Annotated in this window: 41 protein-coding genes; 18 read left to right on the forward strand and 23 right to left on the reverse strand. The window is 67.9% G+C overall.

Annotated features, from left to right (window positions below; genetic code table 11):
- The first annotated feature begins 139 nt into the window (after positions 1-139).
- Together ACFV15_RS30550 and ACFV15_RS30555 are read left to right on the forward strand one after the other, a co-directional pair.
- Entirely contained in the window at positions 140-706 is a 567-nt protein-coding gene (locus tag ACFV15_RS30550; protein WP_378354550.1) for a hypothetical protein, read from the forward strand.
- A gap of 46 nt (positions 707-752) precedes the next feature.
- Positions 753-1,490, forward strand: a complete 738-nt coding sequence (locus ACFV15_RS30555; RefSeq protein ID WP_378354552.1) for a hypothetical protein — start codon at positions 753-755, stop codon at positions 1,488-1,490.
- On the opposite strand, the gene ACFV15_RS30560 is transcribed toward ACFV15_RS30555, so the two are convergent.
- From ACFV15_RS30560 to ACFV15_RS30580, 5 genes are all read right to left on the reverse strand, one after another.
- Complete coding sequence (locus ACFV15_RS30560; RefSeq protein ID WP_378354553.1) at positions 1,487-2,203, reverse strand: ESX secretion-associated protein EspG; 717 nt, start codon at positions 2,201-2,203, stop codon at positions 1,487-1,489. The two genes, ACFV15_RS30555 and ACFV15_RS30560, sit on opposite strands and share 4 nt — an antisense overlap.
- Positions 2,200-3,519, reverse strand: coding sequence for a hypothetical protein (locus ACFV15_RS30565; RefSeq protein WP_378354555.1), 1,320 nt, complete (start codon positions 3,517-3,519; stop codon positions 2,200-2,202). The genes ACFV15_RS30560 and ACFV15_RS30565 overlap by 4 nt, the downstream gene beginning before the upstream one ends.
- The gene (locus ACFV15_RS30570; protein ID WP_378354557.1) at positions 3,519-4,151 is read right to left on the reverse strand and encodes a DUF3558 family protein; all 633 of its coding nucleotides are present in this window, start codon (positions 4,149-4,151) and stop codon (positions 3,519-3,521) included. Before ACFV15_RS30570 ends, ACFV15_RS30565 begins: the two co-directional genes overlap by 1 nt.
- Positions 4,148-4,555 carry a hypothetical protein gene (locus ACFV15_RS30575; RefSeq protein ID WP_378354558.1) on the reverse strand — a complete coding sequence of 136 codons (408 nt, stop codon included), beginning with the start codon at positions 4,553-4,555 and terminating at the stop codon, positions 4,148-4,150. The genes ACFV15_RS30570 and ACFV15_RS30575 overlap by 4 nt, the downstream gene beginning before the upstream one ends.
- A 153-nt stretch (positions 4,556-4,708) precedes the next feature.
- Positions 4,709-8,404 (reverse strand): multifunctional oxoglutarate decarboxylase/oxoglutarate dehydrogenase thiamine pyrophosphate-binding subunit/dihydrolipoyllysine-residue succinyltransferase subunit, encoded by a 3,696-nt coding sequence (locus ACFV15_RS30580; protein WP_378354560.1) that lies wholly within the window; start codon positions 8,402-8,404, stop codon positions 4,709-4,711.
- A 237-nt stretch (positions 8,405-8,641) separates the two neighbouring features.
- On the opposite strand from ACFV15_RS30580, the gene ACFV15_RS30585 reads away from it, so the two are divergent.
- The 7 genes from ACFV15_RS30585 (at position 8,642) to ACFV15_RS30615 (ending at position 15,907) form a co-directional block, all read left to right on the forward strand.
- Positions 8,642-9,184, forward strand: a complete 543-nt coding sequence (locus ACFV15_RS30585; RefSeq protein WP_378354561.1) for a YbaB/EbfC family nucleoid-associated protein — start codon at positions 8,642-8,644, stop codon at positions 9,182-9,184.
- A 5-nt stretch (positions 9,185-9,189) separates the two neighbouring features.
- Positions 9,190-9,507 carry a type VII secretion target gene (locus ACFV15_RS30590; protein ID WP_378354563.1) on the forward strand — a complete coding sequence of 106 codons (318 nt, stop codon included), beginning with the start codon at positions 9,190-9,192 and terminating at the stop codon, positions 9,505-9,507.
- 11 nt (positions 9,508-9,518) lie between these two features.
- Entirely contained in the window at positions 9,519-13,976 is a 4,458-nt protein-coding gene (locus tag ACFV15_RS30595) for an RHS repeat-associated core domain-containing protein (RefSeq protein WP_378354564.1), read from the forward strand.
- Between the two features lies 1 nt (position 13,977).
- Positions 13,978-14,442 carry a hypothetical protein gene (locus tag ACFV15_RS30600; RefSeq protein WP_378354566.1) on the forward strand — a complete coding sequence of 155 codons (465 nt, stop codon included), beginning with the start codon at positions 13,978-13,980 and terminating at the stop codon, positions 14,440-14,442.
- Between the two features lie 107 nt (positions 14,443-14,549).
- Complete coding sequence (locus ACFV15_RS30605; RefSeq protein WP_378354567.1) at positions 14,550-14,897, forward strand: hypothetical protein; 348 nt, start codon at positions 14,550-14,552, stop codon at positions 14,895-14,897.
- A 3-nt stretch (positions 14,898-14,900) separates the two neighbouring features.
- Entirely contained in the window at positions 14,901-15,434 is a 534-nt protein-coding gene (locus tag ACFV15_RS30610; protein ID WP_378354569.1) for a hypothetical protein, read from the forward strand.
- A complete protein-coding gene (locus tag ACFV15_RS30615; protein ID WP_378354571.1) occupies positions 15,431-15,907 on the forward strand; it encodes a hypothetical protein in 477 nt (158 codons plus the stop codon). The genes ACFV15_RS30610 and ACFV15_RS30615 overlap by 4 nt, the downstream gene beginning before the upstream one ends.
- Before the next feature lie 115 nt (positions 15,908-16,022).
- Here ACFV15_RS30615 and ACFV15_RS30620 read toward each other — a convergent pair whose 3' ends face one another.
- From ACFV15_RS30620 to ald, 5 genes are all read right to left on the reverse strand, one after another.
- Positions 16,023-16,874, reverse strand: a complete 852-nt coding sequence (locus tag ACFV15_RS30620; protein ID WP_378354573.1) for a hypothetical protein — start codon at positions 16,872-16,874, stop codon at positions 16,023-16,025.
- Positions 16,875-17,138: 264 nt separating this feature from the next.
- The gene (locus tag ACFV15_RS30625; RefSeq protein ID WP_378354574.1) at positions 17,139-20,909 is read right to left on the reverse strand and encodes an ABC transporter ATP-binding protein; all 3,771 of its coding nucleotides are present in this window, start codon (positions 20,907-20,909) and stop codon (positions 17,139-17,141) included.
- 36 nt (positions 20,910-20,945) lie between these two features.
- The gene (locus tag ACFV15_RS30630) at positions 20,946-21,827 is read right to left on the reverse strand and encodes an ABC transporter permease (RefSeq protein ID WP_378354576.1); all 882 of its coding nucleotides are present in this window, start codon (positions 21,825-21,827) and stop codon (positions 20,946-20,948) included.
- Positions 21,827-22,870 (reverse strand): ABC transporter ATP-binding protein, encoded by a 1,044-nt coding sequence (locus ACFV15_RS30635; RefSeq protein WP_378354578.1) that lies wholly within the window; start codon positions 22,868-22,870, stop codon positions 21,827-21,829. Before ACFV15_RS30635 ends, ACFV15_RS30630 begins: the two co-directional genes overlap by 1 nt.
- Before the next feature lie 403 nt (positions 22,871-23,273).
- The gene (ald, locus tag ACFV15_RS30640) at positions 23,274-24,389 is read right to left on the reverse strand and encodes an alanine dehydrogenase (protein ID WP_378354580.1); all 1,116 of its coding nucleotides are present in this window, start codon (positions 24,387-24,389) and stop codon (positions 23,274-23,276) included.
- Positions 24,390-24,555: 166 nt separating this feature from the next.
- Between ald and ACFV15_RS30645 the strand changes: the two genes are divergently transcribed.
- Complete coding sequence (locus tag ACFV15_RS30645) at positions 24,556-25,491, forward strand: zinc-binding dehydrogenase (RefSeq protein ID WP_378354582.1); 936 nt, start codon at positions 24,556-24,558, stop codon at positions 25,489-25,491.
- Positions 25,492-25,763: 272 nt separating this feature from the next.
- Here the strand turns inward: ACFV15_RS30645 and ACFV15_RS30650 are convergent, their stop codons facing one another.
- The 4 genes from ACFV15_RS30650 to ACFV15_RS30665 form a co-directional block, all read right to left on the reverse strand.
- Positions 25,764-26,672, reverse strand: a complete 909-nt coding sequence (locus ACFV15_RS30650; protein WP_378354583.1) for a zinc metalloprotease — start codon at positions 26,670-26,672, stop codon at positions 25,764-25,766.
- 157 nt (positions 26,673-26,829) lie between these two features.
- The gene (locus ACFV15_RS30655) at positions 26,830-28,350 is read right to left on the reverse strand and encodes a PucR family transcriptional regulator (protein ID WP_378354585.1); all 1,521 of its coding nucleotides are present in this window, start codon (positions 28,348-28,350) and stop codon (positions 26,830-26,832) included.
- 3 nt (positions 28,351-28,353) lie between these two features.
- Positions 28,354-28,698, reverse strand: a complete 345-nt coding sequence (locus ACFV15_RS30660; RefSeq protein WP_378354586.1) for a VOC family protein — start codon at positions 28,696-28,698, stop codon at positions 28,354-28,356.
- The gene (locus tag ACFV15_RS30665; RefSeq protein ID WP_378354588.1) at positions 28,695-29,042 is read right to left on the reverse strand and encodes a PadR family transcriptional regulator; all 348 of its coding nucleotides are present in this window, start codon (positions 29,040-29,042) and stop codon (positions 28,695-28,697) included. The genes ACFV15_RS30660 and ACFV15_RS30665 overlap by 4 nt, the downstream gene beginning before the upstream one ends.
- A 58-nt stretch (positions 29,043-29,100) precedes the next feature.
- On the opposite strand from ACFV15_RS30665, the gene ACFV15_RS30670 reads away from it, so the two are divergent.
- Positions 29,101-29,481, forward strand: a complete 381-nt coding sequence (locus ACFV15_RS30670; protein WP_378354589.1) for a VOC family protein — start codon at positions 29,101-29,103, stop codon at positions 29,479-29,481.
- 94 nt (positions 29,482-29,575) lie between these two features.
- Here the strand turns inward: ACFV15_RS30670 and rdmE are convergent, their stop codons facing one another.
- Both rdmE and ACFV15_RS30680 read right to left on the reverse strand, forming a co-directional pair.
- Complete coding sequence (gene rdmE, locus ACFV15_RS30675) at positions 29,576-31,099, reverse strand: aklavinone 12-hydroxylase RdmE (RefSeq protein WP_378354590.1); 1,524 nt, start codon at positions 31,097-31,099, stop codon at positions 29,576-29,578.
- A 41-nt stretch (positions 31,100-31,140) separates the two neighbouring features.
- On the reverse strand, positions 31,141-31,620 hold the full coding sequence (locus tag ACFV15_RS30680; protein ID WP_378354592.1) for a hypothetical protein: 480 nt from the start codon (positions 31,618-31,620) through the stop codon (positions 31,141-31,143).
- A 166-nt stretch (positions 31,621-31,786) separates the two neighbouring features.
- On the opposite strand from ACFV15_RS30680, the gene ACFV15_RS30685 reads away from it, so the two are divergent.
- Complete coding sequence (locus tag ACFV15_RS30685) at positions 31,787-33,082, forward strand: bifunctional o-acetylhomoserine/o-acetylserine sulfhydrylase (protein ID WP_378354594.1); 1,296 nt, start codon at positions 31,787-31,789, stop codon at positions 33,080-33,082.
- Positions 33,076-34,167, forward strand: a complete 1,092-nt coding sequence (locus tag ACFV15_RS30690; protein WP_378354611.1) for a homoserine O-acetyltransferase — start codon at positions 33,076-33,078, stop codon at positions 34,165-34,167. The genes ACFV15_RS30685 and ACFV15_RS30690 overlap by 7 nt, the downstream gene beginning before the upstream one ends.
- Here the strand turns inward: ACFV15_RS30690 and ACFV15_RS30695 are convergent.
- A complete protein-coding gene (locus tag ACFV15_RS30695; protein WP_378354595.1) occupies positions 34,164-34,670 on the reverse strand; it encodes a hypothetical protein in 507 nt (168 codons plus the stop codon). The genes ACFV15_RS30690 and ACFV15_RS30695 overlap by 4 nt on opposite strands.
- A gap of 50 nt (positions 34,671-34,720) precedes the next feature.
- Positions 34,721-35,311 (reverse strand): TetR/AcrR family transcriptional regulator, encoded by a 591-nt coding sequence (locus tag ACFV15_RS30700; RefSeq protein WP_176968651.1) that lies wholly within the window; start codon positions 35,309-35,311, stop codon positions 34,721-34,723.
- Positions 35,312-35,562: 251 nt separating this feature from the next.
- Here ACFV15_RS30700 and ACFV15_RS30705 point away from each other — a divergent pair, with 251 nt between their 5' ends.
- Entirely contained in the window at positions 35,563-36,657 is a 1,095-nt protein-coding gene (locus ACFV15_RS30705; protein ID WP_378354597.1) for a hypothetical protein, read from the forward strand.
- 16 nt (positions 36,658-36,673) lie between these two features.
- On the opposite strand, the gene ACFV15_RS30710 is transcribed toward ACFV15_RS30705, so the two are convergent.
- From ACFV15_RS30710 to ACFV15_RS30725, 4 genes are all read right to left on the reverse strand, one after another.
- A complete protein-coding gene (locus ACFV15_RS30710) occupies positions 36,674-37,507 on the reverse strand; it encodes a hypothetical protein (RefSeq protein ID WP_378354599.1) in 834 nt (277 codons plus the stop codon).
- 146 nt (positions 37,508-37,653) lie between these two features.
- Positions 37,654-40,347, reverse strand: coding sequence for a LuxR C-terminal-related transcriptional regulator (locus tag ACFV15_RS30715; RefSeq protein ID WP_378354600.1), 2,694 nt, complete (start codon positions 40,345-40,347; stop codon positions 37,654-37,656).
- 14 nt (positions 40,348-40,361) lie between these two features.
- On the reverse strand, positions 40,362-40,793 hold the full coding sequence (locus ACFV15_RS30720; protein ID WP_378354601.1) for a hypothetical protein: 432 nt from the start codon (positions 40,791-40,793) through the stop codon (positions 40,362-40,364).
- A 57-nt stretch (positions 40,794-40,850) separates the two neighbouring features.
- On the reverse strand, positions 40,851-42,683 hold the full coding sequence (locus ACFV15_RS30725; RefSeq protein ID WP_378354602.1) for a glycoside hydrolase family 15 protein: 1,833 nt from the start codon (positions 42,681-42,683) through the stop codon (positions 40,851-40,853).
- A 182-nt stretch (positions 42,684-42,865) separates the two neighbouring features.
- Between ACFV15_RS30725 and ACFV15_RS30730 the strand changes: the two genes are divergently transcribed.
- On the forward strand, positions 42,866-43,342 hold the full coding sequence (locus ACFV15_RS30730; RefSeq protein WP_378354604.1) for a hypothetical protein: 477 nt from the start codon (positions 42,866-42,868) through the stop codon (positions 43,340-43,342).
- Positions 43,339-44,427 carry an AI-2E family transporter gene (locus ACFV15_RS30735; protein ID WP_378354605.1) on the forward strand — a complete coding sequence of 363 codons (1,089 nt, stop codon included), beginning with the start codon at positions 43,339-43,341 and terminating at the stop codon, positions 44,425-44,427. Before ACFV15_RS30730 ends, ACFV15_RS30735 begins: the two co-directional genes overlap by 4 nt.
- On the opposite strand, the gene ACFV15_RS30740 is transcribed toward ACFV15_RS30735, so the two are convergent.
- Positions 44,414-45,031: a GAP family protein gene (locus tag ACFV15_RS30740; RefSeq protein ID WP_378354607.1), complete on the reverse strand. Its 618-nt coding sequence runs from the start codon at positions 45,029-45,031 to the stop codon at positions 44,414-44,416. The genes ACFV15_RS30735 and ACFV15_RS30740 overlap by 14 nt on opposite strands.
- A gap of 150 nt (positions 45,032-45,181) precedes the next feature.
- On the opposite strand from ACFV15_RS30740, the gene ACFV15_RS30745 reads away from it, so the two are divergent.
- Together ACFV15_RS30745 and ACFV15_RS30750 are read left to right on the forward strand one after the other, a co-directional pair.
- On the forward strand, positions 45,182-45,673 hold the full coding sequence (locus tag ACFV15_RS30745) for a DUF1269 domain-containing protein (RefSeq protein ID WP_378354608.1): 492 nt from the start codon (positions 45,182-45,184) through the stop codon (positions 45,671-45,673).
- 181 nt (positions 45,674-45,854) lie between these two features.
- Positions 45,855-46,628: an SGNH/GDSL hydrolase family protein gene (locus ACFV15_RS30750; RefSeq protein ID WP_378354609.1), complete on the forward strand. Its 774-nt coding sequence runs from the start codon at positions 45,855-45,857 to the stop codon at positions 46,626-46,628.
- Positions 46,629-46,729: the final 101 nt, after the last annotated feature.

The raw sequence follows: 46,729 nt of genomic DNA on the forward strand, positions 1-46,729 counted from the left end.
TTTCTCGTGGTTGTTGGGTTTTTTTTTTCTTTCTCTTTCTTGTGCCTCCCGTGCTTCGTCGTGGTGGGCGGGGGCCCCGCGCTTCCCCCCGTCGGCAACACTCACGACCATGCAGCCAAGGCCGAACTCGAAGGGCACGGTGATCACGTTGGTCATCGTGCTGGTGCCCGTGCTGGCCTTGATGGCCTACGGCGCCTTCGTCGTGTTCGTGCAGGGGATGGGCAGGTCCACGATTCCCGACTCGCCACCGCCTACCGGCCCGCCCGACCGGTACGCGGTGTTGCCCGTGTGCACGTCGATCTCGGCCAGGATCTCCGGTCTGCCCCCGCTGGTCACGCGCGAGGAGGGTTTCTCGCCGGACGGCGGCCCGAGCTTCGTCACCTCATGCTCCTGGTACGAGTACGGCAAGCCCTCGCGCAGCGTCTCCCTTTATCTGTCGGCTTCGGACGTTCAGGGAAGCGGGTCCGGTGAGGACACGGCGAGGGGCCGTTTCGGTGGTGTGCCGGGGGAGAACTTCGAGCAGATTCCCGGCCTGGCCGTGGCCGCTGCCTTCTACGACGAGCCGGGCCGGCCCGAACAGTGCTGGATCAAGCTCTACCAGGGAAACGTCTTCGCGCAGCTCAGCGTGAACGGCGACCCGAACAAGGCGACCTGCCGGGCCAGCGTCAAAAAACTGGCCGAAGGGGTCACCGAGGCGCTGAACTAGGCCCTTCGGCGCACACGGAGTCCTCAAAGGACTTAAAGTGCTGTGCATGCAGCCAGGACCGCCGTATCAGCAGAACCCTTATGGGGGCCAGCCAGGCTACCCGCAGCAGGGTTATCCCCAGCAGGGCTATCCGCAGCCCGGTTACCCGGGCTACCCGCCGCCGAAGAAGGGGATGAGCGGCGTGACGATCGCGCTGATCATCGTCGGCGCGCTGGTGGTCGTGTCCGGGCTCGGCGTCGGCGCGTTCTTCCTGATCGACGGCAACTCGTCGAGCAGCTCGGCCGGCCCGACGTCGACCGTCAAGACCGGGCCGCCTGACAAGTACACGACGCTGCCGGTCTGCACGGCGATCGGGGCCAAGATGTCCGGCATGCCGAAGCTCGAAGTGAACAAGCAGGAGCCGGCGAGCACTTCGGACACCGACATCACGCAGACCGTGCTCGACTGCGAGTGGCGTGAGCCGGGCAAGTCGTCGGGATCGGTGATCCTGTACATGTCGACGTCGAAGCGCAACGGCTCCGGCGACGGCGAGGAGTCGGCGAAGTCCGAGTTCGAGGTCTACTCGCGGGACAACTCCGAGCCGATTCCCACGCTCGGCGCGACCGCCAAAGCCGCCTACCAGAGCTACCCCGACAACCCGTCGCTGTGCTCGATCCGGTTCTACCAGGGCAATGTGTCCGGCAACGTCATGGTCGGCGGACCGGACGGCAATCCCGTCGACGTGAGCAAATGCCGCGCCAATGCCAAGAAACTCACCGAAGCGACCTCGTCGGCGCTGGGCTAGGCCATCGCGTCGCTGGTCGCGTAGAGCGTCTCGACCAGGTTCTCGCGCGTGCCGGGCAAGAAGTTGATCATCGACTCGCCCGACACGTAGGTGAGCACGCGGCCTTCGCGGGCCACGTCGACCACAGTGATCGGGGAACTGCGCCGTTCTCCTGAGCTGGCGTAGAGCTGATGCATCCCGGAACGCGGCGCGGCCATCAGCGTGCGCACGCGTTCGGCCGCGTCGTAGCCGGTCGGCATCTCGAAGTCGTAGCCTCGCTCGGCGGCGTACTCGGACTTCGGAATGGCGACCGGGTCGAGGCCTGCTGGTCGTGCGCTCGGCAGCGCGTCGACCAGCGACTCGGCCGCGTACTCGGCGGGCAGGCTGTCGATGCGCACGACCTTGTCCTCACGCAGGAGCCTGACCGCGGAGTGCCCGTCGATCGCCACGAGCACCCCGCCGGTCTCGCCGGTCGTGACGTCGCCCGCCCACGCGGTGAACTTCCGCCGCCCGCTCGCCAGCACGGCGAGCGTGTCACGGAAGTCATGCGTGAGCGTGCCGCCCGCGGCGACCCCGACCTCGGCGAGGACGTCGAGCACCTTGTCCTCGAAGCGATGCTTGGTGTCGCCCGACATCCAGCTCTCGACCATCCCGATGACCGCGGGCGGCGTGCCGAGGTTCTCCCACTCCCACGCCTGCAGGAAGGCGAGTTTGGGCAGCAGCAACGGTTTCATGCGCCGATGACCGGAGGCGCGGTCTTCGCGTCGGTGCCGAAGACACTCTCGGGATCCGCCTCGACGAGGTAGGACGGACGCTGGTGCTCGGTGTCCTCTTCGCCCTGTCCCTTGGCGCCGCCGGGCATACCACCCATCCCGGGAGCGCCAGGCCTGCCGCCACGACCGGCGTTGCCACCGGCCGGTCCGCCACGGGCCGCGCCCTCGCCGGGCATTCCGGCGCCCGATCCCTTGCCCGCGCCCATGTTCTGTCCCGCGCCGCTGCTCGAGCCGCCGCCCGACCCTGTTCCGAAGCCGCGGGTTCCACCCGTTCCCGCGCCCGATCCCGTGCCTGTGCCCGGCCCGAAGTTCGAGTTCAGGTACTGGTTCGGATTCCGGGTGCTGTCGTACTGGCCGACCGGGACCTGGGTCTCGTGCGGCAGCGGCGGCGTGGCCGTGGTGGGCGGTTTGTAGCTGGAGGTCTTGGTGTCGTCGGGCGGCATGAGCCCGTTGGGCCGGTCCTCGGAATACAAGAGCGGGTAACCGGGATCGCCGGGTCGGACGGTCTGTTTTCCGGTCTCTTCGCTGCTCTTGCCTGTGGTTTCGTGCTTGCCAGGGTTTTCCGGCGGTGTCTTCTTGCGCGGGGGAGTCGGCGGCTCTTCCTTCTCGAGCTTGAAATCGCCGCCCTGGTCGTCGGTGAGCTGCCCGTAGTCGGTGGTCATCGCGGGCTTGTTGGCATCGGTCTGCGCGGCATAGGTGTTGTAGCGCTGGAGGTTCTCCTGCACCTTGCGATTGCGCTCTTCGATCGCGTCCTCGGTGTCGGTGTCCCAGGGCGTCGCCTTGTCCCAGAACCCGCGCTCAGGCGCCTCGTTGGTGACATCCTTGTGCAAAGTGTTCTTCAGCGAGTCGAACTGGTGAATCTGGTCCTGCACGATGTTCGAGTTGTTCCGCAGCGACTCACTCGCCGAGGCGGCCGTGGTGGCCAGCGGCTCGACGTAAACCCGGGCGGCATCGGACGACTTGCCTGTCCAAGCGGACTCGAGAGCCGACATCATCTGCCTGCTGTCGGTCTCGATCTGGTCCTGCTGACCCGATTGCGCCTGCCCGATGTCCCGCGCACGCTGCAGCGTGGCGGTGCCCTTGCCTTCCTGGATCTGCTTGACCAGATCACCGGGGCCACCGCCGACGTTCCGGTTCCCGCCGAGCACCGCGTTCCAGGCGCCTGCGAAGTCACCCTGGGAGATCTCGTTGAGCGCGTCGACGCCGCGACCGACGGCTTCGACGACACCGTCGCCGACGGCCTCGGCCACATCGGCGATATCGTCGAAAATGCTCATCAAGCCCTCCCCTTGATGTTGGTCATCACCCGATCAGCCACGTCACGTCCACCTTCGCAGGCGTCGATACCCTTGTTGCGGGCGCTGTCGCCGAGTTGCAGGTCGACGGAGTAGGTCAGCGTGTCCGAGATGCCGACATCGAGGTGACAATTGTCCCTGACACCCGGATTGTCGCCAGGCGCGAGATAGCCGACAATCGGATAGCCCTGAACCGGCTGCAGGTTATCGACCCAGCGTGCGGCTTTGGGCTTGATATTCTTGTAGGTGAGTGCGAGCCCGCCGTTGTCCTTGGTGTGGAAGAAAACAGTGATCCCGGCCCCGCTTCCAGCGGCATTGTCCCAATCGCATTTGGGGCCTAGAACGTTCTCGCCCGGTTTGGCTGGATCCGGAGTTCCGATGAAGCTCTTCACATCGTTGGGCGTAAGCGCCACATCGCAGGGGTTTCCTTCAAGCACCTTTGCCGGCAAGGGGTTTTGGACTTTTGGTACCTCACTCGCCGCGCCATCCGGCTCAGCGGACGTCGAGGCGGGTGCAGGTGTTGCCGTACCTGGAGTGCCACTGCCATTGCAGCCCGCGAGTCCTGCGCCTACGAGGAGTAGGCCGACAATGATTGATGGGTGCAAGCGGGTCACTCGAACTGTCCCTTCGGGGCGGCTTTGGCCGCGTCAGCGGCATCTTCGTCGGCTTCGATGGTTCGACCGAGCGCAGTGCTGAGCTTCTCGATCAGCCGACGGTAGCGAACTTGCTGGATCCGCAGGTGGCCGAGATAGTAATTGCCCGCGTCGACGGCGGTGCCGGTGAAACTCACGCTCTGTGGGTCGTCGCCGGGCGGATCGATCCTCGCGATGTCCGCTGCGTCCACAAGCTGTTGGCGGATCAATTTGCTAGTGGCCTTGGCCTTTACGAGCAGCGATTCCATCTCGGACTTGCTCATCGAGAAGCCGCCGCTCGGGGCACCACCGCCCGGCGCCGCCGTCATCCCGTCCGAAACCCAGAAATGCATTCCGGACAGGAAGCCGCTCCCGTCATCCAACATGTCGCTCTCCCCTGCGCTGTTGTGATCGCACCGAGGATAGCCGCTCGATCACCGCGAGTGGGCATGAATGACCAAAGATCGGCTCACACACTTCCGCACAACGAAAACGCCCCGGCCGGAGTACCCGGCCGGGGCGTTTCACGACTTGCCTGGTTACTCGAAGGCCTTCGCGAGGATCGCCTTCTGCTCGACCTCGTGCACCTTCGACGAGCCCGCCGACGGCGCCGCCATCGGACGGCGCGAGATGACCTGCAGGCCCGAGAGGACCTCCGGGAACTTACGGGGCAGGTTGAGACCGAAGAACGGCCATGCGCCCTGGTTCTCCGGCTCCTCCTGGACCCAGGCGATCTCGGTCGCGTTGGTGTAGCGCTCGAGCGCCGCCAGCAGCTTCTTCTTGGGCAGCGGGTAGTACTGCTCGATGCGCACGATCGCGACGTCGTTCGCCTCGCGCTTGGCGCGCTCGGCGACGAGCTCCCAGTAGAGCTTGCCGGAGGTCAGGAGCACCTTGCGGGCCTTCTCCGGAGCGACCTCGACGTCGTCGATGACCGACATGAACTTCGTCGCGCCGGTGAAGTCGCCGACCGCCGAGGTGGCGGCCTTGTTGCGCAGCATCGACTTGGGCGTGAAGACCACCAGCGGGCGGTTCACGCCGTCCAGCGCGTGGCGGCGCAGGAGGTGGAAGTAGTTCGCCGGGGTCGACGGCACCGCCACCGTCATCGAGCCCTCCGCGCACAGCTGGAGGAACCGCTCGATGCGGCCGGAGGTGTGGTCGGGGCCCTGGCCCTCGTGGCCGTGCGGCAGCAGCAGCACGACGTCGGAGCGCTGGCCCCACTTGGCCTCGCCGGACGAGATGTACTCGTCGATCACGGTCTGCGCGCCGTTGACGAAGTCACCGAACTGCGCTTCCCACATGACCAGCGCCTCGGAGTTGGCCACCGAGTAGCCGTACTCGAAGCCGACCGCCGCGTACTCGGACAGCGCCGAGTCGTAGATCATCACGCGGCCCTGGCCGTCGGCCAGGTTCTGCAGCGGCGAGTACTCCTGGCCGGTCTTGCGGTCGATGAGCACCGAGTGCCGCTGGGTGAACGTGCCGCGGCGCGAGTCCTGGCCGGACAGCCGCACCAGGCGGTTCTCCATCGCCAGCGAGCCGAACGCCAGCAGCTCGCCGAACGCCCAGTCGATGCCGCCTTCGCGGGACATCTTGTGGCGGCGCTCCATGACCGGCTTGACGCGCGGGTGCGGCGTGAAGCCTTCCGGCACGTTGACGAACGCGTCGCCGATGCGCTCGACGGTCTCGTTGGAGATCGCCGTCGGCACCTTCGCGGGGACCTGCTGCTCTTCCTCGACCGACGGGCTCGCCTTGGCCGGGTGCTTCTCCAGCTCGCGGACCTCGTTGAACACGTGCTCCAGCTGGCTGGAGAAGTCGCGCAGCGCGGCCTCCGCCTCGTCGACGGAGATGTCGCCTCGGCCGATCAGCGACTCGGTGTAGGTCTTACGCACCGAGCGCTTCGTGTCGATGATGTCGTACATCGCGGGCTGCGTCATCGACGGGTCGTCGCCCTCGTTGTGGCCGCGGCGGCGGTAGCAGATCATGTCGATCACGACGTCCTTGTGGAACTCCTGGCGGTAGTCCACGGCCAGCTTGGCCACCCAGTGCGCGGCTTCGGGGTCGTCGCCGTTCACGTGGAAGATCGGCGAGCCGATCATCTTCGCCACGTCGGTCGCGTACTGCGACGAGCGCGAGTGCTCGGGCGCGGTGGTGAAGCCGACCTGGTTGTTGACGATCACGTGCACGGTGCCGCCGGTGCGGTACCCGCGCAGCAGCGCGAGGTTCAGCGTCTCGGCGACGACGCCCTGGCCCGCGAAGGCCGCGTCGCCGTGCATCAGGACCGGCAGCACGGTGAAGCCGGAGCCACCCTTGTCGAGAAGGTCCTGCTTGGCGCGGACGATGCCCTCGAGCACCGGGTCGACGGTCTCCAGGTGCGACGGGTTCGCGGTCAGCGACACCTTGGTCTCGCCGTCGCCGAACATCCGGAAGTACTTGCCCTCGGCGCCGAGGTGGTACTTCACGTCACCGGAGCCGTGCGCCTGGCCCGGGTCGAGGTTGCCCTCGAACTCCTGGAAGATCTGCGCGATCGGCTTGCCGACGATGTTGGCCAGCACGTTCAGGCGGCCGCGGTGCGGCATGCCGATGACGACCTCGTCGAGCTCGTGCTCGGCCGCCTTGTCGAGCAGCGTGTCGAGCAGCGGGATCGCCGTCTCGCCGCCTTCGAGCGAGAACCGCTTCTGGCCGACGTACTTGGTCTGCAGGAAGGTCTCGAACGCCTCGGCGGCGTTGAGCTTCGACAGCACGTACTTCTGGACGGCGGGGTCCGGCTTCTCGTGCGGCACCTCGACGCGGTTCTGGATCCAGCGCCGCTCCTCGGGGTCGAGGATGTGCGTGTACTCGATGCCGACCGTGCGGCAGTACGAGTTGCGCAGCACGCCGAGGATGTCGCGCAGCTTCATGCGCTCCTGGCCGGCGAAGCCGCCGACCGGGAACTCGCGGTCGAGGTCCCACAGGGTGAGGCCGTGGCTGAGCACGTCGAGGTCGGCGTGGCTGCGCTGGCGGTAGTTCAGCGGGTCGGTGTCGGCCATCAGGTGACCGCGCATCCGGAACGCGTCGATCAGCTCGATCACGCGGGCGGTCTTGTCGACCGGGCCGTCCGGCAGGTCGGCGACCCAGCGGATCGGCTCGTACGGCAGGCGCAGCGAGGTGAAGACGTCGTCGTAGAAGCCGTCCTCGCCGAGCAGGAGCTGGTGGATCCGCTTGAGGAACTCGCCGGACTCCGCACCCTGGATGATGCGGTGGTCGTAGGTCGAGGTGAGCGTCATGATCTTGCTCACGGCGAGGTCGACCAGCGTCTTCTCGCTGGTGCCCTCGAACGCGGCCGGGTACTGCATGGCGCCGACGCCGATGATCGCGCCCTGGCCCGCCTGCAGGCGCGGCACCGAGTGGTTGGTGCCGATGCCGCCGGGGTTGGTCAGCGAGATCGTGGTGCCCGCGAAGTCGTCCGCGGTCAGCTTGTTGTTGCGGGCGCGCTTGACGATGTCCTCGTACGCCTGCCAGAACTGCATGAAGGTCATGTTCTCGGTGGCCTTGATCGAGGCCACGACGAGCGTGCGGGCGCCTTCCTTGCCCTTCATGTCGATCGCGAGACCGAAGTTCACATGCTCCGGCGTGATCGCGAACGGCTTGCCGTCGATCACCTGGTAGTGCCGGTTCATGTTCGGGAAGTCACGCAGCGCGCGCACCATCGCGTACCCGATGAGGTGCGTGAAGGAGATCTTCCCGCCACGGGTCCGCTTGAGGTGGTTGTTGATGACGATGCGGTTGTCGGCCATCAGCTTGGCCGGGACCGCGCGCACGCTGGTCGCGGTGGGCACGGACAGCGAGGCGTCCATGTTCTTCGCGATCGCGGCGGCGGCGCCGCGGAGCTGCTTCGACTCCGGCTCTTCCTTGGCCGCGGGTGCGGGCTTCGCCGCCGCTGGCTTCGGCTCCGCCTTGGGCGCGGGAGCCGGTGCCTTGGCAGGCGCCGGGGCGGCGGCCTTGGCAGGCGCGGGCGCAGGTGCCGCGGCCTTGGCGGGTGCCGGGGTGGCGGGCTTCGCCGCCGGCTTTTCCGGTGCTGGTGCGGCGGGCGCGGCGGCCTGGCCGTTCCCCGAGCCCGCTGCCTGCGTCGGCGTGAAATCCGCGAAGAAGTCATGCCACGCGGCATCTACTGAGGAGGGGTCGGCCAGGAACTGGTCGTACATTTCCTCGACCAGCCACTCATTGGGGCCGAACTGTGACGCAGGGCTGCTGCTGGACACGGCTTGGGCTCGCCTCTATCCGTCTCGATCTTGAAGTCCGTTGATGCGCCTACCAGGCTAACCCCCTCCGCTACGCGCGTGTTACGGAACTGGCATGTGTGAGGCGTGGCGCACTGTGATGGGGATGACTGGGTCGATCCAGATGGGGGATGGACGTCACATCGCGTGATGATGCAGCCTGCAAGGGAACCGGCGGATCGCCAGGTACGTCACAGGTTCCGGCCGAGAGGGGGAGTGGTGTCCGACTTGTCTGACGTCGAGCGGATGGTCGACGACTGGGAGCGCGACGCGGTCGCCAAGTCGCAGCGGTACGAGGCGATGCAGTCGCAGGTCCAGCAGATCTCGATCACCGAATCAGTGGCCAACGGCGCGGTCGCCGTGACGGTGGGTCACAACGGGTTGCCGACCGCGATCAAGATGACCGAAGGCGTCCGCGCCATGACGCCCGACGAGATCGCCGCCAACGTCATGAAGGCGATCCAGAAGGCCCAGTCCAAATACCCGGAGCGCATGGCCCAGATCGTCGCCGAGACGGTCGGCGACGACGACACGTCGCGCCACATCGTGGCCACCGCGGTCGACAACTTCCCGGCGGCCCCGCCGGAGGACGAGCCGCAGCAGGCCCCCGAGCCACCCCGCCGCCAGCTGTTCGAAGCCGCCGAAGAGGAGCCACCGCCGCCACCCGCGCGCCCGGCCCCGCCCGCGCCGCCCCGGCCGACCCGTCCGGCACCGCCCGATGACGACGACTTCGGCGACCAGTCGTTCCTGCGAAGGGATTGATCCAGATGCCAGACGGTGGATATCGCGTACTGGGCGACGAGCTCGGCGGCCACGCGGGCAAGGTCGACGGCTTCGCCGACCGCATGAAGACGGCGGTCGAGGCCGCCCAGCAGGTCACCATGGACAACAGCGCGTACGGCGTCATCTGCCAGCCGTTCGCGATGATGCTCGACCCGTTCGAGCAGATGGGCGTGCGCGCGCTCCAGACCGCGTCCGAGTCGATCAACGGCACCGCCGCCAAGGTCCGCGACGCGGTGTCGGCCTACGAGAAGCAGGAAGACGCCACGGCCGAGGCGCTCAAGAAGGCCGGGCCGGTCTACTGAGGGGGCTTTGAATGCCTGAGGGGAATCCGCTCGTCGCGCAGGCGCAGTCGCAGACGACCGGAGTGACGGGGATCGGGATCCTGGAGTCGGCCAACGACCTGGCTTCGGGTGTGAAGGACGGCTCGTGGGTCGAAGGCGGCCTGGGCGCGGTCGGCGTCGGCCTGGAGGCGCTGTCGCTGGTCGTCGATCCGATCGGGACACTCGCGCAGTACGGGGTCTCGTGGCTGATCGAGCATGTGAAGCCCCTGAAGGACTGTCTTGACTGGCTGGCCGGGAATCCGCCGGTCATCCAGTCCTTTTCGGACACCTGGGCGAACGTGGCCCGCGAGGTCAACGCGATCGCGGGCGACCTGTCCAATGAGGCCAAGGGCGGGACAGCGGGCTGGTCGGGCGCGGCAGGCGACGCGTACCGGGGCGAGGTCGCCGAGCAGGTCGACGCGGTCGCGGGCGCGGCGTCGCTGTGCGACGGCATCTCGACCGGCGTGATGGTCATGGGCCAGGTCGTGGCGGCGGTACGCGAGACCGTGCGCGACCTGATCGCGACCTTGGTCGGCAAGCTGATCACATGGGCGCTCGAGGAGGCGTGCACGCTCGGCTTCGCGACGCCGCTGGTGGCGGCGCAGGCGACGGCGGCGATCACGTCGACCATCTCGAAGGTCTCACAGGTGATCCGGAAGCTGGTCAAGACGATCAGCAACGTGGGGCCGAAGGTCCGCAAGATCGTCGACAAGCTCGGCGAGATCATCGAGAAGCTCTCGAAGCTGGGCAAGAAGCTTGGTAAGCGGGCTGACGGGACGTCGCCTTCGGCAGCTCGGAAGGCCGGGAAGTCCGATGTGGACGCTCCGAAGGAGCACACCAGCCCATCGAGTGCGCATGACACCGATGGCACATCGCCTTCGTCAGCCACGAAACACAGCAGCGCCGACACCACCCCGTCTTCGTCCAAACCGGACGATGCTGGTCCAGGCGCCGGGACACATGGCTCCCGTGGCGACGGGGCCGGTACTTCGGAAAGTGCGACTCGGCCGGGCTCCGCGCGGGACCAGGCCGCGAACCCGCGAGATACCGCGACACCGCTCGATGGGCGGTTCTGCAAGAACGATCCCATCGACGTCGCAACCGGCGAGATGGTGCTGGGGCAGGTCGATGTGGATCTGCCGGGGCTGTTGCCGCTTGTGCTGGAGCGAACGCACGTTTCGTCCTATCGAGCAGGTCGATTGTTCGGCCCATCCTGGGCCTCCACTTTGGATCAACGGCTGGAGATCGACGAGCTGGGTGTCTGCTACGTCGCGCCAGACGGGGTGATCCTGGTCTACCCGCACCCGGCCTCCGATGACCAGCCGGTACTGGCCGTCGAAGGCAAGCGTTGGCCGCTCGTGCGGGCTTCCACCGGTGAATATCGAATCGAACAGGCCGAACTCGGGCGCACGCTGCACTTCGCGAGTGTCGATGCCGGAGTCGCCAGGATGGTCGCGCTCGACGATCGCAACGGCAATTCGATGCGATTCGACTATGCCGGCGCGACCATCGTGGGAGTTCGCCACTCCGGCGGCTACAGGATACGCGTCGGAACTCACGACGGCTTGGTCGTGAATCTCGCGCTCGCGCCGGAAAACGGAACCGAGGTTCTGTTGACCGGGTATCAGTACAACGCAAGGAACCGCCTTGTGGCAGTACAGAACTCGTCCGGTTCGCTGATTAAATTCGACTATGACGACGATGGTCGAATCACTCGCTGGGTGGACCGTAACGGTCGGTGGTACCGGTACCTGTACGACGCTGAAGGGCGTTGTGTGGCCAACGAAGGCGAAGGTGGGTTCTTGAGTGGAACCTTCACCTATGACAGAACAAACCTGCTCACCAGGTTTGTTGACTCGCTGGGAAATCAGAGCACCTTCCACCTCAATGAACGCAATCAGATAGTCAAGGAGGTCGCGCCAGAAGGTGGAGTGGTTCTGCGTGAGTGGGATCGATATGACAGATTGCTGTCACGTACGGATGAGCTGGGTCGCACTACGCGATTCCGCTATGACGACAATGGTCGCATAGTCGAGCTGATTCACCCTGATGGCTCTGCAAAGAAGATTTGGTACGGTGAGTCCGGTCTCCCGGTCACCGTGATCGACCCTGATGGAGCGACCTGGCGCCAAGAGTACGACGAACGCGGAAATCTGGTCTTGGTAGAGGATCCTGTGGGAGCGATCACGCGCTACCGGTATGACGACCGTGGCGGCGTAGTGGAGATCATCGACGCGCTCGGGCAGGTGCTCGTGTTCGAGTCCGATTCGTTGGGGCTGACCAGCTCTGTCACTGATATGCATGGTGCTACCACGCGGTACTACCGTGATCAGTTCGGCAGGCCGACCATGATCGTCGACGCAGTGGGCGGTGAAACGCGGTTCGCGTGGACGGTCGAGGGAAATCTCACCTCGAGGGTACTGCCAGGCGGTGAGGCGGAGTACTGGCGGTATGATGGTGAAGGGAACCGAACAGAGCACGTTGATGCTGTAGGCAACCGTACTGTCAGTGAATTCACGTGTTTCGATCTGGTGCGCGCCGAGACTCGTGCCGACGGTTCTCGTCTCGACTTCGAGTACGACACGAACTTGAACCTGACCGCGGTGACCAATGCTGCAGGGCAGGTCTGGCGCTACCACTACGATCCAGCGGGTCGCCGGGTCGAAGAAGTCGACTTCGACGGCCGCCGGATCACGTACGCCCATGACGCGGCGGGGCAGTTGATAGAGCTGGTCAATGGTGCCGGTGAAGTGGTCGAATTCGAATACGACCTGATGGGCAACCTGATCGCTCGCCGCTCGTCGGAGGGTGTGTCCACCTTTGCGTTCGATCGGGCAGGCCGTATGGTTCAGGCGGCGAACTCCGATGCCGAGATCGAGCTCGAGCGCGACGCGCTGGGGCGGATTCGTGCCGAGGTGGTCAATGGCAGGCGGCTGGAGTCCCACTATGACCTGCTAGGCAGGCGCACGCGCAGGCGCACTCCATCCGGACTTGAATCCGAGTGGGCTTACGAAGGGTCCGCGCGTCCCTCCTCGTTGCTCACCGCAGGGCGGACGTTCACGTTCGGCTACGACCTCGCGGGCAGGGAGATCGAGCGTCTTCTCGACACCGGAACGATCGTCGCGCAGAGCTGGGACAGCAACCACCGGCTTGTGTCGCAGACCGTATCGACGGTGCGCGGTCAGTCGCCTGAATCCGGTGTGCGTGCGAAGGTCTTGCAAGGCCGCCGCTATCGCTACCGGCAGGACGGCTTCGTTCGAAGCGTGGATGACCAGAACCGTGGCAGGCGTGAGTACACGCTCGACCAGGTTGGCCGGGTTACCGCGGTGCGGGGAGCAGGCTGGGTGGAGCAGTACGCCTACGACGTGACGGGCAACGTCACCAATGGCTCGTGGCCTGCCCATGATGTCGCGGCGCAGGGGCCACGTGAGTATCGGGGGAATCTGCTGGAGCGAGCGGGTGGCACGCTGCTCCGGCATGACTCTCAAGGGCGGCTGGTCCAACGTAGTAAGAAGCGGCTGTCCGCCAAACCTGCGACCTGGAACTATGCCTGGGATTCCGAAGATCGGCTGGTCGGCGTCGTAACTCCTGACGGAGCGCGGTGGAAATACGTCTACGACCCGTTTGGGCGGCGTATGGCCAAACTCCTGCTCGGAGAGGGAGATTTGGTCGTCGGGCGGGTCGATTTCGTCTGGGATGGTGGCGTTCTCGCAGAGCAGATCGACTCCGCCGGTCGAACCACCACCTGGGAGTGGGATGCGGACGGTCTGCGGCCGCTCGCTCAGATAGAATTGACTCAGGATGAGGTGGATCGCCGGTTCTATTCCATCGTCACCGATCTGATCGGCAGCCCGGCCGAGATGGTCGACGTCGCCGGAAACCTGGTCTGGGAGGCGCATGCCACGTTGTGGGGTGCGATGGTCTCCGGCCGGGCGACCGGCGCGACGACCGCGCTGAGGTTCCCGGGCCAGTACTACGACGAGGAAAGCGGCCTCTGCTACAACTACTTCCGTCACTACGACCCTGAGTCAGGTCGCTATGTCAGCACCGATCCGCTGGGGCTCGCGGCAGGCCCTAATCCGCGATCCTATGTAGACAATCCGATGCAGTGGATCGATCCGTTCGGTCTCGCGCCGTGCAGGCAGCGTCCGCGTATCGAGGACGGTAACCTCAAAGAGGGCTGGCAGCACATCGATTCGCGCCATATCACCGGGAATCACCCGAGCGGTCACGGCGATCTCATGCCGCCCGGAACCACGCGAGAGCAGGTTCACCGCGCGGCGACGGATCTGGTTCGCCGAGGAGAACGGATATCCGATCCCAGTAAGAGAATCCAGGTGTATGAGCGTCGCGGAACCGTGAACGGCATGCACGCCAGGTTCAGGGTGACGGTAGATTCTCATGATGGAAACCGGGTCATCACCTTTCACCCGGTGGGAAAGAGTGTGTGACATGGTTGGGTTCGACTTCAGCCGGCGCGAGGACCTCGATCACATCGAGCCGCCGAGCGGCTTCGATCTCGGCGATATGGAGATTGCGGGCAACGTGCGGGTGGTCTCGTCACGAGGGCGCACGCCTGACCAGGGCATGATGATCTTCATTGCGCTGGTCGAGTTGCTTGATGGGCTGCGGCGGAAGCTGAAGCCCGGCCATCCCTATGAGTTCGTCGGTGCGGACTCATCGTTCATTCTCGATTTTCGCGAGGAGAACGGCTCGGTCGTGATCGAGTCAGGAGGGCAACGGATCGACAGCTCGCCTAAGCTGGACCTGCTCCGGGCTGTGTCCAGGGCTGCGCATGTTTTCGTGGATCGAGAGCTTCCGAAGTTGCCTCCCGATGATGCGGCCAAGGAAGATATTTCGCCGTCGGTCGTCGAGTTCGACTCCTATATCACGGATGTGGCCCGACGAAGTAGATGAGCGACTCACTCGGACCGTCGGTGCTTGCCTGGCCTTGGAGAGCCGCATGAAGGCAGAACTGGTGAGATGACTGTTCGGTCAATCGTACTCAAGGGCGAGGCGATCTAATGGTCGGTTTCGGTGCTGTGTCGTCCTATTTTGCCTGGGAAAAGGCGTATGGCGACTTCTGTGAAGAATTGCCGGGCAAGGCGGCTGCCGTCTGCCCTAACTGTGGTCACGACGCGTTGCGCATCGCCTTCGTCGCGAACGAGCGCGATCGCATCGGCTCGGCGATGTTCTGGTGCGAATTCTGCCTGTTCGGGATACATATTTCACGGACCAGGGTTCCTGAGGGGGTTGATTTTCTACTGAGGGGGACGCCATGGGGCGAAATAAGCAAGCATGTCCCGGAATACACCTTGGTCTACCCGCCGGTTGTCGATGAGTCGCCCGCCGACAGCGGCTTCGACGAGTAACTTGTGCTGGAGCGATATGCCGACATTTTCCTCGGTGACACGGTGGAAGCGGTCTGGCGATTTCAGGCGGTTACGGATGAAGCGTCGATAGTATTACTCGATACAATAATCTTTGAAACCTTCAATGGATTCATTGCTCTGACCTGCTTACAAGAAGGTTTAAGTTGTGAGCGCGTCCAGGAGAAGGCGCTGTTGCGCTGGCGGGGAGACCTCGCTCTGCCGTTCGGCCAGGTAGATGCTGCCGAGGAGTGGCTCGAGTTGGTCTCCCTGGACGCTCATGAGGTTCTTCCGGTGTTTCCGCTGCGGGTTTCCGGCCTGACTGGCTGGTTCGGTGCAGGGTCTTATGAGGACGTTTTCTCGCTCGCTTTGTCGGGCGGAAGCGCTCAGTTGGTTGTCGTGACTACGGATTCCTTCGAGCTGGTTTGCTCGGAAGAGGAAGAGGCTACTGCTCGTGCTGAACTCGTCGCAACGAACATGAATTTGTGCCTCGTTCGGGAGGAACTCCCGAACGGAAGCGGTCGGAATGAGCAAGTGTGACGTCGTCGGCTCGTGATCGTCGCCTCCGGTTGCTTCAGGAGAAAAAGGCGAAGGATGCGGCGGGTGGTTTGGCTGGATCCGCACGCGCGGGTTCATTTCCTCGGCAGAAATTCCCGATTGGTCGCATGAAAAAGCTCGCCCATGTGCGGAGGACTACGGCAGAGCCTGATGAAGTGCTGTCGGAAAGTGTCGACGAAGCTGAGATCAGAAGCTGGGAAGCCCGTTTTGTGGTCAATTCGCCTGTAGGCGAGCTTTTCTATCTTCCGACGGGGATCGAGCTGTTTCCCTGGCTGGATTGTGAGCTGGACACCTTCGATCTGCTGAATCTCCTGTTCGATCGCAGGGGGTTCGGATTGACCTTCGTTGCGAACGCGTTCGATTCAGCGGTTTTGTTCTATGAAGAGGAGCCTGAATACCAGGCATATCTGGTGACAGAATCGCATAGGTGGGATGAAGCGGGAAAACTGCTGTAAGTGCCGATAGTCACCGGCGGGCCGCTGGCGGGGGATTCATCTCGCTGCGCTCCCATTTGGCTGAGTTCGACGCCGCCGATCGGTTGGGCTTGCTAGTCAAACGAGTCGCAGCGAGTCAGGGCTTCTTGGGGAGGAACCAGGGCATGAGTTCCGTGGCGAGTGCTCGGCTGAAGGGTTTTACGAGGGTTTGGAGTTCGGTGCAGGCTTCCTCGCCGAGGTGGGCGTAGGGGGCGACGCTGTTGTCGTCGGTGGCGCGCTCGATCTCGGCTCGGCGGGCTGCGCCAGTGAGGGTGAAGGCCGGGGCTTCGGCGTCGGTGAGCCAGTCGCGTTTGCGGAGGGCGGCGATCGCGGCTTCCCAGTCTTCGATGGACCAGGTGCGAGAGGTGCGGAGGGTTTCGGCGGGGACGTCGCCTGCCGCTGCGTGGGTGATGAGGGCTTCGATTCCGCTGAGGCCTGCGGTGAGCAGGGCCGCGATGTGGGCGTCGCCGCGGTATTCGCGGAGGAGGGTTTGGGCGTGCCACAGGATCATGTGGGGCTCGGACGGCCATGGGAGGGCGGCGTGTGCGGCGAAGAGGGGGCGGCCGGTCACGTCGGCGGTGATGGTTTCGGCGGCTTCGCGGAGGAGTGCGGCTGCGCGGGCCATTTCGGGGGAGGTGGCTGTGTCGCCGAGGACGCGGCGGAGGACCTGGTCGGCCGCCGTGTGGCGGGCGTCGAGTACGGCGGCGGGGGTGGTGATGGTCCAGGCGTCGGTCATCGAGGCGTGGACCGTGGCCGGGTTGAAGTTGTAGAAGGTCGCGACGACGACTGAGGGCGGGACGGGGCCGAGTGCGGCCGACCTGGAGGCGAAGTAGCCAGCGCGGGAGCCTAGGCCGAGTTCCTTGTAGGCGGCCGTCGCTTCGGGGGCGAAGTAGATCATGCCGTGGTAAGGCTCGATGATTCGCCAGGTCTTGCGTGCCGTCTCGATCATTCGGCCAACGTAGTACCAACCGGTCGGTATGACAATGAGGCTGGGCTGCTTCTGCGCGGGGCGGGCGAATCCGGGTGCGGGAGGGGCGGGTTTCCGTACAGGGCGAGCGAACTCGCGTACGGGGAGAGCAAGCTCGCGTGCAGGAAGAGCAAGCGACTGTGTGCGTGTGCGTGGATGGACGACACGCGTACACGGGCGGACGGCACGCGTACCTGGGGGGACGGCACGCGTGCCTGGGGAGTCGGGACGGTGGGGGTGGGTGGGTTAGGCGTGGGTGTCCAGGGACCAGAGGTGGGCGTAGGGGCCGTTGGCGGCCAAGAGTGTGGCGTGGGGGCCTTGCTCGGCTATGCGGCCGTTGGCGAGTACGAAGATGCGGTCGGCTCGGGCCGCTGTGGCCAGGCGGTGGGCTACTACGAAGGTGGTGCGGCGGCGGGTGAGGTGCTCGGTCGCGCGGAGGACCGCCGCTTCCGTTGAGGGGTCCAGGGCGGCTGTGGCTTCGTCGAGCAGGAGGATGTCGGGGTCTACCAGTTCGGCTCGGGCCAAGGCGATGAGCTGGCGTTGGCCTGCTGAGAGGGAGCGGCCTCGTTCGCCTACGGGTTGGTGGAAGCCCGCCGGTAGGGAAGCGACGCCGTCGAGGGCGCCTACCGCGCGGACAGCGGCTTCGACTTCGGCGTCTGTTGCCGAGGGTTTGCCGTAGCGGACGTTGTCGGCGACCGTGCCTGAGAAGAGGTGGGCTTCTTGGGGGACTACGCCGAGGCGGCCGCGCAATGCCGTGAGGTCGTAGTCGCGGATGTCGACGCCGTCGATGCGGACCGTGCCCGAGGTCGCGTCGTAGAAGCGGGCGACCAGTTTGACGGCGGTGGACTTGCCCGCACCGGTCGCGCCGACCAAAGCCACCGTTTCGCCGGGGGAGACGTGCATGGTGATGTCGGTGAGGGCGAGGGTTTCGGTTCCGGTGTAAGAGAAGTTGACGGAATCGAGTGCCACCTCGCCGTGGAGCTTGGCGGGGACCGGTACCGGGTCGGCGGCGGGTGGGACCGAGGTGGGGGTGCGCAGGAGGTCGCCGATGCGGGAGAGGCCGACGCGGGCTTGCTGGTAGCCGTCGAAGACCGAGGAGAGCTCTTCGATCGGGGTGAAGTAGAGCTTCAGGTAGAGCAGGAACGCGAGCAGGACACCGGCCGACAGGGTGCCTGCGGCGACGCGGTTGGCGCCCGCGACCAGTACGACCGCCTCGGCGACGCCGGAAAGCATTGAGACGAACGGGAAGTAGGTCGCGATGTAGCGCTGGGCGCGCAGGCGGGACCTGCGGTAGGCGTCGCTGCGGGAGGCGAAGTCCTCGGCCGAGCGCTCCTCGCGGCTGTACGCCTGCGCGACGCGGACGCCGGAGACGTTCTCCTGCATGTCCGCGTTGACGACGCTGACGCGCTCACGGGCTTCGGTGTACGCGGCCGAGGCCGCGCGGCGGAAGATGACCGTCGCGACGCCGAGGATCGGGAGCACGGCCAAGGCGTAGAGCGCCAGCGAGACGTCGGTGAGCAGGAGCGCCGCCGAGATGCCGAGCAGGGTCAGCGCGCTGACCACGGCGGTGGAAAGACCGGTCTGGAGGAAGGTCGACAGCGCGTCGACGTCCGTGGTCATCCTGGTCATGATCTTGCCGGACAGCTCGCGCTCGAAGTAGTCGAGGCCGAGCCGTTGCAGGTGCGCGTAACTGCGGACGCGCAGCGCGTACAGCACGGTCTCGCCGACGCGGGCGGTGAGCTTGGTGCGGGCGTTGATCACGAACCAGTCGGCGAAGATGATCACCGCGCCGATCGCGGCCGCCGTCCAGATGCCGGACTCGAGGCCCGCGCGGACGCCCTTGTCGACGCCTTGCTGATACAGCGCGGGCAGCGCGATCGCGGCGAGCGCGTCCGCCGCGACCAGGCCGATCGCCGCAGCGAGCAGCCAGCGCACGGGACGCAGCAGGCCACGCAGGCGGAACTCGGGATCGGGCGCGGTGACGTCGACGCCGACCAGGCGCGGAACGTCGGTGGCAGGCGGCAGGCGGCGTACGCCCTCGATCAGTTCTTCGGTCGGCGGCAATTCCAGCGCGGCCGACCCGGGCGGCCCGCCGACCGTGGGGGCCGCCGCCGTGCGCTGCTTGGCCGCGTCGGCGAGTTCGTCGGCGACGTCGTGCTCGCCGGTGTCCGGCCACAGGCTCGGGGTGATGCCTGCCGGCCCGCATTCGAGACCGTCACAGCGGTGGACTTCTTCGACGCCTTCGCCTTCGCCGCCGAGCAGTTCACGGAACAACGCGCACCGTTCCTGCAGTTCGGCCGCGGTGCCGACGTCGACGACGCGTCCGGCGTCGAGCACGGCGATGCGGTCGGCCAGCGACAAAGTGGACCGGCGGTGCGCGATCAGCAAGGTGGTGCGGGAGGCGGTGACCGAGCGCAGCGTGTCGTGGATGGCGGCCTCGGTGACGGTGTCGACGGCCGAGGTCGCGTCGTCGAGCAGGAGCACGCGGGGGTCGGTGATCAGGGCCCTGGCGAGGCCGAGCCGTTGCCGCTGGCCGCCGGACAGGGTGAGCCCGCGCTCGCCGACCAGCGTCTCGTAGCCGTCCGGGAGCTTGCGGATGAACTCGTCGGCCTCGGCCGCGCGTGCCGCCGCGAAGATCTCCTCGTCGCTCGCGTCCGGGCGCCCGTACGCGATGTTCTCCTTGATCGAGGACGAGAACAGGAAGGCCTCTTCGAAGACCACGCCGATCGCCTGGCGCAGTTCGGCCAGCTTGAGGTCCCTGATGTCGACGCCGCCGAGCGACACCGAGCCGGTGTGCACGTCGTAGAACCTGGGCAGCAGCAACGAAATCGTGGACTTGCCCGAGCCGGCGGTGCCGACCAGCGCCAGCGTCTCGCCGGGGCGCGCCTCCAGCGAAAGCCCGTTCAGCACCGGATCCGTTCGGGTGTAACCGAAACTGACGTCGTCGAGGCGAATCTCCAGCGGGCCGTCCGGCAGCGGGACCGGGTCCGGCCGCTCGGCCACCTCGGGCTGCGCGTCGATGAGCTCGTTGACGCGTTCGGCGCCCGCCCTGGTCAGCTGGGCCTGCACGATCAGCGCGGACAGCATCCTGGCGGGCCCGATCAGCGCGGACACGTACGTCGCGAACGCCAGGAAGGTGCCCAGGCTCACGGTGCCGTGCAACGCCATCACGCCGCCGACGCCGAGCACGGCGACCTGTCCCGCGGCCGGGAGTGCCGCCGTGGTTGCGGTCGGCAGCGCGGACAGCCTGGCCGCGCGGAGACGCTCCGCGTACAACGTCTTCGCCGTGCGCTCCAGCTTCGCGACTTCGCGCGCTTCCTGGCCGAAACCCTTCACGACGCGGACGCCGGTGACGGTCTCTTCGACATGCTGCGCGACGTCCGCCGCCCGCTGCTGCGCCGACCAGGTGGCCGGGAACAACCGCTTTCGGCTCCTGGCCAGGATGATCGCCACACCGGGCGTGACGACGAGTGCGATCAGCGTGAGCGTCGGTGACATCCACAGCATCGCGCCGAGCGACAGCATCGCGAAGATCACCGAGCCAGCCGACAGCGGGACCTGCATGACGACCGTGGTGACCAGCTGCAGGTCGGTGATCGCGCGCGACGCGACCTGCCCGGTCTTCATCGAGTCCTGCTTGCCACCGTCCAGCCGGGACACCGCGGCGAACACCCGCTGGCGCAGGTCGTGCTGGACGTCCAGCGCCAGCCTTCCGCCGATGTACCGGCGGACGAACGCGGTGCCGAAGGCCAGCACCTGCAACCCGATCAGCGCCACCGCGAGCCAGGTGAGCTGCCCGGTGTGGCCCGCGACCGCGTCGTCGACCGCGGTCCTGACCAGCAGCGGGCTCGCCGCCTGCAGCCCCACCCCGACCATGGCCGAGAGCAGCGCGAGCACCACGAGCCTGGGATGACGCCAGCAGGCGGCGGCGAGACGGCGGATCCAGCCGTTCTTGGCGGCTGGATCCGTCTCGCCGGCTGGAACCCCTTGACGGGAGCGCGTTGGTGCTGTGGTCACTCAGCCAGACTAAGCGTGCCCACCGACAAGTTCGATCTAGGTGATGTCCCGCTTCTGGTTCGACGCCCAGCCGAAGCCGAAGAACAGCGCCGTCCAGCCCGCGAAGACGAGTGCGGAAGCCCACCACGAGATAACGCCAGGCGCGCCTGCGGTGAGCTGCACGAAATACTGTCCAACCCTCTCCTCGGCCTCACCGAGATTCAACGCGTTGATCTTGAAAGCCTCGGCCGCGACGCCGCCCACGATTCCATTCGCGGTGCCGTTCGGCAGGATCGCGCCGGGCAGGGTCGTCCAGTTCCAAGCGAACGCGACGAGCACGTTTTCGACGACCAGGAACCACACCAGCAGTAGCACGACCGCGAGTGTGACCTTGTTGAGCACCGCGCCGAACCCGATGCCGAACAAGGTCACGAGCACCGACGCGAGCACAGTGGCGCCGAGCGCACCCAGCCATTGCCCGGTGGTGGGCAGGCGCTGGCTGTCCACGGAGATCACCGCGCCGATCGCGGAGACACCGAACGCCACGAATCCGTAGAGAACGCCCCAGACGACATAGGTGATCATTTTGGCGCTCAGCGCCGCAAGCCGGTTCGGCGCGGTCAAGAAGGTGGTGGTGATCGTCTTGCTGCGGTATTCGCCCGCCAGCGCGAAGACGCCGAAGAGAGCCGGGATGATCTGTGCGATGTTGATGCCGTGCGCGATCGACAGCAGCCCGACGGGCAGCCGATCCGCATCCACGCCCACTTCGCGGGAGATCTGTCCCGCGGTTCCTTCGGTGAGATAGTCGGCGAGGTTGTTGACCATGAGCCCCCATACCCAGGAAAACCCCAAGGCGGTGATGACCAGCGGGATGAGCAGCACCCACCAGGTGTTGAGGGTGAGCGTCTTGCGGAACTCGGCCTTGATCAGGTTGCCCATCAGCCCTGGCCTCCCCAGCCCTGGTTCGGTCCCTGCTGCTGGAAACCAGGAGGCGGGGTCTGTTGATACTGCGGTGGTGGCGGGAAGCCGCCTGGTCCGGGTCCTTGTGGCGGCTGGCCGTAGCCGGGCGGCGCCGCGGCGAACTGCGGCTGGGTGAGCTGGAAGAACAGCTTCTCCAGGTCCGCGTGGTCCTCCTGCATGCCGTAGATCGCGACGCCCGCCTTCGCGGCGAGGTCGCCGATCTGCTGCACGGTCGCGCCGGAGACGGCGACACGGCCGTCCGGGTTCGGCGCCAGCTCGGTGAGCCCGCCTTCCTGCAACGCCTTCACGAGCGCGGCGGCGTCCGCCGGCTGCACGAGCACGCGGGAGCGCTGGCCCTTGCGGAGCTGGTCGAGCGAGCCGTAATAACGGGTCACGCCCTGGCTGATGATGACCACGTTGTCGATGGTCTGCTCGACCTCGTTCAGCAGATGGCTCGACACCAGCACGGTGCGGCCCTCACGCGCGTACGCGCGCAGGAAGTTCCGCAGCCACAGGATGCCTTCGGGGTCGAGGCCGTTCGCGGGCTCGTCGAGCACCAGCACCTGCGGGTTGCCGAGCAGCGCCGTCGCGAGCGCGAGCCGCTGCCGCATGCCGAGCGAGAACCCGCCCGCCTTGCGGTCCGCCGCGGTGCTCAGCCCGACGAGCCCGAGCACCTCGTCGGCGCGCTGGTCCGGCATGCCGATCGCGGCGGCGTAGACGAGCAGGTGGTTGCGGGCGGTGCGTTTGGGGTGGAAGCCCTCGTTCTCCAGCACCGAGCCGACCACGCGGGCCGGGTGGACGAGCTGGTCGTGCGGGCGGCCGTTGATGGTCGCCGAGCCGGAGGTGGGCGTCACCAGGCCGAGCAGCATGCGCAACGTGGTGGTCTTCCCGGCGCCGTTCGGGCCGAGGAAGCCGGTGACCGAGCCGGGTTCCACGGTGAAGCTGAGGTTCTGTACCGCTCTGACCTGGCCGAAATCCTTGGTCAGGTCCTGCACCGCGATGCGGCCGCTGCCGTCGTGCATACCGCTCCTTGTTGTTCCCCGACGTTGATCCGGCGTCATCCTGTCAAAGTCGGACACGCGGCGCGTGCGGAACCGCCGAGGCGGATTCAAAGCGAGCTTCGTCACGATCGCTCTTCACCGTGACCTGACGCCGGTGGGGGTGATTGCCCGCCTGATGTCCGGTTTCACGGCCGGATTCGACCAGATAACCACCTGCGGAGGTTCTCCGTTAACAAGTATTTAGGGCAACTTCGAGACCCCGTGCAGCGAAGTCGGGAGAAGTTGCCTAAGCTAGGAGATGGCGGCCCGCTCCCAGTGACCCCCAGGCTGGTTGAGCGGGTCGCCCCTTACGTAAGACAGAAGCCCCGCCGGGCGAACCCGGCGGGGCTTCTTCTATGGCGGACTCGCTCGCGCGAGTCGTTTGTCAGACGAGCGCGGACGCCACCGAGCTGTACGGCAGGCCGTGCGCGACGGCGACCGGCTCGTTGGTCAGCTTGCCGTCATGGGTGTTGAGGCCCTTGGCGAGGCTGCCGTTGGCCGACAGCGCCGTCTTCCAGCCGTGGTCGGCCAGCTGCACCGCGTAGGGCAGCGTGACGTTGGTGAGGCCGTAGGTGGACGTCCTCGGCACCGCGCCCGGCATGTTCGCCACGCAGTAGAAGACCGAGTTGTGCACCGTGTAGGTCGGCTCGTCGTGCGTGGTCGGGCGCGAGTCGGCGAAGCAGCCGCCCTGGTCGATCGCGATGTCGACGAGCACGCTGCCCGCCTTCATCCGCGAGACCAGCTCGTTCGAGACCAGCTTGGGCGCCTTCGCGCCGGGCACCAGCACCGCGCCGATGACCAGGTCGGCCTCGAGCACGGCCTCTTCGACGCTGAGCCGGTTGGACGTGACCGTCCGGATACGCGGGCCGAAGTCGTTGTCGATCTGGCGGAGCCGGTCGACGTTGGTGTCGAGGATCTCGACGTCCGCGCCGAGGCCCAGCGCGACACGGGCCGCGTTGATGCCAGCCACGCCGCCGCCGATGACGACCACGCGCGCCGGGTGCACGCCGGGGATGCCGCCGGGCAGCACGCCGCGGCCACCGCTCGGCTTCATCAGCGAGAAGGCGCCGACCTGCGGGGCCAGGCGACCGGCCACTTCGGACATCGGGGCGAGCAGCGGGAGCGCGCCGTTGGGCGTCTGCACGGTCTCGTAGGCGATCGCGGTGGTGCCGGACGCGAGCAGCGCGTCGGTCAGCGGGCGGTCGGCGGCGATGTGCAGGTAGGTGAACAGCACCTGGTCCTTGCGCAGGCGCGGGTATTCCTCGGCGATCGGCTCCTTGACCTTGAGCACGAGTTCGCCCTCAGCCCAGGTCTCGTCGGCGGTCGCGAGGATCTTCGCGCCTGCCGAGATGTACTCCTCGTCGGTGATCGCGGAACCCAGCCCGGCGTCCGTTTCCACGAAGACGTCGTGACCGCGCCCGACCAGTTCGTGCACGCCTGCCGGGGTCAGCGCGACCCGGTATTCGTGCTTCTTGATCTCACGGGGGACGGCGATACGCACTTTCTGCCTCCTGGCGGCGGAATCCGGGGTGGGGTGTCACCGACCACGGTGAGCCACCCGGTCGGCGGTGTCATCGTGCCACCGGAACAGTATTGCCGCACTTTCATGGTTGCGGCGCGACAAGGCATTGACTTCGACATTAGTGGAGATTGCAGGGTTTCGAGGTATGAGAGCCGTGTGGTTGAAGGAGTTCGGCGGACCCGGGGTGCTGGTCGCCGGGGAAGCACCCGATCCGGTGGCGGGGCCAGGCGAGGCGCTGATCGAGGTCGACTACGTCAACACGACGTTCGTCGAGACGCGGACGCGCGCCGGTACCGGGCCGTTCCCGGTCGAACTGCCGATGATCCCTGGTAACGGGGTCGGCGGCGTGGTCCGCGACGGACCGCCGGAGTGGATCGGGAAACGCGTGGTCTCGTCGCTGCGCGGTTCGGGCGGCTACGCGGAGCTGGCCGTCGCGCCGGTCGCGAATCTGGTGGAAGTACCCGATGGGGTGGCGATGGACGCCGCCGTCGCCGTGCTGGCCGACGGGCGCACGGCGACCATGCTGATCCGCGCGGCCGGGCTGCGGGCATGGGACACGGTGCTGGTCGAGGCCGCCGCGGGCGGGGTCGGCGGTGCGCTGGTCCAGCTGGCGCTGGCCGCGGGCGCGACCGTCATCGCGCTGGCCGGCGGCGAGGAGAAGGTCGAGCTGGCGCGGAAGCTGGGCGCGCACTTCGCGATCGACTACCGGCGGGACGACTGGCCGGATCGGGTCTACGACGCCACGTTCCGGGTGGACGTCGTCTTCGACGGGGTCGGCGGGCCGGTGGGGCGGCAGGCGTTCGAGCTGCTGGACAAGGGCGGCCGCATGGTCAGCTTCGGGCTCGCGGGCGGCAGCTGGACGGATACCTCCGACGCGGATTCGCGGGGTGTCACCGTGGTGAAGGTGCCTCGGCCGGATCCGGAGGAACTGCGTGAGCTGGTCGGCACCGCGTTGTCCACTGTGGCCAGTGGGGTGCTGCGGCCGGTGATCGGGCAGCGTTTCCCGCTCGAGAAGGCGGCCGACGCGCACGCGGCGATGGAGTCGCGCGGGACGGTCGGCAAGACCTTGCTGGTGCCGTGAGTCGTGAGCGTTGCGGGCGGTTCTATTGAGGGGAAGGGCAAAGGTGGCGTGCTCCGGGCGGGCCGGCGGGGTCTTCGCTTCGGGAGGCTTGGGTCGTGAGTGTTTAGACCGGTTAGAACCGGCCGTACCACTCACGACCGCTTGCCAGAGCCTCATCGTGAAGCGAGGGTGCCCCCGAATGCGTACTACGCACCCAACGGCCCCCTCACTTCACACCGAGCACGCCACCTTTGGCTTCCCGCCCAATAGCCGCCCGCAACGCTCACGAGCCCTTAGCCGCGGTAGGCGGTCCAGGCGTTGGTCATGCGGGTGTTCTGGCCGGTGGTGAACTCGTACATGCAGCCGTCGTACGAGTAGTCCATGAAGTTGTGGATCGGGTCGGCACCGGTGGCGCCGCAGGTGTCGCGGCCGGTCGGGCAGCCGGAGGCGGGGCTCGCCTCGGCCGGGGTGTCGGAGACGTAGTCGCCCGAACCGGAGCATCCGCCCTGGAAGGTGTGGTAGAGCCCCATCCAGTGGCCGACCTCGTGGGTGGCGGTGTCACCCTCGTTGTAGTTGGTCGCCGAGCCGCCGGGGAACGAGGTGTCGAGGATGACCACACCGTCCATCTTGGGCGCGCCGCTGTAGTCCCACGGCCAGGTCGCCCAGCCGAGCAGGTCGTCGCCGAGCGACGCGGTGTAGATGTTGAGCGCGTTGGAGCCGCCCTTGTGCAGCGCGTTCTTCATCTGCGACTCGGCGGTCGAGCCGTCGGTGATGCCGTTGTACCAGGCGGCCTTGTCCGTGTAGTCCGTGCTCTGCAGCGAGAAGCTGTAGCCCGCCTTGGAGTACGCGCTGTTGAGCACCGAGATCTGCTTGGAGATCGCCGACGCGCTCAGCTTGCCCGTGGTGCCCGAGTGGATCACGTGCACGTAGGTCGGGATGCTGACCGCGGCCAGCGAGTTGGTGCTCAGCTGCCGCTTCGAGGCGAGCTTCGACGCCATCTTGCTCTCGATGGACGCGGCCTGGCCCGGCGTCAGGGAGTGGACGTCACCGTCTTTGGACCTGGCGGCCGAGTGCTCGGGCGTGTAGCACTCCTGGCCGGGTGCCGCCGCGACGCTCGTGGAGCCGGTCGCGGTGCTCGGCACGGCGAGGCAGGCCAGCGTCAGCGCGGACAGCGCGGTCAGCTTGACGAGATGAGACCTCATGGGCAACTCCTCGGTTACGCTCAATGACCCTGAGTGGGCAAGCGCAAGGTAAGCGAGGAATTCACCTACTTAAGTGTCCTAAGTCGACAGTTTTCGACAAACGGATCTTTCGGCGCGATCCATGCGGAGTAACGCATGGGCCATTCGGCCGAATGGGTTAACCCCACCGTAACGTGATGAGCTGGGTGAGCAGGGCGAGCCGGACGTCGGGGTCCTCCAGGTCGAGCGGCACGAGCTCCAGCAGGCGGCGCATCCGGTAGCGCAAGGTGTTCGGGTGGATTTGGAGTTCGCGCGCGGCCGCCCGTGGGTCGCCGGGATGCCGCAGCCACTCGTAAAGCGTGTCGACGTAGCCGCTTTCGTTGGCTTCGTCGTGTGCCCGCAGCAGGCCGAGCGGGCCGAGGTCGGCCACGCGCGCGCCGCCCGCCGCCGTCGCGCCGCGATGCAGGACGAGCGCGGTCCACGCCTCGTCGAAGGTGACGAACTTGCCGGGCACCAGGCCGGCCCGCAGCAGCCCGAGCGCCTCGTCGGCCTGGGTGCGCGAAACGGCCAGTTCGCTTATTTCGCAAGCACTTCCCGCCGCGACGCGACCGGGTGCGCCGGAGAGCACGTCGGACCAGCCGTCCTCGTCCGGCACGACCGCGTAGAGCAGGCCGTCGAGTTCGGTCGCGGCAGGGCGGCGGCCGATGCCGCGTGAGATCTGCTCCAGCAGCGCGAGCCTGCGGCCTTCGGCGTCCGGGCTGTGGTCGCCGGGTATCTCGACGACGACCACGCGGTGCGGCGCGTCGGCGAGATCGAGGTCGGCGATGGCTCGCCGGGGTCCGACCTTGCCTTCGAGTACCGCGCGCAGCAGTTCGGCCGACGCGCGGCGCTGGGCGTCGGCATGCGCGCGGCGGCGCAATAAATGCAGTGCGACGACCGGCGCGGCGTCGGCGAACGCGGCGGCCCGCTCGTCGGAGACCGGGCCGGCGACGACCGCCCACATCGAGCCGAGCAGCTCGCCGCCCATGCGGATCGGCACGATCAGGCGCGGCAGTGTGCCGTCGCGCTGCGCGGGCACGAAGATCGTCTGGCGGCCGCGGGAAAGTTCGCGGAACACGCCGCGCGAGCGGAACTTCGCGAGCACGTCGTCGGGGATGCGACGGCCCATGATCGTGGAAACGCGTGCGGAGTCGGTGAGGTCCTGGCGTGCCGAGTAGGCGAGCACGCGGGAGTTGGTGTCCTCGATGGTCACCGGAGCGTCCACAACGGACGCGACCGCGTCGGCCAGCCGGAAGAGGTCGGCGGAGCCGGGGCTTTCCAATTCGGCTTCGTCGGCGATCGCGTCGAGCACGGTCCTGAGCAGCCAGACGAGCTGGGCCCACGAGGTCGCCGCGCGGACCTCGATCAACGCGATGCCCGCGGTCTTGGCGGCCCGTTTGACCGCGGCCTTGCCCGCGAGCGGTGGCTTGAACACGACGGCGGCGGCGCCGTTGGCACCGCAGGTGCGCACGAGCGCGACCGCGTCCGCCGCGTCCTGTGTGGACACCGCGAGCACGAGGTCGCCAGGCCCGCCGGTGGTCGCGTGGCCGCCGGGCTCCGCGATGACGACGTCGGCGACCGTCGGGCCGTTTTCGGGTAGCAGCAAGGCATGCAGCAGCGTGGGGCCGACCCGGTCGACGACCGTGCGCACGGAGATCACGGCTCAGACCTCCGGTGGTGTGCGGTCGTCGATGTCCTGCGGCGTGAACTGCTCGCGTTTCGTGGTGAGCGCCCAGCGGTGGCCGTCCGGGGCGGTGGTCTCGAGCGTGAGCAGCATCGGGGTGCCGCCGACCGTGCCTGGCGCGAGCGCGTCGAGCTGCGGGATCTCTTCGCTGAGCAGGAGCCTGGCGTCGCCGACGGCGAGTTCGACGAAGAGCACGGTGCCGTCCGGCAGCACGTTGCGGAACAGTTCGACCGCGCCGAACGCCTTGGCATAGAAGGAAAGCGAGGCCGCGATGTCCTTGACGAACAGATGCGGGACGAGGCCGAGCGTGCGTGCGTGGTTCATGCTGCGCCCGTCTGGTCGAGCAGTCCGGCCTGATCGGCCGCGGCGACCAGCCTGCCGAGCAGCGCGGCTTCCTCGGCGGCTCGCCGGCGGCCTCGCGTAGTGAGCCGGTAGTAGCGGCGACGCGCGTCGTGCGGCTCGTCCTCGCGGGCGTCCGGGACCTCTTCGAGCAGGCCGTCCGCGGCGAGCCTGGCCAGCGTGCGGTACAGCGTGCCCGGTCCCAATTGGACGGACCCGCCGGTGACCTCGCTGATGAAACCCATGATCCCGTAACCATGCGCCTTGCCGCCCGCGAGCGCGAGCAGTACTTGGAAACCTGCCGGGGTCAGCGGGTTGCTCTCGGCCATGTCCGGAGCATACACTCCACCCTCGTTGTATCCATAGTGGATATAGTGGGGAGCGGGCATGATTCGCGGAGTGCACAAGATCGTCGTCCCGGTGACGGACCAGGCGCGGGCGGTCCGGTTCTGGACCGAGATCGTCGGGTTCACGGTCACCACCGACGTGCCCTACGACGACAAGGGCAACCGGTGGATCGAGGTGACCTCGGCCGACGGGGCGGTGGCGTTGATCCTGAGCACCGACCCCGTCGACGCTCGGCCTGTGCGTGACGAGCTGCCGACGTCGAACTTCTTCTTCTACGCGGACGACCTGGAGAAGACCTACGCCGAGCTGACCGCGCGCGGCGTCTCCTTCCCGGCTCCGCCCGAAAAACAACCCTGGGGCTGGTGGTCGATGTTCGTCGACAGCGAGGGGAACCGGTTCGCCCTGCAGGTCCGGGACTAGCGAAAAAAATCCCAATGCGGCATTGGTCAGCTTTCAGCACGCCAATGTGGCTTTCGTCAGCTCTGAGCTGACGAAAGCCACATTGGGATTTTTTTCACCGGCCGAGTAGCTGGGCGAGTGCGTTCCACAGGGCGCCCGAGGGGTCGTCGGTGGCGGGCGAGCGCCAGGCGACGATGCCGTCGGGGCGGACCAGGGAGGCGCCGCCCGGGGTGAGGCCGAAGGTGGCGGGCGGGGCAATGTGGTGGTCGAGGCGGAGGCCGGTCTCGGCTGAGATGTCCGAGGCGGCGGGTGTCCAGGTGCTGTCGGAGAACAGGACCCAACCGTGGCCCAGGACGTCCACTGTGGACTCGCCGGTCGGCAGTGTCACGTTGGGGGCGCGGAAACCCGGGCGGCCGCTCGGAGAGAAGGGGTTCTCGGTGCGTGCAGGGTCGTCGTCCTCGGCGAGGATGGCCGAGGAGCGGTAGCGGAAGCCGAGGCAGATCGCCATCGGGTCCTCCGCCGGGGTCAGGCCGCTGACGTCCAGGTCGGGGTGCATGCGCTGCTTCATGTTGTGCAACGAGGTGTCGATGACCATCCGCGCGATCGGGCGGCGCTCGGCCTCGTAGGTGTCGAGCAGCGCCGGACCGGCCTCGCCGCGCAGGACGGCCGCGAGTTTCCAGGCCAGGTCGTGGCCGTCGCCGATGGCCGTGTTGCCGCCCATGCCGCCGGTCGGCGGTGTCACCTTCGCCGCGTCGCCGACCAGGAACACCCGGCCGGAGCGGAACCGCCTGGCGAGGCGGGCGGCGACCTCCCATGGCGCGGTCCAGTGGATGACCGGTTCGAGGTCCGGCTCGTCCGTCGCGATCCGGATCATCTCGATCAGCCGTTCCGGGGTGAAGTCTTCCGGCGACTCGCCCTTCGACGGGTGGTAGTCCGGCGCGAACCCGTAGTGGTCCGGGGTGTCCGTGCTGCAGAAGCCTGCCGTGAAGTGCGGGTTCTGCAGGTAGAACAGGTCGGTGACGTCGGTGCGGACCCGGTCGCCGAGGTTCGCCTCGAAGAGCACGCCGAGGCAGTGGGAGAGCGCGCCGGGGCCGTCTGTCTCGATGCCCAGCGCCGAGCGGATCCGGCTGCGGCCACCGTCGGCCGCGATCAGGTATCGCGCCCGGACCGTGGACTCTTCGCCCGCGGTGCGCAGCACGGCCGTGACCCCGTCGTCGTCCTGCTCGAACGACACCAGCTCGGTGTTGAAACGCACGGTCGCGCCGAACTTCTCCGCCCGCCGCAGCATGATCGGCTCGACCAGGTCCTGGCCTGCCATGCCGTACGGCATCGCCGTCGCCGCGCTGACGTCCAGTTCGCTGGTGTCGTCGTAGAGCCGGTGGAACACCTGCCCGCCCAGGCTCGCGGCGACGGTGATCCGCAGCCCCGCCCGTGCGCGCGGGCTCGAGTCGAGCACCTCTTCGTCGATCCCGGCGTAGCGGAACAGCTCCATCGTCCGCCAGCTCTGCCCGGCCGCCCGCGGATGGACGGACGTGCTCGGGTGCCGGTCGACCGCGAGCACGTCCACCCCGTGCTGTGCCAAGAACATCGTCGCCGAGAGGCCCCCATAACCCGCCCCCGCGACCAGTACGTCAACCATGATACCCCTCCGTTGCCAAATATCTTAGCAACGAAGATATCTCACAGACTAAGAGGAGTCAACGCCCAGCGGGTCTTCTTCCAGGGTTTGAACACCGAGACCTGCGTCGCGACCAGCAGCAGCGTCAGCCCGGCCGACATCGCGGTGACCAGCATGATCGCCGTCCTGCCGATCGGCTCGCCCCGTGCGGCGAGTTCGGACGCCGCCGAGAACGCCGGCACGACCGCGAGGTTCCCGCCCAGCAACAGCAGGATGTTGGCCGCCAGCTTGAGCATGACCCAGTAGTGCTTGAGCAGCCCCCACTTGGTGCCGAGCGACAGCACGACACCGCTGACGAACGTCAGCGCGCTCGCCGGGAAGTAGAAGAGGTCGCCGAGCCTGCCCGCGACGATGTGCGCGCTCTGGTCGCCCATCACGCCCAGCGCGAGGATGCACACCTCCACGCCGATCCAGGCGACCGACGCGACGATGTGAACGTAGAGCCACCACTTGCGGGTGGCGGGCCGCATTCTCCAGTCCATGCCGAAGAGGATCGCGCCACGGCCGGGGTCGCGTCGTCCGGCAGCGTACGTCAGTTCCGCGTACGCCAGAAAGAGTACGCGGCGCTCCCACGTCGTGAGAGACGTTGGCCGCCCGTGCGCCCGGCGTTAGCGTCGCCGCAAAGCCGTTGAGCCACAAGGAGTATCCATGAGCGCCTGGTCATTCGAGACGAAGCAGATCCACGCGGGCGCGGCTCCGGACCCGGCGACCGGCGCCCGCGCGACGCCGATTTACCAGACCACGTCCTATGTTTTCCGCGACAGCCAGCACGGCGCCGACCTGTTCAGCCTCGCCGAGTCCGGTCACATCTACACCCGCATCAACAACCCGACGCAGGACGTGCTCGAGCAGCGGGTGGCCGCGCTCGAAGGCGGCGTCGCGGCGCTCGCGTTCGCCTCCGGCTCGGCGGCGACCACGGCGGCCATCCTGAACCTGGCGGTCGCGGGTGACCACTTCGTCTCCAGCCCCTCGCTCTACGGCGGCACCTATAACCTTTTCCATTACACACTCCCGAAACTGGGCATCGAGGTCACCTTCATCGACGACCAGGACGACCTGGACCAGTGGCGTGCCGCGGTCCGCCCGAACACCAAGCTCTTCTTCGCCGAGACACTCGCCAACCCCGGCAGCAACGTGCTCGACATCCGCGTGGTCGCCGACGTCGCGCACGAGGCTGGCGTGCCGCTCGTCGTCGACAACACCGTCCCGACGCCCGCGCTGCTGCGCCCGATCGAGCACGGCGCGGACATCGTGATCCACTCCGCGACCAAGTACCTGGGCGGGCACGGCACCACGGTCGCCGGTGTGCTCGTCGACGGCGGCACCTTCGACTTCGGCGCGAACCCGGAGAAGTTCCCCGGCTTCAACGAACCCGACCCCAGCTACCACGGCCTGAAGTACTGGGAAGCGCTCGGCCACGGCGCGTTCGCGGCCAAGGCACGTGTGCAGCTGCTGCGTGACACCGGCGCCGCCATCGCGCCGTTCAACAGTTTCCTTATCCTCCAAGGAATCGAGACGCTGTCGTTGCGCATCGAGCGGCACGTGTCGAACGCCAAGGCGCTCGCCGAATGGCTCGAGCAGCGTGACGAGGTCGAGAAGGTCTACTACGCGAGCCTGCCGTCGAGCCCGCATTACGAAGCCGCCCAGAAGTATCTGCCGGGCGGCGCGGGAGCGGTGCTCTCGTTCGACCTGCGCGGCGGCGTCGAGGCGGGCCGCGCGTTCGTCGACGGCACCGAGCTGCACAGCCAGCTGGTCAACATCGGCGACGTGCGCAGCCTGATCGTGCACCCGGCTTCGACCACGCACAGCCAGCTTTCGCCTGAGGAGCAGCTCGCGAGCGGGGTCACGCCGGGACTGGTGCGCCTGGCCGTCGGGCTCGAAGGCATCGAGGACCTCAAGGCCGATTTGGAAGCGGGATTCCGGGCGGCCAAGGCAGCATTGTGAGCGAGCCCGTCACGGGCGCGTGGCGGGCGCCGGATCACCCCGGCCGCAGGCAGTGGGCCACGGGCGGGCCGATCCGGACGGAGGCGGGCGGCCTGCTGCCCGCCTTCTCGCTCGCGTACGAGACGTGGGGGACGCTGAACTCCGACGCCTCGAACGCCGTGCTGGCCGAGCACGCCTTGACCGGTGACAGCCACGCGGCCGGGCCCGCCGGGCCTGGCCATGTCACGCCGGGCTGGTGGGACGGCCTGATCGGGCCTGGCAAGGCGCTGGACACCGGCGAGTTCTTCGTCGTGGTGCCGAACGTGCTCGGCGGCTGCCAGGGCTCGACCGGCCCGTCCTCGCCCGACGGCGACGGGAAGCCTTGGGGCAGCCGGTTTCCGTCGCTGACCACGCGTGACCTGGTCGCCGCCGAGACGATGCTCGCCGACACGCTCGGGATCGAGCGCTGGGCCGCGGTGGTCGGCGGCTCGATGGGCGGCATGCGCGCACTCGAATGGGCGGTGACCTGGCCGTCGCGGGTCGGCGCACTGCTCGTGCTCGCGTCGACCGCGCGGGCTTCGGCCGAACAGATCGCGTGGGCTTCCCCGCAGCTGCATGCCATCCGTTCGGATCCGGCGTGGCACGGCGGCGATTTCTACGACGCCGCCGAAGGCCCGCACCGGGGACTCGGCATCGCCAGGCGGATCGCGCACGTGACCTACCGCAGCGAACCCGAGCTGGCCGAGCGATTCGGGCGGCAGCGGCAGCCGGACGGCCGGTTCGCCGTGGAGTCCTATTTGGACCATCACGCCGACAAGCTGGTGCGCCGCTTCGACGCGGGCAGCTACGTGGTGCTCACCGAGTCGATGAACGCCCATGACGTGGGCCGGGACCGTGGCGGTGTCGCGGCCGCGCTGAGCCGGGTCACCGCGCGCACGATCGTGGCCGGTGTCGACAGCGACCGGTTGTACCCGCTCGCGCAGTCGCGCGCGCTCGCCGAGGGCATCGGCGGGGAGGCCGCCGTGGTGTCTTCGCCTTACGGGCACGACTCGTTCCTGATCGAGACCGACCAGATCTCCGCACTGGTGAAGACGTTGCTGAACTAGCCTGTCACCGCGTCCGCGATCCAGGTGGCGACGGGAAGGTCGCGTTCCAGGCATTCGGCCGAGAGCCGGATCGTCCAGCGCAGCGCCTGCAGGACAAGGCTGTCGACCTCGTCGGGCGCCGCGTTGGCCAGCGCGATCTCGACCTGCTCTTCGGCGGCCTCGGTGTTCCCGTGCACCTCCGCGAGCAGCGTGCGCACCGCGGTGCGCACGGGCGGGTCGGCCTGGTCGATCGAGACCTCTTCGCCGTCTTCGTCGAACACCTGCACCTTGACCGGCGCGCTGCCACCGTCTCCCAGCGTGGACACCATCGCGCTGCACTCACCGAAGAGCAGCATCATCAATGCCCTGGTCTCGGCCGATTGCGCCGCAGGCTCGGCTGCCGACGGCGCCACCTCGTCGAGCGCCTCGGCGTCCTCACCCAGGCTGATCGCGACGAGGGCGCGTTGCGCCTTTTCGACGAGCCGCCGCTCGTCCTCGCTCCTGTCCGGCTGCACGTCCCCCATCAAACACCAGCTTGCCGGGGTTTGGGGTAGTCCGTGCGAGCGAGGGTTGATCACCTCGCGGCGTGCAGCGCACCCAGCGCGAGCCTGCCCAGCAGCTCAGCGAGCTCTTCGTCACCGAGATGGCGGTTGTACGGAGTCGAATTGATCAGCCCGAACACCGCGTGTGCCGCCGAGCGCGCCTGCCGCTCGCCGACGCCGGGCACGGCCTCCGAGATCGCGCGCACCCAGACCTCGACGTAGCGGCGCTGCAGCCCGCGCACCTGCTTGCGGTCGTGGTCGGTCAGGTTGCCGAGGTTGCGCTCCTGCACGGTGATCAGCGCCGGATGGGCGAGCGCGAAGTCGACGTGGAAGGCCACGAGCGCGGCGAGCACCTCGTCGGGGCCGCCGTCGTGCGCCACGCGCGCGGTGCCGCCGTCGAGCAGGAACTGGCTGATCGAGTTGAGCATCTCGCCGAGGATGGCGTCCTTGCTGCGGAAGTGCCGGTACAGCGCCGGTCCGGAGATGCCGACGGCCGCGCCGATGTCGTCGATGCCGACACCGTGGAAGCCGTGGTGGGCGAAGAGCTCGGCCGCGGCGGTCATGATCTGTTCGCGCCTGTTCGCCTTCTCGCCGTTCACGAGCGGGGTGGTGTTGGCCGGCATGGCCTCATCTTAGTTCCGCTTGTTAGCGAGCGCTAACCTGCGGTCGCGTGGAGCGGGCGACCGGTGCGGGGTGCGCCGAGTGCGGCGGGCGACCAGTATTGACTACTTTGGGTAATCGCGAGAATCACTCGTTAGGCCGAATGGTGACAGGCGGACCCGCGTGGGTTTCCTACCCGCCACGGGCGAAGACCTCGCCGAGGCGCCGGGTGCAGGTTGGGGTTGACCAGCCCCCCCACCCGAAAGGCGATCAAGTGTCCGAATTGGACTTGCTCTACGACTCCGAAGAGTGGGCACCGACGCCCGGCATGCCCGGCACGCTGGCCAGGATGGCGTCCGAGTTCATCGTCGTCGGGGAGGCGGGGCTACGCGAGTGCGACGGCCTGGGCGGCGCGGCCGGTGTCGCCGCCGCGCTCACGGCACTGGGCGCGAAGGCCGAGCTCGTCTCCGTGTGCGGGCGTGCCGCCGACCGCGTGCCGCTGCGTGAGCGGCTGGCGGAGCGGGGCGCGGGTGCCACCCGGCTGGTGGTCGAGGAGAGCAGCTGGCCTTCGGTCACGGGTGTGCTCTCCGGAATGGTGCGAGACGCCGATTGCGTGCTGGTCTGCGATCACTCGGGCACGGGGCTGGCCGCCTACGCGCGGCGGCTGATGACGGCGGACCGCGGGCACCTGCCGCCGCTCGCCGTCTACACCGGGGAAGCGGCGCCGTGGGCCACACTGGCGCCCGAACTGATGGCGGTGCACGGCCGCCGGTCCGGCGGTGGCACCGCGACACGCTTCGTGTGGCTACACGACGAAGGCATGATGCTGGCCGCGGCACACCGCCATCCGTATCGGACCTGGGCGCGGCCGCCACACGGGCGCCGGTCCGGCGCCGCGGAGGAAAGCGGGGTGGCCGCGCTCGCGCTCGGCCTGGTCGCCGGTCTCCCGTCGACGACCTCGGCCGAACTCGCGCAGGCCGCGGCCGACGCGACGGCCTGCCTGCCCGATCCGCTCGTCTGCGACACGAACCTGCTCACCAGGTGGCTCAGCGACCGCCGGTCGGTCTTCGTGCCGTGGCAGGGGATCGCCCCGCTGGTGCACGGCCATGAGCGGGCCGGACGCCGCGTCGTGGTCGCGAGCGGTGTTTTCGACCGGCTGCACCACGGCGAGGTCGACCGGCTCAACCGCGCGCGGCGCGACGGTGACGTGCTGGTGGTCGCCGTGTGCTCGGACGCGATGGTGCGGCGTGCCGGCGGCCGTTCGCCGATCCGGCACGCCGCCGAGCGGGCGTCGACGCTGGCGACGTTGAGCTGTGTCGACCACGTGACCATCGCCGAAGGCGAGGCCGGGGCGCTGCTCCGGCTCTGATCAGTGGATCAGCGGATCAGTGGCTCTCCCAGGCGAACGGGCCGCCGCCGAGCAGGTCCCGCGCGGCCGTCACGTAGCTGAACACGGACTCGCTGATCTCCTCCATCGCGCACACGGCAGGTGTGATCGTCGGCAGCTCCAACCCGCCGAACGTGTTGAGTAGCTCGGCGCGCTCGCCGATCAGCCGCAGTTTCTCCGTCCAGGCGTCGGCCAGTTCGAGCACCTGCCGGAGGCATTCCGCGACCCGGCGGGCGCCCTGGTCGACCTCGGCCAGCCTGGCCTCGGCCTGGCGGACCTGCTCGGCCAGCTCGGCGTCCTCGCTCGCGGCACTCACCCACTCACGCAGCTCGCGCGTTTTGTCCACACAGGACACTGTTTCCCATGCCAGCGCGTGCACCCTGTCGATCAGGCAGGAGCCGAGCCAGTCGACGCCCTGGTGGCCGCGCAGGTTGTCCGTGGTCAGGATGATCTGCCCGACCAGCACGGCGACCGAGCAGGGCAGGTCGGTGAAATCGCGGCTCTGGTGGAAAAGCTCGCCGTGCCGGGCGCCGACCAGCCGGTCCGCGGTCCACGCCCACTGCGGGTCGTGCCTGTCGCAGGCGAAGATGAGCCAGGCGAAGCAGACGCTGAACAGGCTGAGCGCGATCCCGAGCACGCTCATCGCCGTGGATTCGCTCAGCACGATCGCGCACCCGCCGAAGCCGACGACGGCGGCGGGCCATGGCCAGACCGCGTTCCTGAGCATCCGCCACCGGATGGTCTTCCAGCGCAGCCGGTCCGGGTCGATCCCCGGTTTCCACAGAACCGCGTCCGCGCGCTCGATGCGGGAGTACCCGCGGTACTTCTTCATGAATTGTCCCTTCCACCACTCGGCTTCAGCGCGATTTGTCACTGCCGGACCCGAAAAGCCGCTGCTCCAGCCATTCGAGCAGCAAGGGGCCGATCATCAGCACGACGAGCGTCATCGGCACGGCCAGCACGAGCGCCCCTCCGTCCTCACAGGAGCCCGCGCTGGCGGGCGACGGTGATCGCGTCGCGGCGCTGGCTGACGCCGAGCTTGCGGTAGATACCGCGAAGGTGGGTCTTGACCGTGTTGACCGAGACGTACAGCGAATGGGCGATCTCCTCGGCCGTGCGCATGGACGGCAGCTCGGCGAGCAGAGCCTGCTCCCGCTCGGTGAGCCCGTCGGCCGGATCGGGCACGGTGGCGGGCAGCGCGGTCAACACCTTGGTGACGAACGGTTCCAGCCTGCCGAACCGGCCCGCGCCGTCGGCCAGCAGCGCGCGGACCGACTGCCCGGCGTCACGGAACGGCCGCAGCGCCTCATTCGGCGCAGCCAGGCTGAGCGACTGGCCGAGCGCCTCGTGCGCCCGGTTGCCGTCCTCGGCCCGGTCCGCGAGGTAAGCCTCCAGCAGCCAGCAATCGATCAGCGTCGGCGCGGCGATGGCGCGGGTCTCCCCGCTGAGTGCCGGGGCCAGCAGCCGCCTCGCCGATCCCACTTTTCCCTTGTGGGTATGCAGTATCGCCCGGAGCAACGCCCGTTCGGCGGAGCGGACCAGCAGCGCGTCGGCCCGTTCGAGCACCTCGTACGCCCATACGTACTCTCCGACGCGCAGCGCCATACGCTGCTGGATCGGCGCGGCGTAGGCGATCAGCGCGGGCGCGACCGTCTTGCCGCCCAGCCGGTTCCAGTGCCCGCGCAGTGCGGCCGCGACCGCGTGCGGGTCTCCCGCGGTGTCGAAGGTGACCATCGCGTCGACCGTGAGGACGAGCAGTTCCACCGAGGGGTCGACCGGCCTGGCCAGCAGCCTGGTGGCCAGCGTGGCGAAGTTCAGCGCCGGTCCGTCTTCGAGCCGCTGGTAGGCCGCGAGTGCCAGCAACGCGTGCGTGTAGGCGCTGCGGTAGGTGGTCGCCCAGCCCCGTGCTTCGGCGAAGTCGAGCGCGGAGGCCGCGCGTTCGCCCAATTGGACGAGGTCGCCCTCGGCGGCGGCCGTCGCGGCCAGATGCGCCTTGCACTGCAGCGCGACCGCGTCCCGCCGTTCGGTGACGGCCAGCTGATGCGCACGCTGCAGGTCCGCCTTCGCAGCCCGGTGATGGCCGGACCAGGCATGGGCGACACCGCGGTTGACCAGTGCCAGCAGGTCGATGTCGACCGCGCCGGTCCGGCCGCCCCTTGTCGCGTCGAGCATCGCCAGCGCCGAGCCGAGGTCACCTTGCACCCTGGACTGCTGCAACCGCACGGCCGCGTGCAACGCGCGCAGCCGGTGGGTGCGCAGCGGATGGGCGGCGTTGTTGATGCCGCGCAGCCTGCGGTCGGCGGCGGGCAGGTCACCGAGATCCAGCGCGGCGGCGGCGGCGACCAGCGCGACCGATGGCCGGTCGAGCACGTGCGGCGGCACGGTGTCGAGTATCCGGCGCAGCCGGGCCGACTCTCCTTTGTGGACTTGCTCGAGGCCGAACTTCCCGATCAGGCGGGTGACGAGATCGTCGTCACCGGCCGCGATGGCGTGGGTGACCGCGCGCAGCGGGTCGCCGGAGTTGAGGAACCAGCCCGCCGCGGTGTGATGCAGCTGGTTCTGCGCGGACACCCTGCGCCGCCCGAGCTCGGCTCGCAGATAACCGCGCAGCAGCGGGTGGTACCGGTACCACCGGCCCGACCGCGAGCAGGTGACGCCGACAATACCGCCACGTTCCAGCCTGCCGAGAATTTGACCGGCGTTTTCCTGCTTGGACAGTGCCGCTGCGAGATCCTGAGTGAATGTGTGGCAGATACAGGTCGAGAGCATGAACCGTTCGACGTCCTCAGGCTGGCGGGTGAGCACTTCGCCGATCAGGTAGTCGGCCACCATCCGGTCGTCCCCGGTGAAACCGGTGATGAGTTCGGCGGGCTTGTTCGAATCGGCGAGCGTGATGGCGGCGAGCCGTAAACCGGCGGCCCAGCCTTCGGTTCGTTCCATCAGCAGTGCCAGTTCGGATTCGGTCAGCCGGATGCCTTGGTTCGAATAGAGCAATCGGGTTTCGTCCGTGGTGAAAGTGAGGTCGCCGAAGCCGATTTCGCGGAGCCTGCCCTCCAATTTGAGCCTGGGCAGGATCAGTGGCGGCGGAAACCTCGCCGACAGCACGACGCGGACGGTGGACGGCGCGTGCCGCAACAGGAGGTTCAGCGTGCCGAGTGCGTTCGCGGCCGACACGTCGTGCACCCCGTCGAGCACGAGGACGACCGGGTGCGGCAGCCGCTCGAACGCCTCGATGACCGCCGCGAGGAAGGCCGCGTACGACCCGCTTCGCGGCGGGGTGAGTCCGTCGAGCGGCCCCGTCCGTTCCCAGGCGCCGCTGACCTGCAGCGCGCGGATGATCGCCGACCACAGCGCGGCCGGATCGTTGTCCTCCCGGTCCAGCGACACCCACGCGACGTGCAGGTCACCGCGTGCGGTCCGGCGCCGTGCCCAGGTGGCGAGCATCATCGTCTTCCCGGCGCCCGCCGGAGCGCACACCACGGTCACCGGCGACCCGGCCTCGGTGCCCGCCACCGCGGCGTCCAGCCTGGTCTCGAGTCGTTCCCTGGTCAGTGTCACGGTCGTGGTGACCGGGATCCTCACCTTCACCATGGCCACCGGGGTATCCGCTCCCGCGTCCTCCGCGGTGTCCGCGGCCTGTTCGAGTCCTGCTGTGGTTCTCGGCCCAGCCAAATACATTCTTCTCCTCACCGATACGAATGTGTCCCGGGGTCGTCGAGAGAGGTGACCAGTACAATGAATTTGACGACCTCGCGAAGCCGCGACGGCAAATTCGTCAGCGCCACCGCCACCCCGATGAGCTCGTTCGCGCCCCGGCCATGGCCCTGCTCGCGCCCGTTTCGCTGCGCGGAGACGATGAGGGAAAGAAACAGGCCCAGCAGCGCGATCCTGGCTCGTCCGCGTTTTCGGTCCGATCCGCTCATGAATGCCAGCTCCCGTCCATGCTCCGCATCGTTTTCATCGCAGAACACCCATGGTGCCGACAGGAAAAGCAGAACACTTCGTCCGCCGAGGGTGACCTCGCGTGCGCACAGAGTCCGGACCGTGAACGCTAGTGGAGCGGTACCGGTTTCCTTCCTATTGGCGGTGGCGTGTCCGCATTGGTCCACAATGGACATATGGCGCGCCTGACCGTCGAATCACCCGCCGCGGGTGAAGATCGCCGCGCATACCGGTCAGGCGCGGGAGTCGAGTGCCGTGTCGAGCGCGATCGCCGCATCGATGAGGGCCAGGTGGGTGAACGCCTGGGGAAAATTGCCCAGCTGCTCACCGGTCGAGCCGATTTCCTCGGCGTAGAGCCCGAGATGGTTTCCGTAGGTGAGCATCTTCTCGAACACCAGCCGCGCCTTCTCCAGCCGCCCCGCGCCCACCAGCGCGTTGACGTAGTCGAAGGTACACAACGAGAAGGTACCTTCGGAGCCTGGCAGACCGTCAGGGGAAGCCGCCGGGTCGTACCGGTACACCAGGCTGTCGGTCACCAGTTCCCGTTCCATCGCGTCAAGCGCCGCGAGCCACAACGGGTCGTCGCCCGCGACGAACCCGGACCGCGGCATCCGCAGCAACGACGAGTCGAGCACGGCCGATCCGTACCGTTGCACGAACGCGCCTTTGCCGTCGTGCCAGCCATGTTCCCAGAGCTGGGCGTGGATCCGGTCGCGCTCGGTACGCCACCGCTCGACCGGGCCCGGCCACCCGAGTGCCGCGGCGAGCCGGAGGCCGCGATCGAACGCGACCCAGCTCATCAGCTTGCCGTAGGTGAAGTTCTCCCGGCCGCCCCTGGTCTCCCAGATCCCTTCCTCCGGGCGGTCCCAGTTGCCGGCCAGCCAGTCGAGCAACCCGGTCAGCGCCTGCCAGCCGCGGTGGCCGACGGTCAGTCCGCGTGCGGCGGCCTGGTGGACGCTGTCCAGCAGCTCGCCGTAGATGTCGAGCTGGAGCTGGCCGGAGGCGTCGTTGCCGATCCGCACCGGGTGTGAACCCCGGTATCCCTCCCAGTGCGGCAGTGTCTCCTCGGAGAGGTCCGATGAACCGTCCACTCTGTACATGATCTTCAGCGGGCCGCCGTCCGCGTCGTCCTGCCGCTGGTACCGGCCGCGCAGCCAGCGGGCGAACGCCGAGGCCTCGTCGGTGAAACCCATGGAGAGCAAGGAGTGCACCGCGAACGAGGCGTCCCTGACCCAGGTGTAGCGGTAGTCCCAGTTCCGTTCGCCGCCGATCCGTTCCGGCAGCCCGGCGGTGGGTGCCGCGACCATGGCCCCGGTCGGCGCGTAGGTCAGCAGCTTGAGTGTGATCGCGGACCGGTTGAGCGCCTCGCGCCACCGTCCCCGGTAAACCGACTTCGCGAGCCAGTCGCGCCAGAAAAGCACTGTCTCGTCGAAGATCCGCGTCATTTCGGCGACGGGGATCGTCCTCGGTGGCCCGTCTGCGGCCGACTCCAGCACGAAACCACGCACCTGGCCCGCGCGCAGCTTGACCGAACCACGCACGGCGTCTTCCGAAATGACCTCGACGTCCGCGATCGCGGCGTCATCGGGTTCGCGCACCGTGTGGAGGGTGAGCACGACATCGCCAGCGTCGAACACGACGCCGTCGGCCGTCACCCGCGTCAAGTGCTCCCGGCGCCCGTAGTCGAAGCGTGGCGCCAGTTCCACCTCGAACTCGATCTCCCCGCGCACACAGCGCAGCATCCTGGCAAGCCGATGGTTCGCGGTGACCGACGGCCCGGCCGGCGGCATGAAGTCGACGACCTCGCCGGTGCCGCGCTCGGTCATGAACCTGGTGATCAGAATGGCCGTGTCGGGCAGGTACAGCTGCCTCGCGCGATAGGAACCGGCGGCCGGGCCGACGCGGCAATGCCCGCCGCGCCCGCTGTCCAGCACCGCGGCGAACACGCTGGGCGAGTCGAAACGCGGGCAGCAGAACCAATCGACGACCCCGTCGGTGCTCACCAGCGCGCTCGTGTGGAGATCACCGATCAGTCCGTGGTCGGCGATCATGGGGTACTGGGTCATGTCCGTCTCCTTCGTCCCCTCACCGCCACTGTGTCCGCGGTGCCCGGCGCCGGGCGTCATCCGCCGTGGATGACCTCGGGCTCCGGTGGCCCGGCGTTATCGCGCGATCCGGGTGATGAGCCCGGCCGCCGCCGCGTGCGACGGTGACCGCGGTAATGGTCCATTCAGGGAACGGAGTCAGCATGCGCCAGCAACGCCACGACCGGCCGCGGACCGAGACCTCGGCGGACGACGAATGGGCGGTGGGGCCGGGGACCCCACCACCGGGTTCTCGCTCCCGGATGTGGGCAGGCTGGGTCTGGTTCGCCGCGGTGATGATGGTCATCATCGGCATCTTCGGCGCGATCGAGGGCCTGGTGGCCCTGTTCAGGCAGGAGTACTACGTCGTCGGGCCCGAGAACGTCCTCGTGTTCGACGTGACCGGCTGGGGCTGGTTCCACCTGATCGCGGGCATCCTGGTGGCGCTCACCGGGGTGGCGCTGTTCCTGGACGCGGTCTGGGCCAGGGTGCTCACGGTCGTGCTCGCCGCGGTCGACGCGGTGGCCCAGCTCGCTTTCGTCCCGGTCGCGCCCGTGTGGTCCACCATCGTGATCGCGCTGTGCGTGATGGTCATCTGGGCGATCGTCGTGCACGGTGGTGAAAGCCGGCTCGAGCTGTGACGGCGACGGCCACGCCGGATCGGGCGGCACCCGGTCCGGCGTTGCCCCGCTGCCTGGTGCTCCTGCTCGGCACGGCCTCGGCGGTGGTCACCGTGGCCGGGCTCAAGGCGATGGCCTGGCTGATCGCGCCGGTCCTGCTCGCACTGGTGATCGTGATAGTGCTCAGCCCGGTGCACAAGTACTTGCGGGAGCACGGTTTCCGGACTTGGGCGGCGACACTCGTGCTCGTGCTGCTCATCTACGGGATCCTCGTCGCGTTCAGCCTGGTGGTGATCGTCTCGCTGGCCAAGCTCGCCGCACTGGTGCCCCAGTACACCGACCGGGTCAGGGCACTGGCGACGACGGCCGCCGATGCCGCTGGGCGCCTCGGTGTGCGCCCTGGCGGGCTTCGGGAGGCCGCGAGCTCCATGGATCTGGGCAAGGTGCTGACCTCGCTCGGCGGGCTGCTCGGCGACGTCGCCGGGCTGACCACGAGCGTCGTGTTCCTGCTCGCGCTGCTGCTCTTCTTCAGCGTGGAGGCCAACGGCATCGACACGCGGCTGGCCGACATCGACGGTGACCGGCCGCAGATCCGGGTCGCGCTCGGCGGTTTCGCCTGCCGGACGCGCCGCTACCTCGCCGTGGCCACGGTCTTCGGCCTGATCGTCGCCGTGGCCGACACGGTGGCGCTGGCCTGGCTCGGCATCCCGCTGTCCGTGCTGTGGGGACTGCTTTCCTTCGTCACCAACTACATTCCGAACATCGGGTTCGTGCTCGGCCTGCTCCCGCCCGCGCTGCTGGGGCTGCTCGGTTCCGGCTGGCAGCGCATGGTGGCCGTGATCGTGGTCTACGTGCTGATCAACTTCGTGGCGCAGTCGGTGATCCAGCCGCGCTACGTCGGCGACGCGGTCGGCCTGTCGACCGCGTTGACGTTCCTGTCGCTGGTGTTCTGGGCCTGGGTGCTCGGTCCGCTCGGAGTGCTGCTGGCCGTGCCCGCCACGCTGCTGGTGATGGCCGTGCTGGTGGACGTCGACCCGGCGGCGGGCTGGGCGGCGGCGCTGCTGCGCGCGCCGCCGAAGCGGGCAGGCGAGGTCACCACAGGATGAGCACGACGAACAGGAGCGCGGCGACGATGTTGATCAGCCAGCTGTGCTGGGTCATCCAGTCGCGCACGTGCGGCATCGCCTGTTCGGCCTTGCGCCGGAAGAGCAGATAGCCCAGCAGCGGCAGCGCGGCGATCAGCACGGTGGCGGCGATGAACGGCCAGGCCGCCGCCACCGTGGCGCCGGTCCGCGCGAGCTCGGCGCCCACGGTGATCATCACGACGACGTCCGACGGGAACAGCCCGAGCAGCAGCAACCCGGTGGTGAACGCCTTCCCCGGGCCCGCCGTCATCAGCGAACCGAGCCAGCTCGGCGGTTCGATGGTCCGGCGGTTGACCCAGTTGTACACCGCCACCGCGAGCAGCGCGGCCACCAGCAGGTACTCGATTATCTTGGCGAGCTTGCCGTCCTGGTCGCCACCGGCCACGAGGGACTGGCCAAGCCAGGTCGTGAGCGTCACCCCGGTGTACACGGCGAGCGTGACGCCCGCCAGGAACGACAGCGACACCGCGACCGGCCGCTTGGCCGTGATGAAGATCAGCGCGGCCACGATCTGCGGCCCGGCCATCATCGTGACGGCGAGCGGCAGCACGGCGAGGTTCGTCATGTCGGCTCCGATCCCGCGGCTCGGCCGCGTTTCCCGGAGCCTCCCAACCGGCGGGGCGCATGGTCATCACCCGCGCCGGGCGATGCGCAGGGGTGCGCGCATGGCTTGCGATGGCAGCAGCGAGAACCCCACCAGCGGAAGGACATGACCATGGTTACGTTGACCATCTGGCGCTTCGACTCGGCCGAAGGCGCCAATCGCGGGGCACGGACATTGGAGGTGCTGACCCAGACAGAGCTCATCAGCGTCCATGACGCCGCCGTGGTTTCGTGGCCGGAGGGCCGGAAAAAGCCCGTACTGCACCAGTTGCGGCATTTGACCAGCCGTGCCGCGCTCAGCGGTGCGTTCTGGGGCATGCTGTTCGGGCTGATCTTCCTGGTGCCCTTGCTCGGTGCCGCCGTCGGCGCGGCGGCGGGGGCCGCGGGGATGGCGCTGACCGACGTCGGCATCGACGACAAGCTGATCAAACAGGTGCGCGACCAGCTCCGCCCTGGCACGTCGGCGTTGTTCGTGCTCAGCTCCGGCGCCGTGATCGACAAGGTGAGAAATGCCTTCACCGGGCAGGACAAGCCCGAGCTGATCTTCACCAATCTTTCGGCCGAAGAGGAGCGGAAGCTGCGCGAAGTGTTCTCGGACTCCTGATCAGACAGTCCACTGAGGAAGGACCGGCCGTTCACTCCTACTTCCTGCTTGGGCCAAGTGGGTCACCTGGGTGCGCTTCTCTTCTCATGTCGACGAGACACCTGGTATTGATCTGTCACGTTGCTACGTCACAAAGGAGTGACCCATGGCCGTCCCTGCCCGAAAACTGTCACTGATTCGGATGAGCGCGGCCCTGGGGGTCGCAGCGCTCGCGATGCTCGGTGTCGTGAGCCCCGCCAACGCCGTCAAGGCGACCAACTACGTCGCTCTCGGCGACTCCTACTCCTCGGGAGTGGGCGCCGGGAGCTACGGCAACTCCGGTGGCTGCAAGCGCAGCGCCAACTCCTATCCGCAGTTGTGGGCCAACAAGCACGCCGGCACCACGTTCACCTTCGTCGCCTGCTCGGGCGCGCGCACCGGCGACGCGCTCAACCAGGCCGACTCGATCACCTCGTCGGCGACGCTGGTGACCATCTCGATCGGCGGTAACGACGCCGGGTTCGTCGATGTGATCACCAAGTGCACCCTCGGTTCCGACCAGGACTGCGTCAACCGGGTGAACACCGCGAAGGCGTACGCCACCAACACGCTCCCGGCGTTGCTGGACGGCGTCTACAACAAGATCAAGTCGAAGGCGCCCAACGCTCGCCTGATCGTGCTCGGGTATCCGCGCTTCTACACGGTGCCGGGCTCGTGCAATGTCGGGCTGAGTGACACCAAGCGGTCCGCGATCAACTCGGGCGCGGACACCATCGCGTCGGTGACCTCGGGGCGCGCCTCCGCGGCGGGCGCGACCTTCGTGGACGTGCGTGGTTCGTTCACGGGCCACAACATCTGCTCGGGTGGCACCTCGTACCTGAACAGCCTGACCTGGCCGGTGGACGAGTCGTACCACCCGACCGCGCTCGGGCAGTCCAACGGCTACTACCCGCCGCTGGCTTCGGTGACGGGATAAGGGGTCGTGAGCGTGGGGGGGGGGGGGGGGGGGGCCCCCCGCCGGCACGCGGGGGGTGACCGTGGGGGGGGGGGGGGGGCCCCCGCCCCCCAGGGGGTGGC

It is taken from the genome of Amycolatopsis sp. NPDC059657 (assembly GCF_042734395.1).
Taxonomy (GTDB): domain Bacteria; phylum Actinomycetota; class Actinomycetes; order Mycobacteriales; family Pseudonocardiaceae; genus Amycolatopsis.

Excerpts from the sequence above, each read along its gene's own strand:
- ACFV15_RS30710 (WP_378354599.1), bottom strand. The coding sequence starts at position 37,507 with ATGAAGAAGTACCGCGGGTACTCCCGCATCGAGCGCGCGGACGCGGTT.
- ACFV15_RS30745 (WP_378354608.1), top strand. The coding sequence starts at position 45,182 with ATGGTTACGTTGACCATCTGGCGCTTCGACTCGGCCGAAGGCGCCAAT.
- ACFV15_RS30685 (WP_378354594.1), top strand. The coding sequence starts at position 31,787 with ATGAGCGCCTGGTCATTCGAGACGAAGCAGATCCACGCGGGCGCGGCT.
- ACFV15_RS30620 (WP_378354573.1), bottom strand. The coding sequence starts at position 16,874 with ATGATCGAGACGGCACGCAAGACCTGGCGAATCATCGAGCCTTACCAC.
- ACFV15_RS30555 (WP_378354552.1), top strand. The coding sequence starts at position 753 with ATGCAGCCAGGACCGCCGTATCAGCAGAACCCTTATGGGGGCCAGCCA.
- ACFV15_RS30565 (WP_378354555.1), bottom strand. The coding sequence starts at position 3,519 with ATGAGCATTTTCGACGATATCGCCGATGTGGCCGAGGCCGTCGGCGAC.
- ACFV15_RS30665 (WP_378354588.1), bottom strand. The coding sequence starts at position 29,042 with ATGGCCGAGAGCAACCCGCTGACCCCGGCAGGTTTCCAAGTACTGCTC.
- ACFV15_RS30730 (WP_378354604.1), top strand. The coding sequence starts at position 42,866 with ATGCGCCAGCAACGCCACGACCGGCCGCGGACCGAGACCTCGGCGGAC.
- ACFV15_RS30660 (WP_378354586.1), bottom strand. The coding sequence starts at position 28,698 with ATGAACCACGCACGCACGCTCGGCCTCGTCCCGCATCTGTTCGTCAAG.
- ACFV15_RS30560 (WP_378354553.1), bottom strand. The coding sequence starts at position 2,203 with ATGAAACCGTTGCTGCTGCCCAAACTCGCCTTCCTGCAGGCGTGGGAG.
- ACFV15_RS30740 (WP_378354607.1), bottom strand. The coding sequence starts at position 45,031 with ATGACGAACCTCGCCGTGCTGCCGCTCGCCGTCACGATGATGGCCGGG.
- ACFV15_RS30635 (WP_378354578.1), bottom strand. The coding sequence starts at position 22,870 with ATGCACGACGGCAGCGGCCGCATCGCGGTGCAGGACCTGACCAAGGAT.
- ACFV15_RS30720 (WP_378354601.1), bottom strand. The coding sequence starts at position 40,793 with ATGTCCATTGTGGACCAATGCGGACACGCCACCGCCAATAGGAAGGAA.
- ACFV15_RS30650 (WP_378354583.1), bottom strand. The coding sequence starts at position 26,672 with ATGAGGTCTCATCTCGTCAAGCTGACCGCGCTGTCCGCGCTGACGCTG.
- ACFV15_RS30680 (WP_378354592.1), bottom strand. The coding sequence starts at position 31,620 with ATGGACTGGAGAATGCGGCCCGCCACCCGCAAGTGGTGGCTCTACGTT.
- rdmE (WP_378354590.1), bottom strand. The coding sequence starts at position 31,099 with ATGGTTGACGTACTGGTCGCGGGGGCGGGTTATGGGGGCCTCTCGGCG.
- ACFV15_RS30575 (WP_378354558.1), bottom strand. The coding sequence starts at position 4,555 with ATGTTGGATGACGGGAGCGGCTTCCTGTCCGGAATGCATTTCTGGGTT.
- ACFV15_RS30590 (WP_378354563.1), top strand. The coding sequence starts at position 9,190 with ATGCCAGACGGTGGATATCGCGTACTGGGCGACGAGCTCGGCGGCCAC.
- ACFV15_RS30605 (WP_378354567.1), top strand. The coding sequence starts at position 14,550 with ATGGTCGGTTTCGGTGCTGTGTCGTCCTATTTTGCCTGGGAAAAGGCG.
- ACFV15_RS30595 (WP_378354564.1), top strand. The coding sequence starts at position 9,519 with ATGCCTGAGGGGAATCCGCTCGTCGCGCAGGCGCAGTCGCAGACGACC.
- ACFV15_RS30700 (WP_176968651.1), bottom strand. The coding sequence starts at position 35,311 with ATGCCGGCCAACACCACCCCGCTCGTGAACGGCGAGAAGGCGAACAGG.
- ACFV15_RS30600 (WP_378354566.1), top strand. The coding sequence starts at position 13,978 with ATGGTTGGGTTCGACTTCAGCCGGCGCGAGGACCTCGATCACATCGAG.
- ACFV15_RS30695 (WP_378354595.1), bottom strand. The coding sequence starts at position 34,670 with ATGGGGGACGTGCAGCCGGACAGGAGCGAGGACGAGCGGCGGCTCGTC.
- ACFV15_RS30750 (WP_378354609.1), top strand. The coding sequence starts at position 45,855 with ATGAGCGCGGCCCTGGGGGTCGCAGCGCTCGCGATGCTCGGTGTCGTG.
- ACFV15_RS30645 (WP_378354582.1), top strand. The coding sequence starts at position 24,556 with ATGAGAGCCGTGTGGTTGAAGGAGTTCGGCGGACCCGGGGTGCTGGTC.
- ACFV15_RS30630 (WP_378354576.1), bottom strand. The coding sequence starts at position 21,827 with ATGGGCAACCTGATCAAGGCCGAGTTCCGCAAGACGCTCACCCTCAAC.
- ACFV15_RS30725 (WP_378354602.1), bottom strand. The coding sequence starts at position 42,683 with ATGACCCAGTACCCCATGATCGCCGACCACGGACTGATCGGTGATCTC.
- ACFV15_RS30670 (WP_378354589.1), top strand. The coding sequence starts at position 29,101 with ATGATTCGCGGAGTGCACAAGATCGTCGTCCCGGTGACGGACCAGGCG.